We start from the raw sequence: 57,671 nt of genomic DNA on the forward strand, positions 1-57,671 counted from the left end.
CGGCCGCACCCGCTGCCGGCGACCCGGACGAGCGTCGAGAGGTCCGGGCAACCGGACCGGCCCCGCCGGCGGGACGCCGACACCCCGGCGCCCGCACCGGCACAGCGGCCCCCGGCGCAGCTGCCCGCCGCCGTCACCGACGCCCTGGCCCGGCTGTCCGCGCTGTCGGACCAGGTCCGGCGCGACGCCCAGCCGGTCACCATCCACCCGCCCGCCACGCCGCCGGCCCGGCAGCCGGCCCCGGCCGCGCGAGTCGTCCGGACCGAGCCTCGCGGCACCGCGCCGGCCGCGGTCTTTCCACCCGGTCCGGCCCGGGAGCGACCGGCCCGGGCGCCGCAGGTGCACATCGGCGCCATCGAGGTGACGATCGCCGCGCCCGTCCCGCCGCCTGCCGTCGCGGCGGTTGCCCCGGCCCCGCGGCAGCCGGCTCCGGCCGCCCTGGCTGCCCCGCCCGGCCGGCTCAGCCGTCCGGGCGCCGCCTTCGGCCTGGGGCAGGGGTGATGCGCGATGCATGACCTGTCCATCGTCACCGACACGCTGCGCACCATCCTGACCGGCGCGATCAACGCCAGCCCGGTCTTCGGCGGCGGCCCACCGCCGTTCTCGGTCGCCGTGAGCGGGCAGCATCCCGAGACGCCCGCCGGTGGCTCGGACTGCGAGCTGAACCTCTACCTGTTCCACATCGCCCCCGACAAGTTCCTGGCCAACTCGTTCTGGACCCAGGCGGCGCAGTCCGGCGGCAGTGGCGGCAAGCAACCGGTCGCGTTCGAACCGCTGTGTCTGGACCTGTGGTACATGCTCTCGGCCCGCGCCCAGTCCAGCTACGTGCAGGAGCAGCAGGTGCTCGGCATCGCGATGCAGGCCTTCCACGAGCACGCGACCGTCAAGCTGCCCACCCCGACGCCGCTGCCCAGCCCGGTGGCGCCGAGCGAGGTGACGCTGACCCTGGAGACGCCGACCTTCGACGAGCTGAGCAGGCTCTGGCAGGGCCTCGGCCTGCCGTTGCGCACCACCGCGCAATACCGGGTCACCGTGGTCTTCCTGACCCCGCCGGACCTGCCGCCGCCGGCTCCGCCGGTCACCTCGGTCAACCTGGTGTCCGCGCCTACAGACCCGCCCGCCGACCCGAGCCTGCCCCGGCTGCTCTCGACCCGCCGCACCGTCAACTACGTCCTGCCCGGACCGGCGAACAAGATCTTCCAGCAATCGCCGGCCAGCACCGCGCCGGCTCCAGCCGGGGTCGGCGGGCAGGTCTTCGAACTCGACGCGCTGATGCTGGCCGACACCGACCACGTGCGGCTGGTCTCCTACGACTCGAACGGGGTCGCGACCGAGACCGACGTGACGGCCACCTGGAAGGTCCCGCTCACCCTGCCGTACCCGACGCCGCCGGCCCGCGGGGTGCCCTTCCTGCTGCGCCCACCCGCCGGGACGGCCACGCCGGCCGGCCGCTACGAGCTGGTGGTCACCCGGCCGTCGGAGCCGGGTTGGCGCTCGAACGCGGTGCCGATCAGCATCGCGCCCTGGATCGACCCGAGCGGCGGGCCGTTGCTGACCGCCTCCGGCGCCGGGATCTACACCTTCGCGGTGCGCAACGTCGCCACGTCCGGGGCCAGCCTGCGGCTCGGGACGGTGGAGCTGACCCGGATCGCCTCCGGCGCCACCCCGGACCCCGGTGAGTGGCAGTGCAGCGGTGGCTCGCTGATCACCTTCGCCGCGCCGGAGAACCTGCCCGCCGGCAACCATCAGATCGGCCTGCGGGTCGCCGACGTCGAGGCCGATCCGGCGCTGTGGGCGGTGGTCTGAGATGCCTGAGACGCAGCGGCCCGACACTGACCGGCCTGAGACGCGGCTGTCCGAGCCACGGGCCGTGAGCCCCCTATGGGAGACCGCGGTGCGCGCGCTGGCCGGGGCACACGTCCAGGCGTTGCGCGAGCGGTGGATGCTGCGGGAGCGGTCCGGTTCGGTGCACGACGTGATCGACGAGATCGTGGCCGCCGATCCCCCGCCGGCCTGGCCGAACGCGGTAGCCGAGGCGGCGGCAGCAGCCCGCGCGGCGATCGTGGCCGACGCGCGGTGGCGCCACCTGATCACCTCGCTCGGGTTGACCGGTCGCGAGACCGAATGGCTGGCGCTGCTGGCCGCCTGCGAGCTGACGCCACGGCTGCACCAGGTGCTGGGCTACCTCGAGGACGCGGCCACCCCCGCGCCGCCGACGCCGGCGATCGCGGCGCTGCTGTGGAACTGGCCGCCGGGCTACCAGCCCGGGCCGGCGGGCTCGCTGGCGCGCTGGGCGCTGGCAGCGCCGGCCGAGGACTGCTGGCACAGCACCACGCCGTGGACGGTCGAGGCCGACATAGCCGGCTACCTCGCCGGCGAGCAGGACTGGCTGGCCGCCCGCGCGGACGCGACCCTGCTGGACACCACCGGCCTGCAATGCCTGCAGCCGGCCCTGCTGGCCGAGATGGGCGAGGCCGCGTCCGGCGTGCGCGGCGCCGGCTGCGAGGTGGAGCTGGTCGGCGCACCCGGCTCCGGCCGGCGCACCCTGCTGGCCCAACTGGCGGTCGCGCTCGGGCGCACCCCGGCGCTGTTGGACGCCGGCGCCGGCGTCCGCGGGCTGCGCGCGGCCCGGCTGCTCGACGCGCTGCCGATCTGGGACTGCGGCGTCGACTCGGTCATCGGAGTCGACGCGAGCCCCGGCGCCCTGACCTTCGTCGCCCGGTCAGCGCCCGCGCGCAGTACCCCGGCCGGCGTGGTGCGGCTGAGCTGGACGATGCCGGCGACCACCGCCGGGCAGCGGCAGCGGCTCTGGGCCGACCGCTCGGACCGCCAGCCACCACGGATCATCGAGGACTGGGAGCTGACGCCGGCCGACATCGACGCCGCTGCCGCCGCCGGGGCAGGAGCCTCGAAGGTGGTGCGCAACCGGCTGCGCGCCGGGGCGCTGGAGACGATGTCGCCGCTGGCACTGCCCTACGGCTGGGACGACCTGGTCGTTCCGGAGCAGGTCGAGGCGGCGCTGCGGCGGCTGCGCAACCAGGTGCTGCTGCGCCAGGAGGTGCTCGATGACTGGGAGTTCCGGCGGCTGTGCCCGTCCACCGCGGGGGTGACCGCGCTGTTCGCCGGCCCCAGCGGCACCGGCAAGACGATGGCCGCGCAGGTGCTGGCGCGCGAGCTGGAGCTCGACCTGTACCGGGTGGACCTGGCAACCGTGGTCAGCAAGTACATCGGCGAGACCGAGAAGCAGCTGGCCGCGGTGTTCTCCGAGGCAGAGCGCAGCAACGTCCTGATCTTCTTCGACGAGGCCGACGCCCTGTTCGGGCAGCGCACCCAGGTCCGCGACGCGCACGACCGCTACGCCAACATCGAGATCGATTACCTGCTGCAGCGGCTGGACACCTTCTCCGGCGTGGCGATCCTGGCGACCAACCGCAAGAGCGACCTGGACGCCGCGTTCCTGCGCCGCCTGCGCACCGTCATCGACTTCGTCGCGCCGGCCCGCGCCGAACGGCTGCGGCTGTGGCAGCTGGCGTTGCCCGAGCGCACCTCGACCGGTGAGCCGATCACCGGGGTGCTCGATCACGAGTGGCTGGCCACCCATCTCGAGCTGACCGGCGCCGAGATCAAGTCGATCGCGCTGTCGGCCGCCTTCGACGCCCGCGAGGAAGGCGCGCTGATCTCGGCCGAGACGGTGCTCAACGCCTCGCGGCGCGAGCTGTCCAAGCGCGGCGCCGTCCTGCGCCTCGAGCACCCCGTGCAGCCCGGCCATCCCGCGGCGGTGGCGCTGTGACGGCGACCGTGCGCATCGACCGGCTGAGCCTGCACGCCGGCCCGCTGTCCGAGGCGCAGGCACGCCGGCTGGCCGAGCTGGTCGGGCTCGCCCTCGGGCGGGTGCCGCTGCGAGCCGCGGGCAACGTCTCGGTCAGCGTGCCGGCCCTGGACGGGACCGACGGGCGCACCGTCGAGCAGCTGGCCGACGCGGTGGCGCACGCCATCGAGGCGGCCCTGCGGGTGGACGGGGCGGCGACATGACCTTCCTGCGCGGCGCGCTGGTCGAGTTCATGCCGACCGGCCTGATCCCGATCCCGAACATCATCGTCTTCCAGTACAACCCGGAGTCGATGTCGCACGCCTGGACCCAGCCCGAGGCGCCGACCGCCGGGCCCAACCAGACGACGACCAATCCCCTTGCAGTCAAGGGAAATCCGGGCGAGTCGTTCTCGTTCACGCTGTCCCTGGACGCGGCCGACTCGATCGCCGACGGGGTGGCCTCTGCCGCGCTGGCCCAGGTCAGCGGGGTGTACTCGCGGCTGGCCGCGCTGGAGATGCTGCTGTTCCCGGCCAGCGCCACCGCCGGCGGCCTGCTCGGCTCGGTCACCGCCGGGATCGGCTCCCTGCTCGGCGGCTCCGGCGGCGGCGTCAAGCGGAGCGTCCCGGCCAACACCATCAACACCGTGCTGTTCGTCTGGGGACCGGGGCGCATCGTCCCGGTCCGGGTGACGGCCCTGACGGTCACCGAGCGGCTCTATGACAGCTTGCTCAATCCCACCAAGGCGGAAGTGCAGATCACCCTGCGGGTGCTGAGCGATGACGAACTCAAGCACGCCACCGACACCCTGGCCGGGCTCGCCAACGCCGCCAACGCCTACTCCCACGGCCTGCGCGAAGTGCTGGCCGTCGCCAACCTCATCAATGCCGGGGAGTCCATCCTCGGCATGCTGCCGATCTGAGGTCGAACAGTGTTCTCATCAGACAGCCGCTACGCCAACGCCGGCACCTACCAGGTGACGCTGGCCGACGGCTCGGTCGTCGTCGTCACCCGCATCCCGCAGACCTTCCCCGGCCGGACCGTCGGCTGGTACCGCCGCGGCGAGGGCGAGCGGCTGGACGTGATCGCCTACCAGTTCCTCAAGGACGCGACGAAGTCCTGGGCGCTGTGCGACGCCAACGGCGCCCTGTCCCCGGACGCCCTGGCCGCGCACGAGCTGATCGCCATCCCGGATCCGGGGCGGTGAGCGGGAGATGTCCACCTACCAGGTGCTCTTCGACGGCACGCCCGCCAAGGAGGAGTTCTACGACCTGCTCAGCCGGCTGGAGATCGAGGAGAACGCCGACCTGCCCGGCGCCCTGTCGATGCAGCTGCCGGTGTCGGCCAAGGACGGCGAGCTCAGCTGGGTGGGCGACGCCCGGATCGCCCCGTACGCCAACATCGCCGTGCTGGCCACCCCGGACGGCGGTGACCAGCACTGCATCTTTGACGGCTACGTCCTCACCCACAAGGTGCACCTGCCGGCCGGACCCGCCGGCGCCACCGTCGAGGTCTGGGGTCAGGACGCCAGCGTCCTGATGGGCCTGACCGAGACCGTCAAGGAATGGTCCGGCCTGAGCGACAGCGACGTCGCCGGCCAGATCTTCGCCAAGTACGACTTCTCCCCCGCCGCCGACAACAGCCGCGAGTCGAGCCCCGCGCACACCGATGACGAGCACACCCTGATGCAGCGCGCCTCGGACGCCGACTTCCTGCGCCGGCTGGCCCGGCGCACCGGACGCTGGTTCCGGGTCACCTGCGCCGACAAGGCCGGCAAGCGGACCGGCTACTTCGCCACCCCGAGCCTGACCGGGCCGGCGGCGGTCACCATCGGCGTGCACGACCCCAAGACCAGCAGCGTGCCGATGCTGGACTTCAGCTGGGACGCCACCCGGCCCAGCAGCGTGGCGGCCCGGCAGGCCAGCCTGACCGACGACGACCAGGACGGGGTCAGCGCCGACACCTCGTCCTCCGGGCTGCGGCCGCTGGACGCCCAGGACCTGGCCTCGTTCACCAAGAAGGACAAGAGCGTCATCCTCACCGCGGCCGCCGACACCGCGGAGCTGCCGGCCCGGGCGGCGGGGCTGCTGCGCGAGGCCGGCTGGTTCGTCCGGTGCGAGGGCACCGCCGACCTCAACGTGCTCAAGAAGGTGCTGCGGGTCGGGGCCGTTGTCGACGTCGAGGGGTGCGGCTCGCTGCTGTCGGGCTCGTACCTGGTGTGGAGCGTGCGGCACAGCATCACCACCCAGGCGCACGCGATGTCCTTCACGCTGGTGCGCAACGCGATGGGGCCGGCGGCATGAACGAGGACCTGCTCTTCGAACTCGCCGACCGGCTGCAGCACCGGTTCTACGGCAAGTACCGCGGCATCGTCACCGACGTGGACGCCAGCACGCTGCGGATCAAGGCCACCGTGCCGGCGGTGCTGGGCACCACGCCGAGCGGCTGGTGCCAGCCGTGCGTGCCCTACGCCGGCCCGAGCGTGGGCTTCTTCTTCCTGCCCGAGCCGGGCGCGGCGGTCTGGATCGAGTTCGAGGGCGGCGACGTCTCCTACCCGATCTGGGTGGGCTGCTTCTGGCGCGCCGGCGAGCTGCCGGCCGAGGCGAGCCCGACGGTCCGCGGCATCGTCACCGCCGCGCCGCACCAGCTGCTCTTCGACGACGACGCCGGCGAGGTGAGCCTGGGCGACTCCAACGGCGGCACCGTGGTCCTGGACAGCAGCGGCGTCACCACCACCCGGGGCAGCAAGACGGTCGCGGTGACCGACTCCAGCGTGGCCCTCAACAGCGACGCCTTCAAGGTCAGCTGATGGGCGCCTACCTGACGTCCTCGGCGACGCTGCAATGCCCGCACGGCGGCATGGTCAGCGCGATCGCCAGCAACAGCAAGGTCAGCCTGGGCGGCGCGCAGATCGTGCTGTCCAGCGACACCTTCACCGTCGGCGGCTGCGCGTTCAACGTGGCCGGCGCGCCGCATCCGTGCCTGCAGGTGCAGTGGATCGTCACCGCGCTGATGGCCACCGCCGGTGGCTCGCAACCGCTGACCACCGACAGCGTCGGGCTCTGCAAGGCCGCGGACGGCGCCCCGCAGGGCCCGGTGATGATCGTCTCCACCCAGGCGAAGGTGAGCGGGCTGTGACCATCCGACACGACTACGCCTACCCGCTGCGGGTCGACGCCGGCGCCCGCCAGCTGGCCCGCGCCAACTACCCCGAGCACGTCAACCAGCTGCTGCGGCAACTGCTGCTGACCAGCCCCGGCGAGCGGGTCTGCCTGCCCGAGTTCGGCTGCGGGCTGCGCCGGCTGGTGTTCGCGCCGCAGTCCGAGGCGCTGACCGCCACCGTGCGCATCCAGGTGCAGCAGTCGATCAACCGCTGGCTGGCCGGGCAGGTGCGCCTGACCGACGTGCAGGTGCTCTCGGGCGCTGACCCGTCCAACGGCTTGGACGAGGGCAGCCTGCTGATCACCGTCACCTACACGCTGGTCGAGACCCAGACCCCGGCCAGCCTCTCGGTGCGGGTGAGCTGACATGCCTGACCGGCTCGCTGACCTGCTCGCGTCCCCGACGCTCAACGGCATCGACTTCGTCGAGATCACCAGTGCCGCCCAGACCTCGCTGCGGGTGCACTTTCTCAATACCGTCGCGGTGCAGGCCACGCTGGCGGCGACGAACCCGATCACCATCACCGGCGGGGAGTCCGTCCCGAGCGTCCCGGTCCTGCCGCTGACCGCGGCCGACTGGGGCGCCGACGACGCCGGCCGGCCGACGCTCGAGCTGCGCACCCCGTTCCCGGGCGACTTCTCCTTCTACCGGCTGAGCATCGCCAGCACCGCGCTGGACTCGTTCTACTCCTCGGCGCGGTTCTCGTTCAAGGCCGGCTGCCCGTCGAACCTGGACTGCGCACCCGCCGAGCAGTGCGAGCAACCGCCTGGCGGCGGGCCGGTCATCGACTACCTGGCCAAGGACTACACCAGCCTGCGGGCGGCGCTGCTGGATTACTCCGCCAGCGCCTACCCCCGCTGGGTGGAGCGCGACGAGCCCGACCTCGGGATGATGCTGCTGGAGCTGCTCAGTGCGGTCGGCGATGACCTGAGCTACCTGCAGGACCGGATCTCCCACGAGCGCACTCTGGCCACGGCCACCCAGCGCAACTCGGTGGTACGGCACGCCCGGCTGGTCGATTACGAGCCGCGGCCGGCCACCTCGGCGCAGGCGCTGATCCAGGTCGACGTCAGCACGACGAGCGTGCCCGCGGGCATGACGGTGCAGGCGCCGCAGCCCGACGGCGGCGCCCTGAGCTTCGAGCTCGGGCACGGGCTGGTCGATCCCGAGACCGGCGAACTGGCCGCCGGGCCGCTGGGCCTGGACCCGCGCTGGAACCGCTGGGACCACTCGGTGACGCCGGCGCAGCCCCGGATCGTGCCCTACTGGTGGGACGACTCGCGCAGCTGCCTGCCGGCCGGCGCGTGCGAGATGTGGGTGCGCGGGCACGGCTTCGGCTTTCCGGTCACCGACCCGCAGCTCGGCAGCACCGGCATCGCGCTTCTGCTGGACACCGAGGCCGCCAGCCCGGCGGACCCGCCGACCCGCGCGGTGGTGCACCTGACCGGGGCGGTCGAGGAGGTGGATCAGCTCTACGGCATCACGCTGACCCACCTGCGCTGGGACGCGACCGAGGCGCTGGCCGCCGAGCACGCCCTGGAGCGCACGGTGCTGGCCGGCAACCTGATCCCGTCCGTCGAGGGCCGCCGCCACACCGAGACGTTCGTCATCGATCCGGAGCCCGGCTCGGCCGACGCCGGCAAGGCCGCGGTGACCCGAAGCGGCCCGGACGCCGGCTGCGGGGACCCGGCTCCCACCTACCTGCACACCCTCGTCCAGGGCCGGCTGGCCTGGCTTGCCGGGGACGGGTCGACCGGCGGCGGCGCGACCACCCGTCCGGAGGTGTGCCTGATCCAGCGGCCGTCCGACGCCGGAGACCTGCCCCGGACCTGGCGGTGGCGGCGCTCGCTGCTGGACGCCGGTGTCTTCGAGCCGGCCTACACCATCGACCCGGTCGCCTACCGCGACATCCGGGTGGACCGCAGCAGCGGGCTGCCCTGGTTCGAGTACGACGGCGACGGCGGGAACTCGGTGCGCTTCGGCGACGGGGCGTTCGGCGAGCGGCCACCGACCGGCGCGGCCTTCGAGCTGACCTACCGGGTCACGGCCGGCGAGGCCGGAAACGTCGCGGCCGATTCCATCTCGACGGTCCCGGAGGCGGTCAGCGGGGTGATCCTGTCGGCTGTCAACCCGTTCGCGGCGACCGGCGGCGCGGATGAGGAGACGCTGGAGCACGTCCGCGCCAACGCCCCGCAGGCCTTCCGGGCCAGGCAGTTCCGCGCCGTGCGGGTCGAGGACTACGACCGCGCCGCCGAGGAGCTGGACTGGGTGCTGGACGCCGGCACCTCGATGCGCTGGACCGGCAGCTGGCTGAGCGTCTTCAGCACCGCCCAACCGCGCACCGCCGAGCAGCTGAGCGTGCGCGAGCACTCCCAGCTGATCGAGCTGCTCGGACGCCGCCGGATCGCCGGCTACGAAGTCTTCACCCCCACCCCCAGGTACGTCGGGCTGGACCTGATCGTGGTGGTGTGCGCGCACTCCTGGGCGTTGCGTGGCGAGGTCGAGGCCGGCGTGCTCGCCGAGCTGGGCACCGGACGGCTGTGCGACGGCCGCAGCGGATTCTTCGCCCCCGGCCGGCATCGCTTCGGCAGCTCGCTGGAACGCAGCGAGCTCGAGGCGGCCATCCAACGGGCGGTGGGCGTGGAGGGCGTGGTGGGCATCGGCTACCGCCGGCGCGGGTACGTGCCGGACTTCGTCGCGATGCCGGAGGTGGTGACGGTGGGGCACGAGGAGATCATCCGGGTCGACAACGACCCCAACCGGCCCGACTACGGCTCGATCCGGCTCGTGGTGGAGGGTGGCAAATGAGCTGCCAGTGCGGCTGCGGCGGCGGCTGCGGCGAGCTGCCCACCAGATACCCGATCAGCAACCCGAGCGGGTTGTCCCAGCTGGCCTACCGGGTCGGCACCTTCTCGACGTTTCGCAGGGCGTTGCTGACCCACCTCGACGGTGAGACCGAGCTCGACGCCTTCAAGCCCACCGCTACCGGCGACCTGGGGTTGCAGGTGCTCGACTGGTGGGCCTACGTCGCCGACATCCTGGCCTTCTACAACGAGCGGATCGTCAACGAACACTTTCTGGGCACCGCCCAGCTGGACAGCAGCGTCAAGCACCTGGTCGGCCTGCTCGGCTACCGTCCCCGTCCCGGGATCGGCGCGACCGGCACGCTGGCCGTGGTGGCCTCGGGCCCCGGCCCGCTGGTGATCGGGGCCGGCCTGGCGATCGCGTCCAAGGCCGCTCCGGGGCTGGAGTCCCAGACTTTCGAGACGACGGCGAGCACCACGTTCAGCCGGCCGACGACGGCGCCGGGACCGACCCCGGAGGATCTGAGCACCGCGGCGCCGCCGGCCGGACCGCCGTCCTCCGCACCGCCCGGCGCGGCCGTGCCGCCGGCGCACACCCAGCTGCTGGCCCGTGGCGGCGTGCTGGTCAAGGGCACCCCGTCCTCGATCGCGGTCAACGACCGGCTGCTGCTGAGCACCAAGACCTGGAGCGGGGCCAACCAGCCGGCCGTGCTGGTCCGGGTGACCGGCCTGGCGGTGGAGAAGGACGCGAACGGCCGCAAGAACACCCGGGTGCGGCTGGAGGGCACCTCGTCGCTGCCGTCCAACGCCAAGGCGGCCGATTACCGCCTGGCCTACCCCACCCACACCGCGCACCTGTCCACGCTGCCGTCCGGGGCGACAGTGGTGGCCTCCTCGAGCCTGACGCTGGACGGCCCGGCGCGCTACCTCAAGGCCGGTGACCCGCTGCTGGTCGAGCTGCCCGGGGCGGGGGTGGGCGTCAGCCCCGGGTCCGGCTTCGACGTGGTGCGGCTGACGGAGTACGCCGAGCTGCTCTGGTACGCCAACGCCGCCGCCGGCACCCCCAGCACGCCGCCGGCCGGTGGCGTCCCCGGCATCCCGCTGGTGGTCGCCAAGCTGAGCGTGCAGGTGCACAGCGGCGCGAACCTGCCCGCCGGCTACGGCTCGCAGGCCAGCAAGGTGGCGGTGCGCAGCGGCTGGACCGACGTCGGCCCGCTGCTCGACACGCCCGTCCACACCCTGACCGCGCTGCCGGGCAAGCTGACCCTGGCCGGCCCGCCGGCCGCCGCCGCGGGGGTGGCCACCCCGGCGCTCGTCGAGGACGTCAACGGCAACGGCGCGATCGTCACCGCGACCCCGGCGGCGGGCTCGGCCGACGTCGCCATCGCCGGCGCCGGCCCTGGCGCCGCCCTGCAGGCGCCGCTGCGGATCCTGTGGGACCTGGTCACCGTCAGCCGCGGGGCCACGGTCCGCGACGAGCAGCTCGGCGTGGGCGATGCCACCCAGGCCGGCCAGGACTTCGCGCTGTCCAAGTCGCCGGTGACCTTCCTCACCGACTTCCCCGGCCGCTCGGGCGACGGGTACTCCTCCACGGTCATCCTGGCGGTGGCCGGGCGGTACTGGACCGAGGTGCCGACGCTGTACGGCCACGGCCCGGACGAGTCGATCTTCTGCACCTACAACGACGACGAGGGCAAGACCCACATCCGCACCGGCAACGGCGAGACCGGCCGGCGGCTGCCCTCGGGCGCGGCGGTGAGCGCGACCTACCGGGTGGGCTCGGGTGCGGCCGTGCCGCCGGCCGGCAGCCTGTCGCAGCTGCTCACCGCGGTGCCGAACCTGCGCTCGGTGCGCAACCCGGTGCCGCCGGTCGGCGGCAGCGATCCCGAGCCCGCCGCCGAGATCCGCACGCTGGCGCCCCGGTCGGTGCTGACCTTCGGACGCGCCATCTCCGGTGCGGACTACGCCGCCGTGGCCGCCGCCGCGCCGGGCGTCACCCGGGCCGCGTCGGCGTGGGAATGGGACCCGGTCGAGCAGCGGCCGACGGTGCGGGTCTACGTCGGCGACGACGCCGGCGCGCTGGCCTCGGCCAAGGCCGCGCTGCGCGCCCAGGCCGACCCCAACCGCCCGCTGACCGTGGTGGCGGCGGTGCCGTGCCTCTCGGCGCTGCGGGTGGTGCTGCGGATCGAGCGGTCCTACGTGGCGGACACGGTGTACGCCGGAGTGCGCGCCGCGGTGCTGGACGAGCTGTTCGCGCCGGGGGCACTGGCCCTGGGCGAGCCGCTGTACCGCAGCCGCATCGAGGAGGTCATCACCGCCGTGCCGGGGGTGCTGGCCACCCGCCAGCTGCTGATGCTGTGGATCCGCGGCGGCGTGCACAAGTCCAGCGGGCCGCGGTTCACGCCCGGCCCGGGCGGCTTCTTCACGATGCGGCCCGAGCACCTGTTCCTGGCCGAGGAGGTGAGCGCCGGTGTCTGAGCCGATCTATGGCGGCGTCCGGGACGGCTACGAGACCCGCTACGCCGACAAGCTGTGGTCCCTCGTCCCGGCGGCCTACCGCGCCGCCGACAGCGAGACCGTGGACGGCGACGGCCCGCTGCGCGAGCTGCTGGACCGGATCGGCGCCTCGATGGCGGTGGTCCGGCGCAGCATCGACCGGCTGTGGGAGGACCAGTCGATCGAGACCTGCGACAGCTGGGTGATCCCGTACCTGGCCGAGCTGCTGGCCACCAACCTGGTGCCCAGCATGGATGCCCGCGGCCAGCGGCTGGACGTGGCGAACACCATCTACTACCGCCGTCGCAAGGGCACCGTCGCGCTGCTGGAGCAGCTGAGCCACGACGTGACCGGTTACGAGACCCGGGTGATCGAGTTCTTCCGCCGGCTCTCGCGCACCCGGCACAACCTGGATCCGGCCATCGGGCGGCCCGCCTCGGCCGCCGACCCGGCCGGCGCCCGCACGCTGCAGCGGCTCGAGCAGCTCACCGGCCCGCTGACCGGGACGCCCGCGGGCGGCTGGGCGGACCTGCGCAACCCGCTCGGCGCCAGCCTCACCGGCACGGCCTTCGACGAGTACCACCATCGCGTCGACGTCCGGCACGGCCGCGGCGACCTCGGCTGGTACGGCATCTCCAAGGTCGGCTTCTTCCTGTGGCGCTCGGTGGCGCTGCGGGTCGACCGGGCCACGCCGGTGCCGGTGGCCGGCTGTCCCGGCCACTTCACCTTCGACCCGACCGGACGGCAGATCCCGCTGTTCACGGCCGCGCTGCGCGGCGCCAACGACTACGGCGAGAGCTGGCTGCCGGTGCCGGTGTGGCAGCTGCCGATGCCGTTGACCGAACCGCTCTGGGAGGCGATCACCGAGGCCGCGCAGGCCGATCCGGGTCCCACCGGCTATCCCGATCCGAACGCGGCCGGCCTGTGGGGCGACAGCCTGTCGGTGAGCGCGACCGGCAGCGGTGACCTGGTGCCGCTGGAGCGGGTGCGGGTGTGGCCGGAGGTGGGCCGGTTCCAGACCCTGGCCGGCGCCCCGGCCGAGGTGGAGGCCGGCTATCACCACGGCCTGTTCTCCCGGGTCGGCGCCGGGCCCTATGACCGCCGCCGGCTCGGTGAGCCGGTCCGACCCGATCCGTCGCCGCGCATCCGGATCGCCGGCGGCTCGGCGATCGCGCTGCCCAACGCGCTGGCCGCCCTCGGCCCCACCGGCTCCGTGGTGGTGACCGACGGCCGGACCCTGACCGCGGTGGCCGATCCGGTGGCGATCGAGAACCTCACGATCCGCGCCGAGGACTCCGAACGCGCGGTGATCCGGCTGGATCCCAACGGCGCGCCGTGGGTGCTGACCGGCCAGGACGCCACGTTGCGGCTGGAGGGCCTGCTGGTCAGCGGCGCCGACATCGTGCTGCGCGGCAGCTTCGAGGAGGTGACGCTGTCCTGCTGCACGCTCGACCCGGGCAACAGCGGCTCGCTGCGCACCCCGCCGACGGTCTGGGACTCCGGGGTCGACGGCCGCCCGCTCAGGTCGGTGACCGTCTGGGTCGAGGGCCAGGTGCGCTCGCTGGTGATCGACCGCTGCATCACCGGCCCGATCCGCACCCGGACCGGCGGCCTGATCCAGCGCCTGGTGGCCACCGACTCGATCCTGCAGGGCTTGCCGACCGAGGCCGCGGGCACGATCAGCGGCCGGCTGCGTGACGCCGACGCCATGCTCAGCGCGCTGCGGCACCAGCGCGACGAGCTGTCGGACTGGCTGGCCGGCCAGCTCGACGCCGTCACCATCGCCGCCGTCAACGCCCACGAGGAGAACACCGACGTGCCCGACGCCGACGCCAAGGCGGTGGCGGCCGCGTTGCAGGCAGTGGTTGACGGCCCGCTGGTCTGGACGGCCGAGCGGTTCGCCGGCCACCCGTTGACCGACGCCACCGCTGCTGCCGCCGCCGAGGCGCTGGTCGACCCGCCCGCGGACCTGGGCCCGCTGAACCAGCTGCTGCTGGCCGAGGCCTACCCGGTGGCGCTGGCCGACGCCGCGCTGGCCACCGACGCCGGCGCCGTCGAGCTGGTCAGGTGCACGGTGCTGGGCCGGGCCTACGTCCACCAGCTGGACTGCAGCGAGTCGATCCTGGACGACGTGGTGCGGGTCCGCAACGCCCAGGACGGCTGCATCCGGTTCTCGGCGTGGGCGACCGGCAGCGCGCTCGGGCGGCGCTACGAGTCGGTGCAGATCGCGCCGGGCGCGCCGATCCTGCTCAGCCGCCGCTACGGCGAGTGGGGTTACGGGCAACTGCACGACGGCGCCGACAGCGCGATCGTCGGCGGCAACACCGGCGGCCCGCCGAGCCTGCTCACCGGCAGCCACGGCGGTTCGGAGATGGGTGTGTTCTGCCGCGACAACGCCGCCATCAAGGACCGGTCGCTGCTGATCAAGCTCCAGGAGTACCTGCCGATCGGCCTCAGCCCGGTACTGATCCACCTGCCCGAGGCCGACCCCGAGGGTGAATTGACGAGAGGCAGGCCATGGCCACCGATGTAGCACGGCTGTCCTTTGACCCGGCGCGCGGCTACCGGGGGGTCATCGGCCAACAAGGCCGGGTCAGCCTCGAAGCCGAGCAGAACGAGCAGCGCGTCATCGACGTCGAGGAGCGCCGCCACGAGCTGATCGACATCATCGGCCCGGTGGGCACCCCCGACAACGGCTATGCCGTCTCGGGCGGGACCGGCTGGGACGGCAAGGGCTTCGAGCTCACCGTCGGCGCCGGGACCATGTACGTCGGCGGCTGGCGGCTGGAGCTCGAGACCGACCTCGGCGACTACGACCAGCCCGACTGGCTCGACCGCGGCCGGAGCTGGCGGGAGACCGGCCGCGAGCACGTGCTGCTGCTGGTGGAGGAGACCGACGTCAGCGCGGTGGAGGATCCCGCGCTGTACGAGGTCGCGCTCGGCGGGCCGGACGGGGCGGCGCGCAGCAGGCTGCTGCAGCGGATCCTCCGGCTGCCCACCGACGGCCAGACCTGCGCCGAGGCCATGGCCGACAGTGTCAGGCGGTGGAGCCGCCAGGGCGTGACGTTCGACCCGGACACGACGGCGCTGGGATCCAACTCGCGGTTGCAGGTCAGCTGGGAGGGCGACCCCGAGCCGGTGAACCCCTGCGAGCCCTCCAGCACCGGCGGTTACCTGGGGGCGGAGAACCAGCTGATCCGGGTGCAGCTGACCAGGATCGGGCGCGACGGCACGTTCGACGTTCTCTGGGGCTATGACGACGCCTCGTTCCTGTACCGGGTCACCGCCGACGCCAGCGACAAGCCGGTGCTCACCCTGGACCGCACGCCGGTCGATGACTACCACCGCCCGCGCGCCGGGCAGGCCGTCCAGGCGCTGCGGGCCACCGCCGAACTGCACGGTGGCGACGGCGTGATCGAGGGCTACGTGGCCGCTCTCACCGGCGAGGTCGGTGTGCTGGCCACGCCGTATGACCCGGACACCAAGACCGTGCAGTTCCCGGCGGCACTGCCGGCCGACTACACCGACCCGGACGAGAATCCCCAGCTGTTCCTGCGGATCTGGGAAGAGCTGGTCACCGACGCCGTGATCGGCAAGCCGATCAGCCTCACCGGCACCGGCATGCGGATCACCATCACCTCCGCCGATGAGGACCGGTTGCAGGAGGGTGACTTCTGGTGCGTCGGCGTCCGGCCGAGCACGCCGACGACCGTCTACCCCGAGCGCTACCTGCGCATCCCGCAGCCGCCGGACGGGCCCCGCCGGTGGGTGTGCCCGCTGGCGGTGATCGAGTGGACCAGCGATGGTGAGCGCAGGCCCGAGAACGAGAAGCAGGATGGCCGGCTGGTGGTCCTGGAGGACTGCCGCAGGCACTTCAGGCCGCTCACCGACCTGGAATCCGACGGTTGCTGCGAGATCGAGGTGCACCCGTCGGACGCGTCTTCAGGACGGCTGCAGGAGCTGATCGACCGGGTCGCGACCGGGCGCAAGACGGCGCACCGCGACAGTCACATCACCATCTGCTTCGCGCCCGGGCGCTACGAGCTCCGCAGGCCGCTGATCCTGCGCAGATGGCACTCGAACATGACCCTGCGCGGCTGCTCGGAAGCCGCGGTGATCGCGGCATACCCTGATGTTATCGAGGAATTCGGCCACGGTTTGGTGATACTCGCCGATGCCGACAACGTCACGATCACCGGCTTGGAGTTCGTGCTGCCGCAGGTGCCCAGGGCGATGGCGAAGCTGCAGATGAGCACCAGCGGCCTGTTCGACCGCGCTGCCGCCCGGGCCGTCAACGACGCCGGCGCCGGGCGCTACCTGTCGATCGGAATCCGGCCGGTGAACTGCGCGGTGCTCGAAATCGACGACTGCCTGTTCCGCTTCAGCCTCGGCGAACACGAGACCACGCCCGAGGTGGAGCAGACGATGCCGCGTTCCATCTTCGGGGTCGGGGTGTTCCTGTCCGGCGGCAGCTGGGGGCTCCGGGTTCTCAACAACCGGTTCCTGCATCACGGCGGCGCGCCGATCGAGGACCGGGAGGTGACGCGCGTGCTGGCCGGCCTGATGCACATTCCGAACGCGGCCGCCGGCGCGTTCGGGGCCAAGCCACTGGGCAAGGTCGGCGGCGGCCAGCTGCCCGCGTTGCTCGAGGACGCCCTGATCAGTGACAACGTGTTCGACGGCATCGGCTCCGGGATCGTGATCCTCGCCGAGGTCGGCTCGGTACGCGTCCGGGACAACGTGATTCGCAATGGCCACCAGGGGATCGCGATTCTGGACCAGCAGACCTCGGGGAGCACGGACTACACCGGCGAGCATGAGATCAAGTCGCGGTCGGAGGAGGTCCGCGAACTGCACGCCTCGCTGGCCGGCGGCCTGTTCGACCCGGTGCTGGCCCAGCTGGTGGTGCTCGGTTCGACCCTTCCGCTGCCGGACCTGCCGGACTTCGAGCCGGCCGGGGTGAGGTTTGTGGACCTGGACGACCTGGAGGCGCTGCGTGCCGAGGCGGCCGAGTCCCAGCGGGTGATGACGGCCGAAACGGTGGCGCGGCTGTCGGTCGAGCACCCCATCGATGACGCTGCTGACGCCGGCCAGGGCGGCCAGACCAGCAAGGCCAGGGGCGCCAAGGCCGCCGCCGGACCCAAGCAGGCCGCGATCGGCTTCACCCTCAAGGCATCCGACATCGCCGAGCGGACCGGGCTGTCCCCCGGCATGCTCTCGGCGATGCGCAGCCTGGGCGAGTTCGCCAGGATCACCCAGGTCAATTCGACCCTCACGGCGGCGATCGGCGTGGACCACAACGTCATCGACTGCACCGAGCCGGTCAACGGAAGGACCGGCTGGGCCCTGTTCCTGGTGATGCAGCGCAACGAGGGATTCGGCGCGTCCGCCAACGTCAGCGGCAACCGGCTGACCAGCGAGCGTTCCAGCGTGATCGCGGGAATCGGCGGGCTGGAGACCGGGACGCTGACCGGCAACATCGTCGGCACCCGTAGCGGCCAGACAACGGGCGTCGCCCTGGCGCTGGGCGACATCGGCGAGGTCGCCGTCACCGGCAACGTGGTGCACGGCGGGGCGACCCTGCCCACGAACCGGCCGTTCCCGGCGCCGCTGAACACCTGGTTGCCGCTGAACACGATCCTCTGAGGCAGGCGCTCGCGTGGACAGCACTGCCACCGGCCCGGCCGCGAAGGCCAAGCCGGCTGACACCGGACGCTCGGCCGCCGCCCGCTCGGCCGCCGCGCGCTCGGGCAGCGCGAGGTCCGGCGCCGGCCGGGCGGCGCGGGCAGCTCGGCCGGCCCGGGCCGGTCCGACCCAGCCGGGCGGGCAGGCCGACCAACAGCACGGACAGCCCGGCAGCGCGCCGCGTACTGCCGTCCGGGCGGGAGCCGCGGTCCGGGCCAGCACCGCCAAACCGGCCGATGCCCCGCCGCCGAGTGCCAGCTACCGGGAGGTCGCCGACAGCCGTGTCGACAGCCACAACGGCACCCGGACTGAGAGCGTCGCCGGCCAGGTCCAGAGCCTGGTCACCGCTCTGGCACCATTGCTCGGCCTGGATCCGGCCCGGGTCCGGGTCGGCATCGCCACCAGCGACGCCGATCCGCACGGCAGCGCGGCGAGTGAGGCCATCACCCTCACCGGAGCCCTCGACCTGAGCGCCAGCCGGGCCGGCGCGCTGCTGCTGCACGAGCTCGCGCACGCCCGCCAGCACCTCAACCGCACCGAGACCCCCGGCATCCGGCCCGATCAGAGCGCTGCCGAGGCTGAGGCGGCGGGGTTGGCGCACGCGCTGCGCCAGGGCCGCGCGCTGTGGGTGCCACGGCAGGCGCTGCCCGAAGGCCACGTCGCGCACGACGACGGCGCCACCGGGATCGCGCCCGCGACCGCCCCTGCGCCTGCCCCGGCAGCGGCCACCGCGACCACGCCCGACGTGACCAGTCTCGAGCAGACCTTGGACGGCTTGGTCCTAACGAATCACTCCGCCGACGTTCAGACCATCACCGGCCTGCTCGACCACCCGTGGACCCAGGTCACCGAGGAGATGATCGAGAACAGCCTGCGGCTGCTGTCAGTGCTGCAGTTCGTCGTCGCCCGGGCGCTGGTCCGCGCGCTCGATCCGGCAGTCCGTCGGCACCTGGCGCAGCTGCGCGACTCCCACCATCAGAAGTACCCCGAGCAGGCCGTCGCCGTGCTGTCGGCGCTGAGCGCCGATGATCTGAAGAACCTCAGCAGCAGCAAGCTGACCCCGGCCGGCCCGGTCCAGCCGGGCGCACTCACCGCCTTCCACGGCGTCAACCCGTCCCGGCTGTCGGCCACCGCGATGCGGGCGCTGCTGTCCACGCTGCGCAGGCTCAGCGTCGCGACCGTGATCGAGCTGGAGAAGAGCAACCGGGAGGTCTTCCGGCCGTTGCTGCAGACCGGGCCTGACACCGGCACCGACGAGGCCGAGCTGCGCAGGGCGATCGAGGGCGAGCAGGCCCTGTCGGCCAGCCGGACCGGCGGCGGCGGCATCCTGGCCGGCCGGCTCATCGGCCTGCTCCAGCAAAGGACCGAGGAGGGCGCCCGGCAAGCGCTGACCGCGCTGGCACCGCTCTGCGCGGCTGCGGCCAAGGACAGCCCGAGTACGCCGGCGGACGCGCCCGCGATCGCGCCGGTCAAGACCCCGCCCACCCTGGACGACCTGCGTGCCGCGGTAGCCAAGCCGGTCGCGAAAGGCGCGGGAAGCAACGCCCCGCCGGCCACCACGCCGGCGCTGATCGCGATCCTCGCCAAGATCGACAAAGACGGCCTGATCGACCGGCTGATCGACGACCTCCCAGAAGGCGACCGCCGGGGCGAGCTGTTCGGGCCGGTCCTGAAGACGGTGCTGGCCGCCCGCGCCCCGCTGCCCAACCTGTCGCGCGCGACCGAACTGCTGTCCTACGGCCTGGTGGACTGGAAGATCTGGGACGCCGAGGCCCGGCTGGCCTACCTGCTGGTGCGCAGCACCCCGATCGCGGCCCAGGACAGCTGGCGCCAGCTCGACAACGGCAAGTGGGCGAGCCGGCTGCTGGACAACCTGCCCGATGACATGTGGTCCAGCGGTGAGTACACCGGCGTCGGCAGCGAGTACACCACCGGCGGCGGCGACGACCTGGGCGTGCCGGCGAAGTTGCTGCAGGAATATGCCGACACCCTGATCGCCCGCTACCAGCGGTTGCCGATCCCGCCGATCGCGCGCAACCTCGTCCGGGAGCTGCTGGGCCTGGACCACGACGGCAAGCCCAAGCCCTGGTTGACCGAGAACGGCGTGGCCACCAAGCAGGATCCGGCGCTGCGGATCGCGATCATCCGCCGGATCGACGCGCGGCGTCAGCTCAACGCCATCATCACGGGCCTGCCAGACGACTACCTGTTCGGCGAGCAGGGCCGCATCGAGCTGCTCGACCTCAACCAGCTGCGCGATCCCTTCCAGCTCAGGCAGCAGGCCCTGGGGCTGGCGCCCAGCGGACTCGGCTGGCTGAGCTTCACCCACCGCGACGCCTGGATCGCGGTGCAGGCGATTCGCGCGCTGTCACCGGCTGACCAGCAACGCTTCACCATCGAGAACCCGAGCGTCTGGACGGTGCTGTGGGCCGGGCTCACCGCCGACATGCGCCGCGCGCTGCCCACCACGCTGGCCACCGGCCGGGACGAGCGGCTGCCCACCCGCGAGTCGATCCGGGACCGGCTCGGTGACGAGCGGCTGTGGACCGAGGCGCTGGCCGACGAGCTGCGCGCGCTGATCAACCTCGCCTACGCCGCCGACGACAAGGCCTGGGTGTTCGAGAAGTCCAAGCAGCTGCGCGCCGACCTGCGCGCCAAGGGCAGCCCGCTGCTGACCGCCGTCGTCACCGACCTGAAGCTCTACAGCGAGGCGGACAAGCGCACTGCCTACCTGCCGGAGCGGACCGCGTCCAGCCGGGCGCCGGTCTGGGGCTACGCGCTCGGCGTGGTCGGCCGCGCGCTGGGCATCCTGCTCTACGACTGGTTGATCGAGGACTCCATCAGCCTGTCCGGAAAGACCATGCACCTCACCGGGTTCGACCTCGGCGACCTGCAGACGATCCTCGGCGGCGACCTGCAGGGGGTGACCCTGGGCGAGTCCAAGAACGGCGCGAACAAGATCGACGTGGACACCACTTTCGAGGCCGGCTTCATCGTCAACCTCGACCTCAAGGACCTCCAACTGCAGGGCGTCAACATCGTCGGCCCCGGCACCTCCTTCCGGTCGGGCCCGGTCAGCGTCAAGGGCCTCAAGGCCAGCGCCGGGTTCTCCGACCGCGGCTACCACGACCCCGCCTACATTCTGGTCAGCCTGGACAGCCTGGCGCTGCGAGACCTCGTCCTCATCGACCCGACGCTGCCGTTCTCCGGAGCCTGGGCGATCGCGCGGCTCGCCCTGCAGCGGCTGGACTTCCGCGCCACCCAGGACGGCTCGGACGACTTGAAGGGCAAGCTGGGCCAGCAGTTGCCCAAGGGCACCATGCCGATTCCGATCTTCGGGCCGCTGTTCCAGCTGTTGAAGAACATCGTCGCGCTCAAGGGCAGCATCCCCGGCGACTTCACGCTGCTGGACTACGCGCTGCTGCCGGCGAACCTGCCGTTCCCGATCAGCACGATGGTCTCTGCCTCTGCCAACGCGCTGCTGCCGACCCCGACGCCGGCGACCTACCTGTGGGGGCTGGCCTCCGACGGCGTGCTCCGGCCGCCCTACAGCGCGGCGCAGCGGATGAAGGACGCCGCCGGAATGCTGCGGGCGTTCAATGTCTCGTTCCAGTCGCTGGCCGTCGAAGGGATCTCGATCGGCAGCGGGCAGCAGATCAAGTCACTCACCCTGACCGATGTCAACCTCAGCGTCGGCCAGAGCCTGCCGGCCTATCTCAACGGCGCGCTGGCCACCCTGAGGCTGGCAAAGGGCAAACTGCCACCGGACAGCCCGCAGCACAAGGATCTCGACGTGCGGATCGCCGCGTTGGAGACCCAGATTGCCGCCGTCCAGGCGAGCCCGCACATCAAGGAGCTGCGGGCCAAGCGAGCCAAGGACCCGGACTCCCTGACCGAGGCCGAGCGCGCGGAACTCGCGCTCGCCGACAAGAGCACCGCGGACGAGGAGCGGCTCAGGGCGCTGGAGGGCAAGGACCGCTGGAATCCCGGCTCGCTGTCCGAGGACGAGCGCCGCCAGCTCGTCGAGCTGATCAGGCGGCTGCGCTCCGACGTCGGGGTCAGCGCCGAGATCGGCTCGATCACCCTCGGCCAGCTCAGCGGCGACATCCAGGCCGCGGGCGTCACGCTCAAGGGCATCCACGCCCGCGCCAAGCTGCCCAACGTCGGCATCCTGCCCTACGCCCCGGGCTACCTCGACGACAAGAGCCTCGTCGAGCAGTTCATGGCCGGCGGCCCGAAGATCCCGAGCGTCGGCGAGCTGGCCAAGGGCAGCGAGTTCAGCCTCACCGTCGACTCCACCGAGATGCTCAGCACCGACCCCTCGCAGCCCGCGATCATCCTCAAGGCCGACACGCTGCCCAAGGCGGCCGACGTGCAGGCGCAGCTCGCGGCGCTGCCCGAGATCGAGGGCAACAAGCCGATCCGGACCCGGCTGGCCCAGGCGCTGGACGTGCTGGTCGCCCTGGAGCGGGCTCGGGGCGTCGCCGCCCTGGGCGCGACCGAACAGGCCCGGGCCGCCGCCGCGCAGCGGGTGCGGGAGCTGACCGACGACGCCCGGCGGTTGCTCGGAATCGAGATCGGCGGCCTGAAATTCGGCCGCATCACCGGCGAGCTCGATCCCAAGACCGGCGCCATCAGCGTGGTCGTGCACGACACCGAGGCGACCGGCCTGGCCGGTCCGGGCTTCGCCGTCGACAGCCTGAAAGGCTCGCTGCGCCTCTCGCTCGGCGCCGGTGACGTCACCGCCCGCCCCGACCAGCTCAAGGGCGTAGATCCGGCCACCCTGGTCACCCAGCTCAAGCCCGGCCTGGGGCTGTCCGGCGTCGTGGCCACCGGCATCCACCTGCCGCAGGGCTCGATCGGCAAGGCCACCATCGGCACGCTCAGCGGCAGCCTGCAAGCCACCGAGAAGGGCTACCGGATCCCGGACCTGTACCTGGACCACCTCGAGATCGACGACATCTCGATGGGCAAGGACGGCGACGGCATCAAGGGCGTCAAGGCAACCGTCGACAACTTCAGGATGGATGTCGAGGTCGAACTCGACCAGGGCGCCACCGGCAGCACGGTGAAGAGCGCGACGATCCACTCGCTCCGGATCGGCGCGATCGGCGGCGAGCACCTGGTGCTGGACATGCCGCAGCCGGACGGCGCCATCCACGCCGAGCTGATCAGCGGCGCGTTGCACGACATCAGCGCCACCGACGTGGTCTTCGAGCAGGGCAGCCAGGGCTGGGAGCTGGTGAAGGCCTCGGGCTCGATCGGCTCGTTCGCCGACGTGCGCTACTCGGTGCTGATGGGCGCGCTCAAGAGCCGCACCAGTGTCAAGGGCAGCCTGGCCACCACCAAGGACGCCGTCGCCAACAAGCGGCCCACCATCACCGCCAGCTACGCCAAGGCGGGCGGCCGGGTGTTCTCGCTCAAGGTGGCCGACCTGCAGGCGCTCGGCACCGACATCTCCACCCCGGACGGCAAGGTCAGGATTCGCAAGGTCACCATCGCCGCCGGCGTGGAGGGCAGCCTGGAAGGCAAGGACGCGGGCGCGAAGGCGAACGCGACCCTGACCAACCTGGTGATCGGGCCGATCGACTGGAAGGCCGGCACCGGCCGGGTCACCGGCCCCGGCCCGATCGTGGCCAGGACGGTCACGGTCGCCGCCTTCTACACCCCTGCCGTGCCGGCGGCGGGCAAGCAGAATGCCAAGCCGGCGGCGTGGACGATCACCGACATCGTGATCACCAGCCTGGAGGGCAATGGCCTGCGCTACCTCGACCCGCCGATCGACATGCGTCTCGGGCGCACCGACAAGCCCGCGACGGCCGGCAAGGCGCCGCTGACGGTCGGGCGCATCCATATCCAGCCGGCCAGGAACAAGGTGCAGGTGAAGGACCTGGGCGTCGACTTCGGCGGCGACCTGAAGTCCACGCTCGGAGTCAACGGCCACCTCGGCATCGAGTACCTCAGCATGGAGTTGCACCGCGGCGGCCGCGTCGTGGCCACCGTCCGAGGCGTCTCGGCCGAGGTCGCGGTCACCGGCGACTACACCGGCACGCTGGAGATCAAGGGCCTGCGCGGCGCGACTGTCGATGTCGGCCCGGACGCGATCCGGATCGGCAGCGATGACCCCACCGACCCGAACGGGTTCCAGATCCACCAGCTCAGCGTCAGCTCGCTGAAGCTGGAAAGCCAGGCGGGCGGCCACAAGTTCAAGTTCAGCACCCAGTCCGACGGCCGGGTCGACCTGCTCGGCATCCGCGCGAAGGTCCGCATCGACAAGTGGCTGCCGACCGAGAAGCACACCTCGAAGTCGGCGTTCAAGCAGGTCGTGGTGGAGAACCTGGTGATCGACCAGGTCAACCTCAGCGCCTTCCAGATCGACCTGCCCGACGACGACGTCACCATCATCGTGCCGGCCCGCAAGGACACCGACCCGCCGACCCTGCGCAGGCTCCAGCTGACCGGCGGGGTCGGCGCGGACGGCGTCTTCCATCCGGAATTCCTCTTCAACCTCGAGACCTTCGCCCTGGAGGGCAAGCTCGGGGTCGAAGACATCGCGCTGCCGATCAACGCCCGGATCAAGGACAAGTTCAAGGGCGACGTGCGGCTGACCACCTGGGCGTCCTCGATCGGCTTCCTGGCCGGCGGCGGCATCAGGATCGACGTCGAGCGCCCGCAGCTGACCATGGCCAAGGCCGCCGAGCTGGGCAAGGACAAGACCATCCGGATAGCCAAGCTGGGTGCGGACAGCCTGTCCTTCGCCGAGGGCCGGCTCTACGTCAAGCGGCCCTACGCCGAGGACCTGGAGTTCACCCAGAAAATCGGTGACAGCCTGGCGGTCTGGCTCAAGGTCAAGAGCGCCTCGCTGGACGAGCTGAACTACACCACCACTCCCGGTGGCGGGCTGGTCATCCCCCGCCTCGACATCGCCGACGCGTTCCTCTCGCTGGACGTGGCCGCGCTGACCGCGAAGAAATCCGACGCCGCCGCCAGCACGCCGTCGGCCTTCGACAAGACCGCGCTGCGGCCGATCGTCGACCAGACCGACGGGACGGTGAAGGTGGTGATGTACGTCAGCGCTGACGTGCTCGGCCTGAAGGACATCCGGATCGGCACCCCCGACGACCCGTTGACCGTGCCGATCAGGCGGGGCGCGGTCGACATCCCCACCTTCGAGCGCAACGTCAAGGGCAAAGTGCACGCCACCCAGATCGGCTCGGGCTTCTACCTGCGGCCCTGGGTGGTCAACGCGGTGGCCGAGGACCCGATCCTGCGGCTGAACGGCTCGCAACTCCAGCTCGGCGTCTACATCGTGAACCCGGGCGACGTCGAGAAGGGCAATGACCCGCAGGGAAAGAACCGGCCGCACAGCAGGTTGTGGAAGGACATCCTGACCTGGGATCTGCACGGCCCGGATTTCACCCGCGCCGGCATGGACAAGTTCACGCTGTGGGCCGCGATCTTCGACCTGCACAAGGAGCTGGAGCCCACCGCCGCGCAGAAGGCGAGCCAGACGGAGGCCGAGAAGGCGGAGCAGCTGGAGAAGGACGCCGAGAGCCAGGCCGTGCTGGACAGCCTGGAGCTGCGCAGCCTGGTGGCGGACCTCTCGATCAAGAACTCTGGCCCGCTGCCGTTGAAGATCAGCTCCGATGACGCCTTCGGCACCGTCACCTTGAGCGATCAGGCGCTGCTGAACCTGCACGTCGCGGGCGGCGTCCCGGCGGTCAAGAAGCCCCCCGCGCGCTCGGGCAGCAACCCCGGCGGCTTCGAGTTCGGCTTGGACGCGCTCAAGGTGGACTCGGTCGACCTGACCCTGCTGGACCGCCAGACGCCGGGGGGCAAGATCACCGGGCACCAGCAGCTGTACACCGGTCAGATCAAGATCACCGATCTCGTCGACGGCCACATCAGCTTCGACGACCTGTTCCACCCCCAGCGCTTCACCGCGACCATCAAGCACGCCAGCGCCGACAACGTCCGCTGGTACACGAACTGACGCCGGCGATCGTCGGAGGCTAGGCGGTGGTCGGAGGCTAGGCGGTGGTCGGAGGCTAGGCGGTCGTCGGGATCCGCAGGGCGAGCACCATGGCGCGCAACTCGGCCGACGGCTGCAGCGAAAGCTCCTCGGAGAGCAGCCGCTCATAACTGCGGTACTGCCGGATCGCCTCGACGAAGTTGTGCTCCTGCAGGTGGACGGCGATGACCTGCCGGTGCGCGCTCTCGCGCAGCGGCTCGATCGCCACCGCGCCGAGGCCGGCCAGCAGCGCCTCGCCGAAGCGGCCCACGGCGGCCAGCTGCTGGCACAGCGACTCCAACGCGTGCAGCCGCAGCTGCCGGAACCGCTCGCGGGCCAGCAGCACCCACTCGTCGTACCAGTCCGGCAGCACCTCGCGGGACAGCACGCTGATCTCGCTGAGCGTCCAGGGCGCGGGCAGCGGACCGGCGGAGTCGGCTAGCACCGCGCGCGACCAGGCCAGGGCGTCGCGGTAGTCCACGTGCACCGACTCCTCCAGCGCAAGCTGGCCCGCCGTCACCCGCACCAGTCGCTGGCCGCGCCCGTTCGGCAGCCGCCACAGCGTGGAGCGCAGGCTTGCGTTGGCGTGCTCGGTGTCGCTGTCAGGCCACAGGTTGCCGCTGACGAAGGACCGCAGCACCGGACGCTCCCAGAGTGCGAGGAAGCCGATCAGCCGCTGGCAGCTGCGAGGCAGCTCGACCGGGTCCGAGCCGTAGCGCAGCTCGAAGCCGTCGATGAGGCGAACCTGCAGCGGTTCCTCCGTCGTCCTCACCTCACCCGATTGCCAGTGTTTTTGACAAGGTTTGCCCGCCCGGGAGGCCACGTGCTCACCGCTCGGGCCCGGTGCTGATGAGGAGTCAGCAGGGGTGGCTCAGATACCAGCGACCGGAAAATATGATCTTGAAGTATGCCAACCCCGTGAGCAATTCCTAGTGGATGCGCAGGTGCGCTGACAAGATCCACGGGCACGGATGTCCGGTTGATCCGCAAGATCCACACATCACCTGGCGCTCGCGATGGGTCAGGGTTATCCGTTTCAACGCAACAGGAATCCGGTTCCCAGCGGGTCGTCGGGGTCCAGGCTGAAGATCGCGGTGCCGGTCTGGTACGCCACGCCCTCGATCTCGGTGATGAGGCCGGCGCGGTCCTCGACGTCGACCTCGGCCACCACCCGGGCCAGAAAGGTCGTGTCGATGATCGAGTCGTGTCGCAACCGCTGCCCGACGGCCAGCCGCCCGTCCTCGGCGAGCAGGGCGATCCGCGCCGAGGTGCCCGAGCCGCAGGGCGAGCGGTCGACCTCGCCGTCGGCGAAGACGGTGACATTGCGCTGGTGCGGGCCGTCCTGGTCCTGCCCGAGGTCCTCGAACAGGATCGTGCCGTACACGCCGTCGAGCCGCCGATCGCTCGGATGCCTGGCCCACTGCGTGTCATTGAGAGCCCACTTGACCTCGCGGCCGATCGCGATCAGCTGCGGATAGTGCGCCGCGGACACCGTCAGCCCCACCGACGCGGCCTCCAGCGAGGCGTAGATGGCGCCGCCGTAGCTGACGTCGGCCAGCACCGGGCCGAAGGAGGTGCTCAGCGGCACCTTTCTGGCGAGGACGTAGGACGCGACGTTGCCGAACGTCACCCGCCGGACCCGCCCGCCGGCGCAGCTCACCCGCGCCGTGACCCGCCCGGAGGGGACGTCGATAACGACGTCGGTGTCGCCATCGCCGGCCGCGGGCACCCGGCCGGTGTTGACTGCCCAGGCGCCCAGGGCGATGGTGCCGTGGCCGCAGGCGGTCGAGTAGCCGTCCTTGTGCCAGAACAGCACCCCGAAGTCGGCGCCGTCGTCGTCGGCCGGGATGAGGAACCCGCCGTACATGTCGGCATGGCCGCGCGGCTCGTTCACCAGCAACTTCCGGACCGCCTCGACCTCTGGTGAGGACTGCGCGAACTGCCTGCGCTCCAGTACGGTCGAGCCGAGGATCTCGGGTTGGCCTGCTGTGACGATGCGGAACGGCTCGCCCGCGGTGTGGTAATCGGTCACGCTCACCGCGCCCGTGGGGATAGGCATTTCTTAGTACTCGCAATCGCCGAGCGGTAGCAGTGCTTGTGTGTATAGCACTGGACGTGCGGCCCGGAGCCGGTGACTCGGCCAGGAGGTGACGTGGACGCGGACCTGCCTTACCTCAACGCCCGCACGCTGATGTCGCTGGTGTCCTGGACCGATGCGATCACGGCCCTGGAGTCGGCGCTGGCGCGGGGCGCCCACCTGGCCGGCGGCCCGCCGCGGTTCTCGGTGCCAGAGGCGCACGGCGAGCTGCTGGTGATGCCGGCCCACAGCGCCGACTCGGTCGGGGTGAAGCTGACCAGCGTGGCGCCTGCTAACCCGGGCCTGGGGCTGCCCCGGATCCAGGCGGTGTACGTCCTGTTCGACGCCGCGACGCTGACTCCCCGCGCGCTGGTCGACGGCACGGCGCTGACCACGCTGCGCACGCCGGCGCTGTCGGCGCTGGCCGTGCGCGCGCTGGCGGCCGAGGACGCGGCCACCCTGCTGGTGTTCGGGTCCGGGCCGCAGGCGTGGGGGCACGTGCACGCCATCAGCGCGGTGCGCCCGCTCCGGACCGTCCGGATCGCCGGGCGGGACCCGGCCCGCCAGGCCGCGCTGATCGACCGGCTGCGCGCCGAGGGCGTGCCGGCAGACCCCGGCGCCGGCGCCGATGTCGCCACGGCCGACATCGTCGTGTGCGCCACCACGGCCCGGACGCCGGTGTTCGACGGCCGGCTGCTGCCCGAGCAGGCCTGCGTCCTCGCGATCGGCTCGCACGAGCCCGCCGCCAGGGAACTCGACGACGCGGTCTTCGAGCGCGCCGGCCGGGTGGTGGTGGAAGAGCGCTCGACGGCCCTGCGCGAGGCCGGCGACGTGCTGCAGGCGATCGCGGCCGGGGTGCTCGAGCCCGATCGGCTCATCGACCTAGCCGACCTCCTCGGCCTCGCCGACGACAAAGCCCCCGTCGGCGGCAGTGACCCCGCCGAAGGCAGCGCCCCCGCCGGCCCGGCAGCGGCGGCCGGCGGGATTGGCGTCTTCAAGAGCGTCGGGATGGGCTGGCAGGACCTGGCGGTGGCCGAGGCGGCCGAGGGCAGGCGCCGGCTGGCAACCCCCTAGCCGGCCGCCTCCGGTACCGGCTCCTTCGTCAGTGACGGCTTCGTCGAGTCGGGCAGTCGCATGCCGATCAGGGCGCACAGCGTCGACAGAACCGCCACCCCGGCGGCCCAGGCGAACACCGCGTTGCCGACGGCTGACCAGAGCGCGATCCCGGCCACCGGCCCGATCGCGGTGGCCAGGCCGAACACCGTCTGCATGGCGCCGATGTAGCGCCCGCGCAGGTGCACCGGCGCGACCATGCCGGGGTAGGCGAAGGTGGTCGGCGCTCCGGTGATCTCCGAGGCGGTCCAGAGGATGGTGCCGAGGATCAGCAGGGCGGGGGTGATCCCGAAGGCGTGCACGGTGTAACCGAGTGCCACGAAGCCCCAGCCGCTGAGCGCGATCAGCCGCAGCGGCCAGTTCTGCACCCATTTGGTCGCCAGCACCTCGCAGGTGGCGACGATGAACGCGTTGAGGCTGACCACCGCGCTGTACCACCACAGGCTGAGCCCGGCGGACACGATGGCCAGCGGCAGCGACGCGGTGTACTGGGCGTAGACGATGGCGACGAGGAACACCGAGGCCAGGAAGAACAGGTACCGCCAGTCCGACATGACGGCCCGGTAGCCGCCCTGCGGCTGCACCACCGGGGTCTCGCCCGGGGCGGGCTTCATCTTCGGCGGCAGCGCCTTCAGCGCGATCAGGCCGTAGGCCACCGACGCTATCGCCTCGGCCCAGAACAGCAGGCTGTAGGAGACCGACAGCAGCGCGGTGCCGATCAGCGGCGTGACGGTGGTTCCCAGGTTCATGGCCAGCCGCTGCATGGCGGTCACCATCACCAGCTGGCTCGGCGGGGTGAGCTCGGTGATCAGGAACTGGGCGGCCGGCCGGTAGATCTGCCCGACCAATCCGACCAGGAAGACGGACAGCACGATCAGGGGGAAGGCTGTGACGTAAAGGATGGCGATGAGCAGCACCGGTGAGCCCAGCATGCTGATCGCGGTCGCCGACCGCGCGCTCAACCGGTCGGTCGCCCAGCCGCCGATGAAGCTGCCCGCCACCGCGCCGGCGCCGTAGAGGCCCAGCGCGAAGCCGGCCTGGCCGGTGGTGAACCCGCGCTCGGTGAGGAACACCACCAGGAAGATCACCAGGAAGCCGGCCAGCCTGCCGACGAACACGCCGGCCAGAATGGCCTTGATGGCAGGGGGTGTCTGGCGGAAGGTGGCCAGTACGCCGAGCGGTCCTTCCGAAACGGTCTCGGTCATGCGCTCACGCCTGTTCCGTCGCTCATCGGTGATCCGCCTTCGTGTTCGAGGTGACGGCCATGCCTAGCGGCCACAGAAGTCGCGCGCCCGGAACACATCCGGCACACCGACCGGGCAGCCACTGCGACACCAGCTCCTGACTATGTCCTTCAAGGACTCCGTGTATCAGCAGAGGCGCTTGAGCGGCTCTGATGATACGAAAGCCGGAATCGTCTCACAAGGAGTTCTGCCCCATGAGTGTGGATTCGTCACAACCTATCGAGCACCTTTATAAGGACTTCATGACGCACCCGTACGAGATCCTGGAACGGTTCCGTGCCAAGGGGCGGGCGCATCCGGTGGTGTTCCCGCACGGCGCCAAGGTCTGGCTGGTGACGAGCTACGACGACGTCCGCCAGTTGCTGGGCGATCCGCGCGTGAGCAAGGACGGAAGCCGGATGAACGAGCTGTTCGCCCGCCACTCGGGAATGGAGGTCGAGCAGGAGGAGGACACCACCGACCTTTTCAACGACGAGCTGTCCCAGCACATGCTCAACAGCGACGCGCCGCGGCACACCCGGCTGCGCTCGCTGGTGAGCAAGGAGTTCAACCCGAAGCGGATGGACGGCTACCGGCCCCGGCTGGAGGTGGTGGCCGACAACCTGCTGGATGCGATGGAGAACCAGCACGGGGTGGTGGAGCTGGTCGGCGCCTACACGCTGCCGCTGCCGATCATCACCATCTGCGATCTGCTGGGCGTCTCACCGGAGGAGGAGGCCACCTTCCGCCGCTGGGCGGTGGAGCTGGTCGGCGCCGGCCACCCGCCCGAGGTGGTGGAGAAGGCGTCGCAGGACGTCATGGCCTACGCCCGGACCAGCATCGACACCAAACTCGTCGAACCCGGCGAGGACATGATCAGCGCCCTGCTCAGGGGCAAGGACGACGGCGACCGGCTCACGCTCGATGAGATGGTGGGCATGTTCTTCCTGTTCATGATCGCCGGCCACGTCACCTCGATGCACACGCTGACCAACTCGATCTTCCACCTGCTGACCCATCCGGAGGAGCTGGCCAAGCTGCGGGCGGACCTGTCGCTGATGCCGGGGGCCGTGGACGAGTTGATGCGCTTCGACGGCGGTGTCGGGGTGGCCACCTTCCGGTTCACCAAGGAGCCGGTCCAGGTGGGAGACGTGACCATCCCGGCGGATGAGATCCTGGCGCTGTCGGTGAACTCGGCGCACCGCGACGCCAACCGCTACCCCGACCCGGACCGCCTCGACGTCACCCGGCATCCGACGGGCATCCTGGGCTTCGGGTTCGGCCCCCACTACTGCATCGGGGCGCCGCTGGCCAAGATCCAGCTCGAGGTCTCGTTGACCAAGCTCTTGACCCGGTTCCCGGACATGGAGCTGGCCGCCGACCCCGATTCGCTGGCCTGGGAGGAGAGCACCCTGCTGCGCGGCCTGATCGACTTACCGGTGTACCTGCACGGAAAGAACGGAAAGAAGAGCGACTGACGGGTCGCGGGCCGAAGCGTGCTCTGCCTCGGGGGCGGAGCACGCTTCGGCTTTTTAGTGGCGTCGCAGTGGTCGATCAGGGGCGCCGCGGTCGATCGCGGCGGCGGCAGCTAGGACGACTGCGTCTGCAGATGGTGCTGGCAGGGCGTGCAGTAGCGCGACATCGGCAGGATCTCCAGGCGTTCGAGTGAGATCGGCTCAGCGCACCGCTCGCAGCGGCCGTACGTGCCGGCTCGCAGGCGAGTCAGCGCGTCCTCGACCTCGGTGAGCGCCGCCCGGGCGCTTGTCCTGAGAATCTCGTTGACCTGCCGCTGAGCGGGGTCAGTGGCCGGGGCGTGCGCTGCCGCCTCGGTGAGCTCGTCGAGCTGATCGAGTCTGAAAAGTCGCTGCTGCTCCAGGGCCGCGCGGAATTCCCGCTGAGCTCGAGGAACACCTTGGGACGCCGGTGTTCCGGTGGCGCGGTGAGGTGTGCGCATCATGCTTCCTTCGACGGCGGGTGTGGCAGCAGGGCGATCATGGACGCAACGTCCTTTCGTGGTTCTCAAGGGCGTCGCGGCGCCTGGCTGCGCTGCGATTCCCAGGTCGCAACGCAGCCGGCCCCTGCACCCCATGACCACCACGATGCCCGGCCCGGCCGGATACGGGCAGGCCTGCCGCCGGTAATCCTGGTCAAGGTGAACTTGCCGAACCTCGGCAAGATGGCTGTACTGACCTCATGCGAAACATGACGGAGCAGGGACAGCTGAGGAGCCGAGCATGACGGCCAAGTCCGGCAAGCCAACCGGTTCAGAAGGGGTGCCGGGCCTCGATCAGGACGACTGGCTTCGCGCCGTCGCGGAGTCCACGGCCAAGGCTTGCCAGGCGCCGGTGGAGTTGCTGGGCGAGTACCTGACGATGCTGGCTGACGCGGCGGTCTCGGGCCGCCGGCCACGACCGGAGCAGTTGGCGGCCGTCCGGGACCTCGGCCGCAGCGCCGCCGAGCAAGGCGTCGGCGCGGGGCAGGCGGTGGAGCTCTACCTCGGGGCGGCGTGGCGGCTCTGGAGGCAACTGCCCATGGTGGTGCGCAGTCGTGACCGCGAGCGGGTTCGGGAGGCCGCTGAGGCGGTGTTGCGGGTACTCGACGATGCCATCGGCGTGTTCCTGGACAGCCACCAGGCCGCGCGACGCGAGATGATCCGCCACGAGGAATCACTGCGGCGGGAATTCATCGACGACCTGTTGCGCGGTGACGCCGACGTCTCGCGCCTGGTCGAGCGCGCCGAGCCGTTCGGGCTCGATCTCGGCCAGTCGCATCAGGTGGCGCTGGCCGCACCCAGTGATCCACAGGACAAACTCGATCGAACGACGACCGCCATCGATCGGGTGACGACAGTTATCGACCGGGCGGCGACAGTCCTGGAACGGGCCGTCGTCGAGCAGTTCGGCGATCGCGAGGTGCTGGTTGCCACCAAGGACGGCAACGTCGTCGTCCTGGTCCCTGGGCCGAGCAGGAGCTCCCGGGCCAGATCGATCGAGGTCACCGAGGTGATCCAGAAAGAGCTCAGCCGTCTGACGTCCGGTCAGCCGTGGCACACCTCAGCAGGCCGGCCCTACGTCGGCGCCTACGGGATAGCCCGGTCCTATGAGGAGGCCCGGGAGGCGCTTGCCCTCGGCGAGCGGCTGGGGATGGACGCCGGCACGGTGCAGCCACGTGACTTGCTGGTCTATCGCGTCCTGGCGCGTGACCAGGCGGCCACCCTCGACCTGGTCCGCGACCTGCTGGCCCCCCTGGCCGGAGCCCGCGGCGGGCCTGGGTTGCTCCTGGAGACCCTTCGTTGTTACTTCTCCTGCGGCGCGGTCGCCACCGAGACCGCGCGGCGGATGAACGTGTCGGTTCGAACGATCACCTACCGCCTGGCCCGGGTGAAAGCGCTGACCGGGCAGGACCCGAGCGATCCGGCCACCCGGTTCGCGTTGCAGGTCGCGGTGGAGGCGGCGCGGCTGTTCGACTGGCCGGCCCGCGACTTGCCGACCGGCCCGTGAGCCGGATTGCCGAGAATCGGCAAACGCTTACTGGCCATGCTGTCCAGGTTTGTCGCGCTGCCCAGACGGGTGCCGGCGCGCATGTCGGCAACTGCCCGATCGGCCGCCGCGTGTTCACTCAGTGCCGTGTGACATAGTACTGGTGTGGCACGGGTAGTCATCGTCGGCGCGGGCATCGTGGGTGCCGCCTGCGCCTTCTACGCCGCCCGGGCGGGTCTGGAGGTCACCGTCCTGGAGCGCGGCGCCGTCGCCGCCGGCACCACCGGCGCGGGTGAGGGCAACCTGTTGCTGTCAGACAAGGAGGCCGGTCCTGAGCTGGACCTGGCGTTGCGGTCATCGCGGCTGTGGAGCGAACTCGGCGAGGAACTGGGCAACGAGGCCTTCGAGCTGGAACGCAAAGGCGGCGTGGTGGTCGCCAGCGGCGCCGGCGGGCTCACCGCCCTGCGCGAGTTCGCGGCCGAGCAGCGTGCGCTAGGGGTGGACAGTGAGCCGCTGGACCGGGCGCAGCTGCTCGAAGCCGAACCGCACCTGTCCCCCGCCATGGCGGGCGGCGTCTTCTACCCCGGCGACCTGCAGGTGCAGCCCGCGCTGGCCGCCGCCAGCCTGCTCGCGGCAGCCCGGGGCTTGGGGGCCGTCGTGCACACCGGTGTCGAAGTCACCGGCAGCGTGCTGACCGGCGGACGGCTGAGCGGGGTGCGCACCGGCGCCGGCGTGGTGCCGGCCGATCACGTGGTCAACGCGGCCGGAACCTGGGGTGGGCAGGTTTCGGCCCGGTTGGGCGCCGAGGTGCCGATCCTGCCGCGGCGTGGCTTCATCCTGGTCACCGAGCCGCTGCCTCGGGTCATCCGGCACAAGGTCTACTCGGCCGACTACGTCGCCAACGTCGCCTCGGACAACGCGGGCCTGGAGCTGTCGCCCGTGATCGAGGGAACCCGATCGGGGCCGGTGCTGATCGGCGCCAGCCGCGAACGGGTCGGCTTCGACAAGAGGATCTCGATTCCGGTGGTGCGGCAGCTCGCGGCCCAAGCGATCACCCTGTTTCCGGTGCTGGCCGAGATCCAACTGCTGCGGGTGTACGCCGGGTTCCGCCCCTACTGCCCCGACCACCTGCCCGTGATCGGCGCCGACCCGCGCGTTCCGGGCGTGCTGCACGCCTGCGGGCACGAGGGCGCCGGCATCGGCCTGGCCCCCGCGACCGGTGAGCTGATCACCCAGCTGATCACCGGGCAGCCGGCCAGCGTGGATCCCAAGCCCTTCAGCCCGGAGCGCCTGATCGGAGGGCTGGCATGACCGGATTCACCTTCGACGAGCGGGAGATCGACTTCGTCGAGGGCCAGACCGTGGGCGCCGCGCTGATCAACGCCGGCATCTACAGCTGGCGCGTGACCCGCCGGCATGCAACGCCGCGCGGCCTGTTCTGCGGCATCGGGGTCTGCTACGACTGCCTGATCAGCGTGAACGGCGCCGGAAACCAGCGCGCCTGCCTGGCGCCGGCCGCCGCCGGCATGACCGTCACGACCCAGACCGGGACGGGTCACGATGACCTCGCCTGCTGAGGACGCCGGGCAGCCCTCGGTCGCCGTCATCGGCGCCGGCCCGGCAGGTCTGGCGGCGGCCGTGCACGCCGCCGAGCAAGGAGGGTCGACGATCCTGATCGATTCCGGTGCTCGGCTGGGGGGCCAGTACTGGCGCCACCAGAAGACCGGTCTGGACGGCTCGGACGGCCTGCACCATGACATCGCGACCTATGAGGACCTTCGCCGCCGGTTGACGGCCCTCGTCGCGGCAGGGCGGCTCACCGTCCACCTCGAGCACCAGGTCTGGTCGCTGCAGGCCGACGAGTCGGAATGCCTGATCGCAGCCGTCGACCGTCGCGACCCGCACCGCCCGGCCGAGCTGTGCGTGCGCGCCGACGCGGTGGTGCTGGCTGTCGGCGCCTATGACCGGCAGGTCCCCTTCCCCGGCTGGGACCTGCCCGGCGTCCTCACCGTGGGCGGCGCCCAGGCCCTGCTCAAGGGCAGCGGCGTCGCCGTCGGGCCCCGCGTCCTGGTCGCGGGCACCGGGCCGTTCCTGCTGCCCGTGGCCACCGCGCTGGCCGCCCATGGGGCCGACGTCCTCGGCGTGCACGAGGCCAACCGCGCCGCCGGCTGGTTCAGGCAACTGCCCGCTGCCGTGGCGCAGCCGGCCAAACTCCGCGAGGCAGGTGGCTACGCGCTCGGCCTGGCACGGCACCGGATACCGCTGCGCACCGGCTCTGTCGTCGTCGCGGCGCATGGCGGCGACCGGCTGGAAGCGGTGACCGTCGCCCGCCTGGACCGGGCCGGCAAGGTCCGCGACCACACCCGCCGCCGGGTGGCTGTCGACGTGCTCGCCGTCGGGTACGGCTTCACCACCCAGTCCGAGCTGCCGTCGCAAGCCGGCTGCGCGCTGTCGGTGACCGCGGACGGGACGCTCGCCGTCACCACCGACAGCACCCAGCAGACCAGCAACCCGCGCGTCTTCGCGGCCGGGGAGACCACCGGCGTCGGCGGCGCCCAGCTGGCCGTGGCCGAAGGCGTCGTCGCGGGGGTCTGCGCCGCGCGGGCCGCCAGCCGATCCGCCGACCCGGCAGGCCCGCCGGCCCGACCCGACGGTGAGCCCGACTTCCCTGTGGAATCAAGCAGAACCGTCGCGATGGCCATCCGGACCCGGGACCGGCTGCGCCGCTTCGCGGCCGCGATGCACGCGGTCTACCCCGTCCCCCGGTTCTGGCTCGACACGCTCGAACCGAGCACGGTGGTCTGCCGATGCGAAGAGGTCAGTGTCGCTGAGATCGACGCCGCCATCGACGCCGGCGCCCGGGACGCCCGTACGGTCAAGCTGCTGTCCCGCTCCGGAATGGGCTGGTGCCAGGGACGCGAATGCGGCTACGCCACCAGCTGCCTGACCGCGTCGCGAACCGGACAGCCGCTCGATCTGGCCGGCAGCGCCAACCGGCCGGTCGCCGCGCCCATCCCGCTCGGGCTGCTCGCCCACCCGCCCACCGAACCCGCAACGATGACCCCTTGAAGGAGCACCAGATGGACCGCAAGCCCTGGCACGGAGTACTCGTCGCCACCGCACTGCCCTGGAATGACGACGACACCCCAAACCTGGATGCCTTCGCCACCCACGTCGCGTGGCTGGCCGCCAACGGCTGCCACGGGGTGACGCCCAACGGCTCGCTCGGTGAGTACCAGGTTCTCACCGACGCCCAGCGGGACGCCGTGGTGCGCACCGCGGTGCAGGCCGCGCCCGACGATTTCGTGGTCATGCCCGGCATCGCCGCCTACGGCGCCAAGCAGGCTCGCCGGCACGCCGAGCTGGCCGCGGAGGCCGGCTGTCCCGCCGTGATGTTGCTGCCTCCGAACTCCTACCGGGCCCGCGACGTCGACGTCGTGGAGCACTATCGCATCGTCGCCGAGGCCGGCGTCCCGATCGTCGCCTACAACAACCCGTTCGACACCAAGGTCGATCTCGTTCCGAGACTGCTGGCCCAGCTCTACCACGAGGGGCTCATCGTCGCCGTCAAGGAGTTCTCCGGCGACGTGCGCCGGTTCTACGAGCTGCGCGAGCTCGTCCCGGATCTCGACGTGCTCGCCGGCAGCGACGACGTCGTCGTCGAGCTCTGCCTCACCGGCTCGCCCGGTTGGATCGCCGGTTACCCCAACGTCTTCCCCGCGTCCTGCGTCGAGCTGTTCAACGCCGCCCGGGCACGCGATCTGGACAAGGCGCTGCCGCTGTACTACGCGCTGCACTCGCTGCTGCGCTGGGACTCCAAGACCGAGTTCGTGCAGGCGATCAAGCTGTCGATGGACCTCAACCCCGACGCGATCGACGGTGGGCGCTGCCAGCCGCCGCGCGGGCCGCTGTCCGAGGCCGACGCGGCCGTCATCCGCGAGGCGACCGAGAAGGCGATGGCCGCCGGCCTGCGCTGAGCACCCGCCGACTACTACGGCTGAGACTGAGAGGGAGCGACCAATGAGGTCGGTACGCACGCTGCACGCGGTCGACTCGCACACCGAAGGCATGCCGACGCGCGTCATCGTCGGCGGGGTGGGCGTGCTTCCGGGCGAGTCCATGGCGCAACGGCGGGTCAACTTTCTGCGCGACATGGACGACCTGCGGACGCTGCTGATGTTCGAGCCCAGGGGGCATGCCGCGATGTCCGGCGCGATCCTGCAACCCCCGACCCGTCCGGACTGTGACTGGGGCGTCCTCTACATCGAGGTCTCGGGCTGCCTGCCGATGTGCGGGCACGGCACCATCGGGGTGGCCACGGTCCTGGTGGAGACGGGCATGGTGCCGGTGGTGGAACCGGTCACCACCATCAGGTTGGACACCCCGGCCGGAGTGGTGGTCGCCGAGGTCGCGGTCGAGGGCGGCGCCGCCCGCTCGGTGACCATCCGCAATGTGGCCTCGTTCTCCCTCGCCCTGGACCAGCAGGTCGACGTCCCGGGACTGGGAACGGTGGACTACGACATCGCCTTCGGCGGCAACTTCTACGCGATGGTGGAGCTGGCCAAACTCGGCTTCGCCTTCGACCGCGCCCAGCAACAAGGCATCGTCGAGGCGGGGCTGGCGATCATGGAGGCCATCAACGCCTCGAAGTCACCGGTCCACCCGGAGGCCCCCGAGATCAGCGGTTGCCATCACGTGCAGTTCATCGCCCCCGGCTCGACCGCCCGGCACTCCCGTCATGCCATGGCGATCTATCCCGGATGGTTCGACCGCTCGCCGTGCGGCACCGGCACCAGCGCCCGGATGGCGCAACTGCACGCCCGCGGCGAACTCGCGCTGCACACCGACTTCGTCAACGAGTCGTTCATCGGCACCCGGTTCATCGGACGCCTCGTGGAAGAGACGACGATCGGTGACCTGTCCGCCGTGGTGCCGACCATCACCGGTCGGGCGTGGGTCACCGGAACCGCGCAGTACCTGCTCGACCCCACCGACCCCTTCCCGGCGGGATTCCGCTTTTGAACGCGAGAGATAACATGATCACCTCGACCTCCCCGCAACGACCTGACGACATCGTGGCCCGGGTCCGGGCGAGCACGCCCGAGGACGTGCACGAGGCGGCCCAGGCGGCCCGCAAGGCCCAGCCCGAGTGGATCGACGCCGGCGCCGCCGGGCGGGCCAAGGCGCTGGGCCAGGCGGCCGACGCCGTGCAGGAGGCCGCGACCGAACTGGCGGCGCTCGCGGTGCGCGAGGTCGGCAAGCCGCTGGCCGAGGCCCGGGGCGAGATCGCGCGGTCGGTGGCCATCCTGCGCTACTACGCCCAGCAGCCCTTCGACCCGGTCGGCGCCACTCACAACCCGTCCGGCGCGGGCTTGCTGTTCACCACCCGGCGCCCACGCGGGCTCGCCGGGCTCATCACGCCGTGGAACTTCCCGTTCGCGATCCCGCTGTGGAAGGCGGCTCCGGCCCTGGCCTACGGCAACGCCGTCCTGCTCAAGCCCGCCGAACCGGCGACCGCCTGCGCGTTGCGGCTGTCCGAGCTGCTCACCCCGCACCTGCCCGCCGGCCTGTTCACCGTCGTCGCCGGCGGCGCGGACACCGGCCGAGCCGTTCTGGAGGAGGCCGACGTCGTCTCCTTCACCGGCTCGACCGGAGTGGGCCGCGCCATCGTCGCCGCGGCGGCTCAGCGGGGCATCGCCGTGCAGGCCGAGATGGGCGGGCAGAACCCGGCGATCGTCCTGCCCGACGCCGACGTCGAGGCCACCGCCGGCAGCATCGCGGCTGCCATCGCCGGTTACGCCGGACAGAAATGCACCGCCACCAAAAGGGTGATCGTGGTCGGTGACGCCGCCGGGTTCGTCGAGGCCCTCGTCGAGGCGGTTCGGAACGTCGTGGTCGGCGATCCGGCGCGGGAGGACGTCACGGTGGGCCCGGTCATCGACGCGGCCGCCCGCGATCGGGTGCTGGCCGCCGCCGCGAGTGTCGAGGCCGGCGGCGGCCGGGTGCTCACCGGCGGGACCGAGGCCGGCGACACCGGATGGTTCGTCGCGCCCACGCTCGTCGACGGGTTGGGAGCTGACCACCTGCTCGAATGCGACGAGGTGTTCGGCCCGATCTGCTCGATCAGCAGGGTCGCGACCCTCAACCAGGCGATCAGCCGCGCCAACGCCGTTCAGCACGGCCTGGTGGCCAGCCTGCACACCCGCGACCTCGCCGGCGTCCTGGACGCCGCCAACCGCCTGGACGCGGGCATGATCAAGGTCAACGCGCCGACCACCGGAGTCGACTTCTACCTGCCGTTCGGCGGTGTGAAGGCCTCCAGCTACGGCACGAAGGAGCAGGGCAAGGTCGCGGTGGACATCTTCACCAGCTCGCACACCGTCACCATCGAAGCCGGCTGAGGCGCCTTCCATGACCTCCAGCACGCCGGTCCTGCGTTCGGTCGGCTCCCGGACCAGCCTTCGCGACGAGGCCATCAAGACCCTGCAGGCGGCGATCATCGCCGGTGAACTGCGGCCTGATGTCGTGTACTCCGCCCCGACCCTGGCCGCCCAGTTGCGCATGTCGGCCACCCCGGTGCGCGAGGCCGTCCTCGACCTCGTCAACCAGGGCCTGGTCGAGACCGTCCGCAACAAGGGATTCCGGGTCGTGGAACTCGACGCCGCCGAACTCGACGAGCTCACCGAAGTGCGGCTGCTCATCGAGGTGCCCGCGGTGCGGCTGCTCGCCCGGCGAGGGCTGGAGGCCGAGGAGTACAAGAAGTTGAAGCAGCTGGCCGCCCAGATCGAACGCGCGGCCGTGCGCAACGACATGATCGCCCACAACAAGGCCGACCTCGAGTTCCATTCGGCACTTCTGGGCCTGCTCTCCAACAAGACGCTGGTCTCCACCGTCCAGTCATTGCGACTCAGGTCGCGCCTGTACGGCATGTCCAGGCTGGCCGACTCCGGACAGCTGCTGCCCACCTCGCACGAGCACACCGAACTGCTCGACCTGATCAAGGACGGCGACGCGGCAGGCGCCGCGCGGCTGATGCGGCAACACATCGGACACGTCCGCGGCTCCTGGGCGACCGGCGACGCCGAGGACTGACCGCGCGGCCCGACCTCGAAAGGCATGCGATGACTGTGGAATCTCGGCCGATGCCGCAACGCGCGATCGCCGGCCGCGAGGTCGGCGCCATCGGCCTGGGCTGCATGCCGATGAGCTGGTTCTACGACCGCGGCGCGCGCAACGACGACGAGGCCACCGCCACGATCCAGGCAGCCCTGGACCACGGCGTCACCCTTCTCGACACCGCCGACGTCTACGGGCCGTTCGCCAACGAGTCGCTGCTCGGGCGCGCCCTGGCCGGGCGGCGTGAGAAGGCGTTTCTGGCCACCAAGGTCGGCCTGCTGGTGGACGGCGCCTCGCAGTACCACCGCAACGGCTCACGAGCGCACATCCACGGCTCGTGCGAGGCGTCGCTGCGGCGCCTGCGAACCGAGCACCTCGACCTGTACCAGCTGCACCGCGTCGATCCCGCCGTCCCGGTCGAGGACAGCGTGGCCGCGCTGGCCGAGCTCGTTCAGGCAGGCAAGATAAGGGCGATCGGGCTGTCCGAGGTCAGCGTGGACGAGCTCGGGCGCGCCGCCCGGATCGCGCCGATCGCCTCGGTGCAGTCGGAGTTCAGCCTGTGGACCAGGGATCCGGCCCGAAACGGCGTGCTGCGCTGGTGCGAGGACAACGGCGCCGCCCTGCTCGCCTACGCCCCGCTCGGACGCGGGTATCTGACCGGCGCGATCCGCTCGGCAGCGGACCTGCCCGCCGATGACTGGCGCCGGGACAACCCGCGGTTCCAGCCGGCGGCGCTGCGCGCGAACGAGAGCCTGCTGGCGGCCGTCCTTGAGGTGGCGGAGCGAGTCGGCGCGTCAGCGGCGCAGGTCGCCCTGCGCTGGTTGCTCGGCCAGAGCCGCTGCGTTCTCCCGATCCCGGGCACCAGGCGCCCGGCCCGGGTCATCGAGAACGCCCGCGCGGCGCTGATCGAGCTAAGCGAGGACGACGCACGCTTGCTCGATGGGCTTTCAGAGCCCGCAGGCGCACGTTACTGAGGTGCCCCCGTTCGTCGGAGACAGCGGCTGAAGCCACCTATCCCGGCCGGCACTTTGATGGCAGGATGTGACCGGCCACACATCTCCGCGGAGTCGGACGAGCCACCACGCCGCCCGACGCGCGATGAACGGGGAGCTCAAATATGCATCAGAGCGTGCGCGATTACTGGATCTCTTTCAACGACCCTTTGGAGGGCCGGGTCGACTTCATGTACCTGGACCAGAAGGGCTGGCTGAGCACGGGCATCGGCAACAAGATCGACGAGACGCCCCGTCCCAATTCGATGCCGACTTCTGACGAGCGGGCGCGCTCCCTCGACCTAGCCAACGAGTTGCGCTGGTTGGACGCCAACGGCTCGGAGGCGACACCGGATCAGGTCGCTGCCGACTGGGATGCGGTGAAGGCTCGCCTGGACCTGGCGCCTCAAGGACACAAGGCGTTCAAACCACTGACGTCGCTGCACGTCGAGGATGCTGACATCGACCATCATGTGCTGGCCAAGCTCGATCAGATGGAGTCCTATCTCGTCGCACGCGGTGAGTTCGCCGACTTCGCCAGCTGGCCGGCGAACGCCCAGTTGGCCACCATGAGCATGTGCTGGGCGCTGGGGCCGGCTTTTAAGTTTCCCAAACTCCAAGGCCACGTCGCAGCGCGGAACTGGAACGGCGCCGCCGACGAATGCCACTTCAACCCTGACGAGGGGACCATCCGGGTTCGGAACGCCCTTGACCGCAAGCACTTCCAGCTCGCCCAGGTGGTCGAGGATCAAGGATTGCCGTTCGAGCAGATCGCCCTGGACCTTTCCGACGTGTTCGGCGTGCAGGGTGCGCTACTCGCCCTCGGATACCGGCCGGGCCGTCAGGACGGCGCGGACGGCCCGAGCACCCAGGGCGGTGTCCGCGCGTTCCAGACCAACAACGGGCTGCCCCCGAGCGGAGCGTTCAACGATCCGGACACGCTGAGCGCGCTCAGTGGTCAGCTCGCCAGCCTTGGTTTCATCGCGCTGGGCGTCTGAACCCATTACCCAAGCAGAAAGGCACAACGACGTGGCCGCTTTCGACATCGACATATCCAGCCCCTTCCCCTCTGGGTTTACCAGAGGACACGGCGGACCCAACTCCGGTGGCCACCATCCGCCCGAGTGGTACATCCAGTTCGGTATGGATCTGGGCGCGCCCCCTGGCACCGAGATTCATGCCGCCTTCGACGCGCACATCACGAAACTGAGCCCGCACGATCCCGCCACGGACAGCGGCAAGGTCTACGGCGCGCAGCTTTTCATGCGGGCGTCGAACGACATGATGGGTGGCTTCTACACCCACCTCGCCGATGTGCCCGCGAACTTGGCCGTCGGATCGACGGTCTCCAGAGGCGACGTGCTGGGAACGGTGCTGGCCTCGGGAGGTATCCCGCCGCACGTGCACATGGCCCTCGTCGAGATCATCGGCGGCGCGCCGGGTGGCCGGTACCAGGGCGTGGACCTGTACCAGCTGTTCCTGGACATCTCGAATTCCGACACCGTCACCTCGGTCAGCTTTATGCAGGACGGCTCACCACCGGTGCCCGGCGGAGGATCCGGCGGTGGTGGATCCAGCGGTGGCGCGAAGGTGTATCACCTCGGCTCCCTGCGCGGGATCCAGGAAGGCCTGGCGGTGCTCGGATTCGACCCTGGAGGCATCGACGGTCTGGACGGGCCCAAGACGCGGGCCGCTGTCACGCAGTTCCAGGCATCCCAAGGCCTTTCGCAGGACGGGCAGGCCGGGCCCAACACCCGTGCCGCGCTCGCGAACGCCCTCATCGAGCAGGGTCACCAGGTCGACGGCGTCTGACGTCTGATCTTGGCCAGGCCGTCGGCCTAGGGCAGCGCCGTCCGCCCGCGGCTCGGGTGCTCATCCTTGCGGTGGCGGCGTGGCCCCGGGGACGAACCTCGTCAGCCGCCCGGTCACAGCTGTGCCCGCCGCCGCGTCTTTGGCGATGACCACGCCACCGCCGTCCACCTCGGTGACCACGTCGTCGACGTAGTGGAACCCGCCCTGCTCGTCCGAGGTCACCGTGACGGCCTTCGAGACGGCGCCATGCAGGAAAGTAAGGCCGATGCTGGCGGCGGCGTTGAAGCCCGCGCCATTGACGACGACGGACTCGGCGCTGCTTGTGACAGTCAGGCGAGGCCCGGCTGCCACCGGTGCCTCCTCGACCGGTGCCGACTCGGGTGGCGCCTTGACCGCGAGGCTGTACGCCAGGCTTGTCGTGAAGTCGTGCGGTTGCCCCCCGGCGCACACACCGCCGCCGTCGCCCTCGAACGCCAGGCCCCCGCACCGTGCGCACCGGCGCCAGCCGGCCTCGGCGCCCTCCGGCGGGAACTCGACCGGAATCCCGTACAGCCGACTGTCGGTGAAGTCGTGAGCGGCGCCGTCCCAGCAGTTGCCGGCTGAGTCGCCCCCGTAGGCGAGGCCTTGGCACCGGTTGCAGCATCGCCAGTTTGACTCGCCTCCGATCGGTGCGGCGTCGACCGGAATGCTGTAGGCGCCGCTGTCGGCAAGGTCGTGGGGCTGTCCGTCGCGGCACACGCCGTGTGACAGCTGAGTGAACGTCATGCCGTTGCACTTGCCGCACTTGCGCCACCCGGGCTGCCCGTTGGCGAGCAGGTCGGGAAACACGCTGTAGGCGCCGCTGGTGGAGTGATCGTGAACCTCACCTGCTGGGCAGGGTCCGATGGCAAGACTGGTCATCGCCAGCAATTGGCACTTGCTGCACCACTTCCAGCCGGGTTGGGCGTCCGGCCGGGCGTCGACCGCGACGCTGTAGTCGGCGCTGTCGGCGTAGTCATGCTCGCCGCCGACGAAGCAGGCCCCGTTGGAGATGCCGCCGAAGGCCAGCGCCTGGCAGCGGCCGCATTGACGCCAGCCTGACTGGGTGCCCTCCAGGGAGATGCCGAAGGGCAGGACGTAACCGTCACCGCTCGGGGTGTGACTGCCGCCGTTCACACATTGGTTAGCAAGGTAGTCGGCGATGACGATTCCTTGGCAGTTGCCGCACCAGGTCCACCATTGCTGCAAGCCCGACTGCACGAGCGGAACGCTGTACTCCCAGCTGCCCGTGGGATCGTGCGGACCACCCGAGAAGCACACGGCATCCTGCTTCGAGCTGTCGTACAGCCCGCGGCACACGCTGCAGGAACGCCAACCCGGCTGGGCGCCGGGGATGTGGGAAACGACCGGCACGCTGTACTCGAAAGAGGCGTCACTCAGGTCGTGCGGAGTGCCGTCCTGGCATCGGCCCGGGATGTGGCTGAACGCCAGTCCCTCGCACCTCAGACAGCGGCGCCAGCCCGGTTGGGCTCCGTCCTGCGCGGGGCCGTACGGAAGCAGGTATTCCCGGCTGACCGCGAAGCGATGCATCCCGCCGTCGGAACAGGCGCCGCTGGTGTGTCCGATGTACACCAGGGTGCGGCAGTGACTGCAGCGCCGCCACTGGGTCTTGAGCTCCACGGTTCCCCCCTCTCGCCGGCCGCCGGCCTGAGCGGAAACTACGTCTTGTCGACCTGGTCGAACCGCAAACCGCTTGACCCCTCGCCGCTGCCGGTCAGCTTGCGCCTGGCCTGCCAGAGGTGGCGCGACCCGTCGTGCCAGCGTGCGTGCTGCCAGGTCCGCACCACCTGAACGCCCGAGCGCGGAACCTCCTCCTCATGCAGCCACACGTTTCCCGACGGCAGCAGCGTCCCGGCAGGTTGGAGGTTGCTGACCTCGCCGTTGACGATGCGCGACAGCGGAACGAGCCGGAGCCGGATCGACTCCTGATCCGAGAGTTGCTCGGGCATCAAGGGAAACCAGTGATCAGGCACGTCTGAGTCGACGTGATAAGCCGGGTGCTCGGTGATCACCGGCGGCGGGATATCCCGGGCGGCCCACTCGGCGAACCGGTCGCGGGCGCGGCCTTGGTCATCGCACACGATCGACTCCACGGCCCACGCGAGGTTGGCCATCTCGTCACGCAGCAGCACCACGACGTCGGTCGGCTGGCTTTCCAGCGAGCCGGGAATGGCGGGCGTGAGGAAGAACCATGGACTCGTCGGCCGCTCCTGACCTGGCGTCAACGGTTGCTCCGCCGCGCTGAGGCTGAAGAGGTTCCACCCATCGACGTCCGGATCAATGGCGGTGAGCGTGCTCGTGCCGCCGAACACGTCGTGCACGTCGAACCGGCTCACTTGGCTGAGGGTCGAGACCGGCACCCGGATGGGAACGACGAACCAGTCATTGCCATACACCGTGGCGTAGCCGACCAGCATCAGCCGGCCGAGGTCGATGGGTGCGGCGTCCACCGACCCCGGGTCGAATCGGGCGTCCTCCATCTCCCAGAACCGCGGTGCGGGCATTCCGCCGAATCGCGCGGGAGCGGGGATTCCGCTCTGCTTGATCCGCCGCGCTTCTCCGGGCGCCGGACCGTCCACCTCGAAGGCGTCCACCGCCGACCAGTCCAACCGCCCCCCGTGGTACTCGCTCGCGCGCAGTTCCACCGACGGCAGTCCGGTCGCGCGAAGGGCGAAGGCGTGCTCCAAGCGGTGCTCATCCCAGCAGTCCTGATCGGCGGGGATCAGCTCGGGCGCCTGCGCCCGCCACCATTCGAGCCAGTCGCCGGCCAGGGACGCGAGCTGCGCGGCGGTCGAGGTCACGGCCGCGCCCGCGCGCAGCGCAGCCAACTCCTCCTCGACGGTCCCGGCATCGGACAACCGCTGCAGGCAGCCGGCCAGCCCGGCGCCGTCCGGTAATGCGCGGCGAACCGCGGAGTCGCCCTGGTCGAGCAACGCCGAGCTGGGGAACGGACAGCGCGCGACGAACGCTGCCAGGTCATCGGCCGCTCCAGCAGCTGCGAGCATTCGGCGCAGCCGCAGGCCGCCCTCGAGCCGCAGGCGGGGCGACGGCCCGCCCCCATGCTCTTCCACAAGTCGCTCGAGCGGAGTGGCCCCGGAGGCAAACGTCTGCCAATTCTCGCCGTCGGCGGTACGCCACTGGTCAAGCGGATGGACGTCCAGGACTGCCTCCACCCAGGCAGGCGACGCCGCGTTCTCGTGGCGGAACTCACCGAACTGCCACTGCCTGCCCAACAGCCAGAGCGGGTCATAGACCCGCGCGGCCAGGCCTTCTTCGATGCCATGGCCACGTGACGGGCTCTCGTAGTGGCTCATCCCTGGCCGTCCGGAATCGGGAGGACGGTGCGCAGCTCGGGCACGTCCACCAGGTCGAGTGTCCGGATCCGCGACAGCAACAGCGTCTCCTCCACGCAGGCGTGCACGTCCTCCAGACACCAGCCGCGAGCGGGATCCGGCGGAACGGCGATGAGCATGGCCTGCGGCGGGCGGGCGCCCGGCCGGTCGTAGTCGAACGCCACGCCGACGATCTCCTCCGCGCCGTGCGCGCCGGGCGGCCGGGGCACCACCTCCGTCCAGGAGTCGACCACCAGGCCGGCGTGGGTGTCAGCGGGGTCGTCCTGCTGGAGCACCAGCGAGTTGCGCGGGCCGGCGCCCTCGGCCAGCGCAGCGGTCGCCACCCACGGCTGCGCGGCGGCCTCGGCTGCGACTGGCTGGGCGAGGACATAGGAGGCCGCGGACGTCTGGGCCAGCACCTCAGCGGCGACCATCGCACCGTCGAGCGTGTCGACTCGCGGGCGGACCAGGCACATGTCGCGCAGCCAACCGGCCACCGCGTCGGCGTCGGGAGCTGGCGCCGGGGCGGGTGGAAGGCCGCGCGTCAACCGGGGCGCCACCTTCACGGCAGGGTGCAGCAGGGCAGCGGTGACCGCGAGCAAGCTGGCCACCCACGCGCCGGCGGCGGCCGGTTGAGCGTTCGGATCAGGCGGCGCGGCCCGATCGGCGAGATCGACCGAACCGAGCAGCGAGCGCAACCGGTCAAGGTCGGCGGCGGCGGGGCCGGCTCCCACGGGCAATCCGAGCTCGGCCAGCCGCCGCACTACGGGCTCCGCGGCCTCGGCCGAGTCGATGCGGCCCAGATCCTTGGCAGCCGCGCGGACTTTGGCCAGCCAGCCACCCACCCGGTCACCCAGGTCAGTGAGGTGGTGTCCAGACCCTGGCTCCGGATCGGCCGGGTCCAGGTGCGCGGGAGTCAGCGGGGTCGCGCCGGAGGTCACCGCCCGCAGCCGCTCGCAGAGCAGCATGAGGTCGGTGAACGCCGCCTCGTCAAAGTCGCCGGCAGCCGTGAGCGCGTCCCGGACGCTGGTCGCGGGCGCGATCAACAGGTCGAGCGCGCACCAGCCGAGCGCGCCGAGGCGAGCGCTGAGCGGTGCGTCGGCCGCGGCTCCGAACCGGCGGCGCAGCCAACCTTCGACGCCGGGCTCCAGCTGAGCGAGCGGCCGGTCGTCGTTCCAGCCGGGCGGCATGGCTGCGGGCAAAAGCATGCCGACGTGATGAGTCACCGCTATGCCGCCGCGCGGGGTGCGCAGCACGTCGTAATCCGAGGGCAGGTCCTGGCCCCTGCCGATCGCGTCCGCGGCGAGCCCGGCCCGCAGCGCGCTGCCGCCGACGAGCTGGTGGACGCTCTCGGCCAGCAGCAGATCACTGACCGCGTCGAAGGTCTCCTCGAGCTCGGCGAGCATCCGACGGATGGCAGGGCCGTCCGCCTGAGGGTCGGCACCGGTGATCGAGCGCAGGGTGTCATCGGAGTCGAAGCGTGCCCGGTCCCGGCGCAGGGCTTGCCCGTCGACGACGTTGCGGGCGCCGATCGACACCTTGGCCTCCTCGTGACCCGGCGCCTCGGCCTCGACAAGCGGGGCGAGCGGGTACGCCTGCCGGAAGCCGGCGACGCAGGCATCCAGCTTCGCGTCGTGCAGGGCCCGCTCGAACTGGTACCCCAGCAGCGCGTTGACCGTTTGGCCGCCGCGCACGCCTTCGATCATCGCCTGCGCCCGCCGGACCCGCGCCGACTGGATGTCGACCGCGAACGCGCCCTTGTCCGAGTGGGCCTGCCAGCCCGACCTCAACACCGCCGCGGTGGTCGCGTGGTGCAGGGACGGCGTGAGGAGGTAGCCCTGCCGCTGCGGATTGGGATTAATGGACTCGATGTTGGTGAGCCAGCCGTACCCGCCGGTGCGTATCCCGCTCGGCCTGGCCTTTCGCAGACCGTCCAGGCGCGAGGCCGCCAAGGACGACACCCACGCGTCCACCCGGCTCGACAGCGCCTCCAACGTCTCGCGGTACAGCCGCTCCAGCCGCGGCAGGTCGGCGATGGCGTCGTCCTCGACCGTGACGAAGTGCGCGAACAGCTCCCGGACCGGCGCACCGGTGGCGGCTCGCTCGGCGACGGCGTCAGGCAGTGCCGGACCGCCGAGGGAGACCAGGTTGCGCAAGAAGTTGTAGGTCCATTCGGCTTGGGCGTAGAACATGCTGGTCGTCGGAGGGTTTCGAAGCTGCCAGAGCGGCTCGGTGAGCGATCGGTAGGTGTCGTCGAACGGATCCGGGGCCGGCGGCGTGTGCGTCTGGCGCATGTGCGCAAGCCCCTCGTCGAACAGGAACAGCAACTGGGCCAGTGGATGGCCCGAGACCGCGGGCGCCAAAGCCTGCGGCAGCCCGTCCGGGAAGGGGTCGAGGACTTGGGCCCCACCCTGCTCGGCGTGCCGCCACGCCAGCGGTGAGGTCGACGGGATCGCGCCGACCGCGGCAGGCGGCGGCTTCTTACCTTCCCACGTGCCCGCGAAGTTGGGATAGCCGTTCAACTGGCGCGGACTCGCTTCCCGGCTCAGCAGATCGAGAAGGACCGCGTCCTGGTCGGCCCCCTCGCCGACCTGCAGGCCGCGGTCCAGATGTTCGGCCATCACGGCGAGGAAGGACCCGACGTAGAAGGTGATGTTCGGATCGACGTCCTCGCCACGCCACAGGTCGGTCGAGCTGACCGGAAGCAGCCCGTAAGGCTGGCGCGCGATGCGCAGCACGGGCAGCGGTCCCCGCGCTCGGACGTACTTGCTGTAGTGATCGCGCGCCGCGAGGAACCACGGATCCCGGCACGGCGTGGAGTTACCGGTGTCGGCGCTCTCGCGCGGGCGCCACATCCGCGACCAGGAGTAGAAGTCGGCCTGCAGGCTGTGCAGCCTGTGCAGCAGCGCCTCATCGTCGCTGCCAGGGTCGCACACGCCGGCCAGCACCGCTGCCCCGTCGACGCCGAGAGCCCGAGCGAGCCGCGCTGCCTCCTGGGGGCTGGAGGCGTCGTATGCCGCCCGCCATCTCTCGACCAGGTCGGGGTCGTTCGGGGCGCCTCGGGATAGCCAGCCGCTGCGGGTCTCTGGCGTGTTGTTCGTCGGGGTGCGGGCCGGCAGGGGTGACAGGCCGCCGGAGAACGTGTGGGCAGCGAGCATGTCCTGGACCCTGGCCGCTCCGGTGGCGCTGTCCTGAGAGGACACCCCGACGACGGTCAGCAGATCGAAGCTTTGCTCTGGATCCTCAAGTGGAACAGCGAGCCCCATCCCGCACTCGACGGCCTTCGGAAAGTCGATCAACCACCGGCTCGTGTCGTCGAACGGAAGCGAGTCCGGGCCCGCGCCGCCGCCGGTCGCCTTCGGGGCCAGTCCCACCGGCAGCGTGTCCGGGATGTCCGCGCCGACCTCGCGCCACACCAGCGCACCGTCCCGGTAGGCCGAGAATTCCAGCCGATCAGGCAACAGCAGGGTGCGCGCGGACCGCATCCAGGCCTCCGGGCGCAGCTCAACGTCAGGAAAGCCCGGCTCGCCGGGCGGTTGGCCGGACGGGGTCAACGCGGCACGGACCCAGCTCGCCCGCTCTCCGCCGGACGCCGCGACGAGGGCTCGCCAGGCGGCCTGCCGCCTCGGCACATCCATGCCGGCGGCGAAGATTTCGCGCCAGTAGGCGGTTCCTGCTCGGCGTTCGCCTTCGGTCAGCGCCAGCTCGTGGCTGTCGACGTGCACGTCGTCGGGATAGACCCGGATCCGCAGTTCGGGCGAGCCGGCGTTGTCCCGGTACACCGCCTCCAACCTCAGCGGTAGCAGCAGGATGGGGTCGCTGTTGTCGCTGGCGAAGAGCGGGGACTCCGCAGCCAGGCTGTCATAGGCCCGTGCCGCTTCGTCGTACCTGGCGGTGGCAGCCTGCAGCGCTGCCGCCCCGGCGTCGAGCGCGGGTTGCAGCGTCTGGATCTCGGCGTAGATCTCCGGGTTCAGCCCCTGATCGACGACCTGGAAGGAGCCGTCGGCCTCACGCCAGAAATCCGCGTGCGACTCGGCGCTGTGCAGGTTGCGCAGGGCGAGTTCTCGCTCGGCTCGTGCGGAGCCGACCGCGAACCGCCGGTCCGTCAGTTCCGCCATCAGCCACCGCCTGTCGGAGGAAGGAGGATCTCGGCTTGGATCGCGACTCGGAAGGGGCGCTGCAACGTGATCCGGGCGATGTCAGCGGCGTCGCGGTTCCACCCGGCCGAGCCGTCGGGCAGGCCGGGTGGAGGGCCGAACGGCAGGCCGGCGACCGCGTGCTCCCGAACCACCGGAACGAAGGCAGCGGACTGGCTGCCGTCCGCAGCCGGCCACCTCGCGTCGTTCCAGCTGGCGAAACCAACCGGTTCCGGCGGCGCCGGCGGAGTCGGCGGCTCCGGCGCCTCGTCGAAGCCGAACCGGATCCGGAAGCTGTGCTCAGCGAGCACGAAGAACCAGCCGAAGGAACCGACGGTGGCAGGCCTGGTCAATTGCTCCTCGGGAATTTCGAAGCCGTAGGCGTTCGTCGACTCGTCGACCTTGATGACGAAGGTGGGAGTGACGGGCGGGCGGGCCGGATCGGGCCGGTAGTGGCCACCGGCGTGGTCGGGGTTGCCGGTGGGCACCGCGGTGACCACCAGATCCGGGTACCGGCGCAGCACGTCGGCGCGGATCAGCAGCACCACCAGGCCGTCCACGTTGAGCAGCCGGCGACCCAGCTCGGTGGAATCGGTCCAGGTGTTGATCGGCGCGATCTCCGCTGAGCCGTCCGGGCGCGGCCAGAACCGCTGGAACGGGGTGCCGCGGCGATCGGTGGGGTACTCGCGCCACAGCAGCTCCCGCATCATCTCGTGGTTGATCCCGACGAGGTAGGACTCGATGAAAGGGCCGTTCTGCTGCAACAACGCCACCTGGTTCATCGGCAGCGCGCCCAGGCCGGGCAGGAACCACTCCGGGTCCGCTGAGAGCAGCGCGAGCGCTGTCGGAAGCCGGAACTCCGGATAGGCCATCACCGGATCGCTCGGGGCCGGCGTGACGAGGCGATCGGGCAGCGCGGTCTGGCTTTCCAGTCGCGACCAGTGGCTCGCGCCGGGATGGAGCGCGGCGCTGATGCGGCCCGCGAGACCGGCCGCCTCGATGGCGACGCCGTACCGGGACACCGATCCGAAGGCGTCGCCGGTGCTCATGTCGGTCAGCACCTGGTTGGCCATCTGGGCGATCGGATCGGCCTGTCCGGCGATGGCGTCGACCACCGCGCCCAGATCACCCGCTCCGATCGAGGTCATCAGCGCGCTGTCCAGGCCCAGGCCGCCGATCCGCTCGACGAGCGCTCCACCCCCCGCACCCTGGTCGTTGACGGCGGCGACCCGGGCAAGGGCATTGATGGCCACCAGCTGGTTCGCGGCGGCGACGGAGGACAAGGCCGTGCTGCCGGCCGCGTTCACAGCGAGCGGAGCGGGTATGACCGGAGCGCCGGCCGGCACCGTGACTTCTCCGGCCAGCGCCCGGGGCACGACGTTGCCGACCGTCACACCGGTTCGCTGAGCCAGCTTGCCCGAGGGCCGGACGCGGCGCGCGAACGCCGAACTGGCCGCGCCGTCGGTCAGCCGGCTCATCCGGACCTCGGTCGCCAGCGTGGTCGTGTCGGTGGTCCGGACCCGGGCGCTCGCGGGTGCGGCCAGGGCCAGTAACTCCCCCGGAAGCAGCGGCGCGACATGGCGATCGTGAACCCGGGCGGCGACCTCGGTGGTGAGCTCGACGACCGCTCGAAGGCGGTTGGCCTCCCTGATCGCACCGACCTGCGCCCACGCCCTGGCCATCAGGTCCTCCTGATGGGCCCGCACGTACTCAGCGCCCAGCCCGGCGGCGATCCGATTGCCGATGTCAGTGTTGAGCTGGGCCAGCCACGCCGGGCCGGACTCGACCAGGTCGTGGCAGACATGGCGGCCACCGTAGAGCGGTGGAGCCAGCGATCCGGTCGTGTCCTCCTGCCGAGCCCGCAGGATGCGCTGAGCGGGCTCGTCCAGCTGGGCCCGAAGCCGGGTGTCGATGGCAGCCAGTGTCTCGGGCGACACCACGGGATCGGGAGTCGGCGCGGCGCCGAACGGGACGAGCGCGCCCTGCACCCCGATGAGCTGTGCGCTGTCGGCCAGCGCGGCATCGCGCGACCAGGGGGCGCGCACGTCGATCGCGCGCGCCGAGGACACTTGCAGCGCATCGGTGTCAGCCGGCCGGAGCCGCCGCACCAACTGCTCGAAGTCGCCCTCCGGCCCGGTGGTGAACGTCCAGGAGTAATAGACCGGAAGCCGGACGCTGCCGCCCGAAGCGACATCCCAGGCGGGCTCATGAGGCGCCTGGTGCGCTTGCGGATCGCCAAGTCCGGCAGCCACTCCCGAGGCGAAGGAGGGCACCAGGCACGCGCGGTAGGTGACGCCCGGTTTCAAGTGGCGGGGGCAGATCAGCCTGGCGATCGCCGCGGCCGAGGGTTGGCCGCCGCCGGTCAGCTCGCCCGCGCCCGACGTCCGCTGCACATGCGCCCAGCCCCATGAGTCGCCAAGGTCCGGCAACTCGCTGACATCAGCCTCGACCGAAGGCAGCGGCTCGCCGGGCGTCAGGAGGGTGCGGCTGGCGTCCAGGACGACGAGCACCAGCCAGGGCCGCAGCCTGCCATCGGTGGCCCTGGCCGGGGTGAGCACCCACGGCAGCTCCACCGGACTCACCTCGACAGCTGCGAGGTAATTCGGTTCGACGTCTGCCGCTCCAGGCGACGGCTCGGCGCGCACGACCGTCCCGGCTGCCAGGCCTTGGATGTCACCGGGCCCGAGCAGTCGCATCTCAGGGCCCTTGAGCGACTGGGTCTGGGCCTGCGGTCCCACCAGGGTCACCGCCGGCGCGAACGCCGCGGCGGGCAGCACGCCCATGTTCTCAGTCGCCTGGATCGCCTCGCCCAGCGGACCCTGGACGTAGGCGGCGAACCTCAGATCGGCCATCGGCTCAGAGCTCCCATGCCTCAACGGTCATCAGGGTGCTGGAGCCCGCGATCTCCTGCGCCAGCTCCAGCCCGGTCACGGCCCCAAGGTCAGGCCCAGCCGTCATCGACAGCGCGAATGCCGTGGCGACCGGCGCGACCGGGTCGACCGTGACGACCTGGTCGGGCGCCGCCCACCAGCCGCCGTCCGCGGCGGACAACGCAGTGAGCAGGAGTTCGAGCGAGCCGAGGTCGGCGAAGATTCCGGTGGACGCGCGGATCGGCTTCGGAACGTCGCGGGCTATCACGCACTCCTCCCAGACGAGCTCGACCGCACGCTCTTGCGCTCCGGCAGCCGGGGCCGGATACAGCTCGATGCCTGCGCGCAGCGGCAGGAACGCCGCCGCGGTAAGCGCCTGATCATCGCTTCGGGCGGCGACGAACTGCCCGGGGGCGAATTCGGCGCGCAGCTCGGCGGTGTGATCAGCGGGCTCCCCGGGCCCGAACTCCGCGCCCTGGATGTCCCATCGCTGCGATGGCACGGGGATGCCCTCGAACAGCCCGATCTCCAGCCCGAGCGGCACCCGTTGCTGCCGCACTGACACCGCGGCGTACGGGTCGACCACGGTGGCAGCCTCCAGCGACTTCTGCGCGGCTCGGGTGAGGAGGAGGTTCGGAGGCGGCGTCCCCCGAGAACGCCAGGCCGCCGGCTCGCTGACCGCTTGACGGATGGCTGCTCCGACGTCCGGCGGCGGATCGAGCGCCGGTGGCGGCGAGCCCCAGCCGAGTTCGAAGTCGAAGGACACCTCGAAGAAGAACAGGTCTATCGAGCCGCGCCCCCTGGCCAGGTAGGGCGCCGGACCCTCCAGGTGCAGAGCCAGGCTGACCCCGACCAGCGTCTCACCGAAGGCGCGCAAGGCGACTCCGCCGGAGACGTCGGCGATGAATTTGAAGGGTGAGTACTGGACCAGGGCGTCATAGGCGAAGTGACCGCGCAGTCCGCAGCCGGCCACCTCGGCGACGAGTTCGAGTCGGGCGCCCAGCTGCATGCTGTTGGAGGTGATCGCGAAATAGTTCTCACACCGCAGCTCCAGCCAGGACACCGGCGACAGGTCCATCGACATCCGGCGCAACGCCGGCACGCCGCGGGGTATCCGGTAGGCGGGATGGAAGCCGCCGGCGCTCAGCACCATCTGCGGATCCGACCCGCCGCGGCTGAGCATCAGGATGTCGCCGGCCAGCGCGACGCCGACGATGTGCGAGCCGGTCAGGCTGGCCACGAACATCACACTGGGTTCGGCCGGGTCGATCACGCCGGCAAAGGTGGCCTGCAGGAAGACGAGCGGAGCCTCCGGATCGGGCAACGCCACGACGAGCTTGCCCAGAATGGTCATGCGCGCCTGGGTGGACGCCTCCAGCAACACGGCCACGGACAGCGTGACGATGCGCCCGCCCCAGCTCAGCTGGAACATCGGCCCGGCGACGATCGACCCGCGCGCTGCCGGGAAGATCGCTGGCAGCGCGCGCATCGCAGCCGGTCCGGCCGCGGCCGGGTCGGACGGGAACAGCAACTGCGCCGCGGTCCCGTCGGTCACGGCGCGCAGCAGGGCATCGCGGTCGATCCGCCGATTGATGCCGACGACGCCTCCGACACCTGAGATCGCGAACCCGAAACCGACCTGCACGCCTGGCGGCGGGAACGTCGCGCCCATGATCACCAGGAACGACAGCGGCTCACCGTCGCGAGCGGGTGACAGCAGGCCGAACGCGGCGGCGCTCAGCGGCGGGATCCGTACCGAGAGCCCACCCGCAAGGTCGTTGCCGACGGAGGAGAGCATTCCCGATCCGTTGACGACGGGCAGGGTCAGCGAGACCGCCGCGCCGGTCGGTTCCAGGCTCTGCAGGTCACCCGGGCTCGGCAGCATGGGCGCCCCGAGCTTCAGCGCGATGGGCATGCCGAAGCCGACCCCGTCGATGTGCACGTCGACCGGCGCTCCCGGCAGGCTGACATCGAGGGAGGTCAGGAACCCGACTCGCAAGGCGGGCCCGGCCGGCGAGTCGGTGACCTCGACGGTGAGGTCCAGCCATCGGCCGGTGTCCGAACCGCTCAGCCGGGTACGCAGCGACGGACTGCCGGCCAGCGTCACCCCACCGTCGCCCGCGTGGCGCAGGTCGGCCTCCAGCGGAAACATCAGGTCGACCGGTAGCAGGCCCTTCACGAACCCGGGGAGGAGCCTCACCTCGCCGCCGCTGAGCTGGAGCTGCCCGCCCCGGTCGAACTTCCCGTCCCTGGTCGCGACCCAGCCGCCGGCAGTCACCGTCCCCGACCTGACCGAGGGCCCGCCTTCGATGCCGAGCACCGTTCCCGGCCCACCTCTGGTGAAGGACACCTCGACCCGATCACCCTCGGCGAGCCGGACGAGCTGAGGGGGCTGATCGGGAGTGAAGCCGATCTCGACTTCCCCGGCGATGTTGCCGGACAGGTTCAGCGAGAAGCCGTTGCTCAACGGGAGCGCAAGCCCTTGTCCGGCCAGGCCGACGGCCCTGAGCGTCAGCCGGACGCCCGCGGCGGGCACCACGGTCAGGGCGGCGATCGCGCCGGCGTCGGAGCGCGCCACGTAGGCAAGACCGCGAGGAGCGGCGTCGACCGCCTCGTCACGCCAGCCGTGGAGGTTGACCGAACCGGCGCCGCCGTCCGAACCGGTCAGGCCAGAAAGCGCCGACAGGACGGCGTTGTCGGGTTGGACGGCCGCGAGCACCCGGCCAACGAACGGCGTCAGGTTGAAAGCGTCGTCGACCTCGAGGACGTCAAGGCTGCCGGCGATGTCAGCGACGGCAGCGTGCAGGGCGAGGACAAGTTCTCGCTGCAGGAGGTCAAGGAGCTGCCTGCCCGGGCCGTCGGCCATGATGGCGCCTTCCCCGCGAGCATCCAACGAAGCTTGCCGGAGAGTGGAGCATAGCCAGGCCGTGCGAGGTTGGGAAGGCGGCGATCATCGGCGGTCGAATTCCGGGACGGCGGATGTCGGATGTCGGTAACCGGGGTGTGCGACGTCGGATGTCGGATGCCGGATGTAGGTAACCGGGTTGCGGGTGTCGGTTAGGAGATCCGCCGACTGACGTTCCAGGTCCGACGAAGGCGATGGCAGCGAGGGTGTCCGGGCCGGCCGCTTATCGGCCGGCCCGGACACCCCAAGCATCAGGCGATCTGCTGTGACGGGACGTCGAACCGGTCCAGCATCATGACCTTGTTCCACGCGGTGACGAAGTCGGCCACGAACTTCTCCGACGCGTCGGCGCCGGCGTAGACCTCGGCGATGCCGCGCAGCTGGGAGTTGGCGCCGAAGACGAGGTCGACGGCGGTGGCCGTCCACTTCACCTCGCCGCTGGTGCGGTCCCGGCCGTCGTAGACGTTCTCGGCCGACTCCGACGCCTTCCACTCGGTGTCGCCGGCGAGCAGGTTCACGAAGAAGTCGTTGGTCAGCGTGCCCGGCCGGTCGGTGAACACCCCGTGGTCGGACTGCCCGAAGTTGGCGCCCAGGGCTCGCATACCGCCGAC

The 57,671-nt window shown here is 71.2% G+C and carries 38 protein-coding genes (1 of these 38 running past the window's edge); 28 read left to right on the top strand and 10 right to left on the bottom strand.

From position 1 onward, the window contains the following. The 15 genes from VF557_18200 to VF557_18270 form a co-directional block, all read left to right on the top strand. On the top strand, positions 1 to 501 hold a 501-nt coding region (locus VF557_18200), incomplete at its 5' end, for a hypothetical protein (GenBank protein ID HEX8082149.1). Positions 502 to 507: 6 nt separating this feature from the next. Further along, positions 508 to 1,806 carry a DUF4255 domain-containing protein gene (locus VF557_18205; GenBank protein ID HEX8082150.1) on the top strand — a complete coding sequence of 433 codons (1,299 nt, stop codon included), beginning with the start codon at positions 508 to 510 and terminating at the stop codon, positions 1,804 to 1,806. A 64-nt stretch (positions 1,807 to 1,870) separates the two neighbouring features. Continuing rightward, entirely contained in the window at positions 1,871 to 3,790 is a 1,920-nt protein-coding gene (locus VF557_18210; GenBank protein ID HEX8082151.1) for an ATP-binding protein, read from the top strand. Next, positions 3,787 to 4,032, top strand: coding sequence for a hypothetical protein (locus VF557_18215; GenBank protein ID HEX8082152.1), 246 nt, complete (start codon positions 3,787 to 3,789; stop codon positions 4,030 to 4,032). The genes VF557_18210 and VF557_18215 overlap by 4 nt, the downstream gene beginning before the upstream one ends. Then, positions 4,029 to 4,730: a hypothetical protein gene (locus tag VF557_18220; protein HEX8082153.1), complete on the top strand. Its 702-nt coding sequence runs from the start codon at positions 4,029 to 4,031 to the stop codon at positions 4,728 to 4,730. Before VF557_18215 ends, VF557_18220 begins: the two co-directional genes overlap by 4 nt. Positions 4,731 to 4,739: 9 nt before the next feature. Further along, positions 4,740 to 5,015 (top strand): hypothetical protein, encoded by a 276-nt coding sequence (locus VF557_18225; protein HEX8082154.1) that lies wholly within the window; start codon positions 4,740 to 4,742, stop codon positions 5,013 to 5,015. A 7-nt stretch (positions 5,016 to 5,022) separates the two neighbouring features. Further along, positions 5,023 to 6,111, top strand: coding sequence for a contractile injection system protein, VgrG/Pvc8 family (locus VF557_18230; GenBank protein HEX8082155.1), 1,089 nt, complete (start codon positions 5,023 to 5,025; stop codon positions 6,109 to 6,111). Beyond that, positions 6,108 to 6,617 (top strand): phage baseplate assembly protein V, encoded by a 510-nt coding sequence (locus tag VF557_18235; GenBank protein ID HEX8082156.1) that lies wholly within the window; start codon positions 6,108 to 6,110, stop codon positions 6,615 to 6,617. The genes VF557_18230 and VF557_18235 overlap by 4 nt, the downstream gene beginning before the upstream one ends. After that, complete coding sequence (locus VF557_18240) at positions 6,617 to 6,946, top strand: hypothetical protein (GenBank protein HEX8082157.1); 330 nt, start codon at positions 6,617 to 6,619, stop codon at positions 6,944 to 6,946. Before VF557_18235 ends, VF557_18240 begins: the two co-directional genes overlap by 1 nt. Then, a complete protein-coding gene (locus VF557_18245; protein HEX8082158.1) occupies positions 6,943 to 7,335 on the top strand; it encodes a GPW/gp25 family protein in 393 nt (130 codons plus the stop codon). Before VF557_18240 ends, VF557_18245 begins: the two co-directional genes overlap by 4 nt. A 1-nt stretch (position 7,336) precedes the next feature. Continuing rightward, entirely contained in the window at positions 7,337 to 9,778 is a 2,442-nt protein-coding gene (locus tag VF557_18250; protein ID HEX8082159.1) for a baseplate J/gp47 family protein, read from the top strand. Beyond that, positions 9,775 to 12,252: a baseplate J/gp47 family protein gene (locus tag VF557_18255; protein ID HEX8082160.1), complete on the top strand. Its 2,478-nt coding sequence runs from the start codon at positions 9,775 to 9,777 to the stop codon at positions 12,250 to 12,252. Before VF557_18250 ends, VF557_18255 begins: the two co-directional genes overlap by 4 nt. Next, the gene (locus VF557_18260) at positions 12,245 to 14,803 is read left to right on the top strand and encodes a phage tail protein (GenBank protein ID HEX8082161.1); all 2,559 of its coding nucleotides are present in this window, start codon (positions 12,245 to 12,247) and stop codon (positions 14,801 to 14,803) included. Before VF557_18255 ends, VF557_18260 begins: the two co-directional genes overlap by 8 nt. Further along, positions 14,788 to 17,916 (top strand): DUF6519 domain-containing protein, encoded by a 3,129-nt coding sequence (locus VF557_18265; protein ID HEX8082162.1) that lies wholly within the window; start codon positions 14,788 to 14,790, stop codon positions 17,914 to 17,916. Before VF557_18260 ends, VF557_18265 begins: the two co-directional genes overlap by 16 nt. Positions 17,917 to 17,929: 13 nt before the next feature. After that, positions 17,930 to 25,948, top strand: a complete 8,019-nt coding sequence (locus VF557_18270) for a hypothetical protein (protein HEX8082163.1) — start codon at positions 17,930 to 17,932, stop codon at positions 25,946 to 25,948. A gap of 55 nt (positions 25,949 to 26,003) precedes the next feature. On the opposite strand, the gene VF557_18275 is transcribed toward VF557_18270, so the two are convergent. Both VF557_18275 and VF557_18280 read right to left on the bottom strand, forming a co-directional pair. Continuing rightward, a complete protein-coding gene (locus VF557_18275) occupies positions 26,004 to 26,738 on the bottom strand; it encodes a BTAD domain-containing putative transcriptional regulator (GenBank protein ID HEX8082164.1) in 735 nt (244 codons plus the stop codon). A 264-nt stretch (positions 26,739 to 27,002) separates the two neighbouring features. Further along, positions 27,003 to 28,025: a proline racemase family protein gene (locus VF557_18280; GenBank protein HEX8082165.1), complete on the bottom strand. Its 1,023-nt coding sequence runs from the start codon at positions 28,023 to 28,025 to the stop codon at positions 27,003 to 27,005. 93 nt (positions 28,026 to 28,118) lie between these two features. On the opposite strand from VF557_18280, the gene VF557_18285 reads away from it, so the two are divergent. Continuing rightward, complete coding sequence (locus tag VF557_18285; GenBank protein HEX8082166.1) at positions 28,119 to 29,117, top strand: ornithine cyclodeaminase family protein; 999 nt, start codon at positions 28,119 to 28,121, stop codon at positions 29,115 to 29,117. Here the strand turns inward: VF557_18285 and VF557_18290 are convergent. Further along, complete coding sequence (locus VF557_18290) at positions 29,114 to 30,361, bottom strand: MFS transporter (GenBank protein ID HEX8082167.1); 1,248 nt, start codon at positions 30,359 to 30,361, stop codon at positions 29,114 to 29,116. The two genes, VF557_18285 and VF557_18290, sit on opposite strands and share 4 nt — an antisense overlap. Positions 30,362 to 30,594: 233 nt before the next feature. Between VF557_18290 and VF557_18295 the strand changes: the two genes are divergently transcribed. Then, complete coding sequence (locus VF557_18295) at positions 30,595 to 31,857, top strand: cytochrome P450 (protein ID HEX8082168.1); 1,263 nt, start codon at positions 30,595 to 30,597, stop codon at positions 31,855 to 31,857. A gap of 110 nt (positions 31,858 to 31,967) precedes the next feature. On the opposite strand, the gene VF557_18300 is transcribed toward VF557_18295, so the two are convergent. Beyond that, positions 31,968 to 32,333 (bottom strand): TraR/DksA C4-type zinc finger protein, encoded by a 366-nt coding sequence (locus VF557_18300; protein HEX8082169.1) that lies wholly within the window; start codon positions 32,331 to 32,333, stop codon positions 31,968 to 31,970. Positions 32,334 to 32,613: 280 nt separating this feature from the next. On the opposite strand from VF557_18300, the gene VF557_18305 reads away from it, so the two are divergent. From VF557_18305 to VF557_18355, 11 genes are all read left to right on the top strand, one after another. Continuing rightward, a complete protein-coding gene (locus tag VF557_18305) occupies positions 32,614 to 33,879 on the top strand; it encodes a helix-turn-helix domain-containing protein (protein ID HEX8082170.1) in 1,266 nt (421 codons plus the stop codon). A 144-nt stretch (positions 33,880 to 34,023) separates the two neighbouring features. Continuing rightward, entirely contained in the window at positions 34,024 to 35,169 is a 1,146-nt protein-coding gene (locus VF557_18310) for an FAD-binding oxidoreductase (protein ID HEX8082171.1), read from the top strand. Then, positions 35,166 to 35,435 carry a (2Fe-2S)-binding protein gene (locus VF557_18315; GenBank protein ID HEX8082172.1) on the top strand — a complete coding sequence of 90 codons (270 nt, stop codon included), beginning with the start codon at positions 35,166 to 35,168 and terminating at the stop codon, positions 35,433 to 35,435. Before VF557_18310 ends, VF557_18315 begins: the two co-directional genes overlap by 4 nt. Beyond that, entirely contained in the window at positions 35,419 to 36,927 is a 1,509-nt protein-coding gene (locus VF557_18320; protein ID HEX8082173.1) for an FAD-dependent oxidoreductase, read from the top strand. Before VF557_18315 ends, VF557_18320 begins: the two co-directional genes overlap by 17 nt. 11 nt (positions 36,928 to 36,938) lie before the next feature. Continuing rightward, positions 36,939 to 37,835: a dihydrodipicolinate synthase family protein gene (locus tag VF557_18325; protein HEX8082174.1), complete on the top strand. Its 897-nt coding sequence runs from the start codon at positions 36,939 to 36,941 to the stop codon at positions 37,833 to 37,835. 43 nt (positions 37,836 to 37,878) lie between these two features. After that, positions 37,879 to 38,880: a proline racemase family protein gene (locus VF557_18330; GenBank protein ID HEX8082175.1), complete on the top strand. Its 1,002-nt coding sequence runs from the start codon at positions 37,879 to 37,881 to the stop codon at positions 38,878 to 38,880. Positions 38,881 to 38,894: 14 nt separating this feature from the next. Beyond that, positions 38,895 to 40,259 (top strand): aldehyde dehydrogenase family protein, encoded by a 1,365-nt coding sequence (locus VF557_18335; GenBank protein ID HEX8082176.1) that lies wholly within the window; start codon positions 38,895 to 38,897, stop codon positions 40,257 to 40,259. 10 nt (positions 40,260 to 40,269) lie between these two features. Beyond that, on the top strand, positions 40,270 to 40,950 hold the full coding sequence (locus VF557_18340; protein HEX8082177.1) for a GntR family transcriptional regulator: 681 nt from the start codon (positions 40,270 to 40,272) through the stop codon (positions 40,948 to 40,950). A gap of 50 nt (positions 40,951 to 41,000) precedes the next feature. Then, on the top strand, positions 41,001 to 41,948 hold the full coding sequence (locus VF557_18345) for an aldo/keto reductase (GenBank protein ID HEX8082178.1): 948 nt from the start codon (positions 41,001 to 41,003) through the stop codon (positions 41,946 to 41,948). 143 nt (positions 41,949 to 42,091) lie between these two features. Beyond that, complete coding sequence (locus VF557_18350) at positions 42,092 to 42,964, top strand: peptidoglycan-binding protein (protein HEX8082179.1); 873 nt, start codon at positions 42,092 to 42,094, stop codon at positions 42,962 to 42,964. Positions 42,965 to 42,995: 31 nt separating this feature from the next. Beyond that, on the top strand, positions 42,996 to 43,778 hold the full coding sequence (locus tag VF557_18355) for a peptidoglycan-binding protein (GenBank protein ID HEX8082180.1): 783 nt from the start codon (positions 42,996 to 42,998) through the stop codon (positions 43,776 to 43,778). A gap of 60 nt (positions 43,779 to 43,838) precedes the next feature. Here VF557_18355 and VF557_18360 read toward each other — a convergent pair whose 3' ends face one another. The 6 genes from VF557_18360 to katG all read right to left on the bottom strand — a co-directional run. Next, positions 43,839 to 45,437: a hypothetical protein gene (locus VF557_18360; protein HEX8082181.1), complete on the bottom strand. Its 1,599-nt coding sequence runs from the start codon at positions 45,435 to 45,437 to the stop codon at positions 43,839 to 43,841. A gap of 38 nt (positions 45,438 to 45,475) precedes the next feature. Further along, positions 45,476 to 47,131 carry a hypothetical protein gene (locus VF557_18365; protein ID HEX8082182.1) on the bottom strand — a complete coding sequence of 552 codons (1,656 nt, stop codon included), beginning with the start codon at positions 47,129 to 47,131 and terminating at the stop codon, positions 45,476 to 45,478. Then, positions 47,128 to 51,267: a hypothetical protein gene (locus VF557_18370; protein HEX8082183.1), complete on the bottom strand. Its 4,140-nt coding sequence runs from the start codon at positions 51,265 to 51,267 to the stop codon at positions 47,128 to 47,130. Before VF557_18370 ends, VF557_18365 begins: the two co-directional genes overlap by 4 nt. Beyond that, complete coding sequence (locus tag VF557_18375) at positions 51,267 to 54,137, bottom strand: hypothetical protein (GenBank protein ID HEX8082184.1); 2,871 nt, start codon at positions 54,135 to 54,137, stop codon at positions 51,267 to 51,269. Before VF557_18375 ends, VF557_18370 begins: the two co-directional genes overlap by 1 nt. A gap of 4 nt (positions 54,138 to 54,141) precedes the next feature. Further along, positions 54,142 to 57,021: a DUF6603 domain-containing protein gene (locus tag VF557_18380; GenBank protein HEX8082185.1), complete on the bottom strand. Its 2,880-nt coding sequence runs from the start codon at positions 57,019 to 57,021 to the stop codon at positions 54,142 to 54,144. Between the two features lie 290 nt (positions 57,022 to 57,311). Then, on the bottom strand, positions 57,312 to 57,671 hold the end of the coding sequence (gene katG, locus VF557_18385; GenBank protein HEX8082186.1) for a catalase/peroxidase HPI. Its footprint extends 1,842 nt past the window's final position; only the last 360 of its 2,202 coding nucleotides appear in the window; its start codon lies beyond the right edge, outside the window; it ends in the stop codon at positions 57,312 to 57,314.

Origin of the sequence: Jatrophihabitans sp. (assembly GCA_036389035.1) — a bacterium.
Taxonomy (GTDB): Bacteria; Actinomycetota; Actinomycetes; order Mycobacteriales; family Jatrophihabitantaceae; genus Jatrophihabitans_A.

Excerpts from the sequence above, each read along its gene's own strand:
- VF557_18205 (HEX8082150.1), top strand. The coding sequence starts at position 508 with ATGCATGACCTGTCCATCGTCACCGACACGCTGCGCACCATCCTGACC.
- VF557_18220 (HEX8082153.1), top strand. The coding sequence starts at position 4,029 with ATGACCTTCCTGCGCGGCGCGCTGGTCGAGTTCATGCCGACCGGCCTG.
- VF557_18230 (HEX8082155.1), top strand. The coding sequence starts at position 5,023 with ATGTCCACCTACCAGGTGCTCTTCGACGGCACGCCCGCCAAGGAGGAG.
- VF557_18235 (HEX8082156.1), top strand. The coding sequence starts at position 6,108 with ATGAACGAGGACCTGCTCTTCGAACTCGCCGACCGGCTGCAGCACCGG.
- VF557_18240 (HEX8082157.1), top strand. The coding sequence starts at position 6,617 with ATGGGCGCCTACCTGACGTCCTCGGCGACGCTGCAATGCCCGCACGGC.
- VF557_18250 (HEX8082159.1), top strand. The coding sequence starts at position 7,337 with ATGCCTGACCGGCTCGCTGACCTGCTCGCGTCCCCGACGCTCAACGGC.
- VF557_18255 (HEX8082160.1), top strand. The coding sequence starts at position 9,775 with ATGAGCTGCCAGTGCGGCTGCGGCGGCGGCTGCGGCGAGCTGCCCACC.
- VF557_18265 (HEX8082162.1), top strand. The coding sequence starts at position 14,788 with ATGGCCACCGATGTAGCACGGCTGTCCTTTGACCCGGCGCGCGGCTAC.
- VF557_18280 (HEX8082165.1), bottom strand. The coding sequence starts at position 28,025 with ATGCCTATCCCCACGGGCGCGGTGAGCGTGACCGATTACCACACCGCG.
- VF557_18290 (HEX8082167.1), bottom strand. The coding sequence starts at position 30,361 with ATGACCGAGACCGTTTCGGAAGGACCGCTCGGCGTACTGGCCACCTTC.
- VF557_18295 (HEX8082168.1), top strand. The coding sequence starts at position 30,595 with ATGAGTGTGGATTCGTCACAACCTATCGAGCACCTTTATAAGGACTTC.
- VF557_18300 (HEX8082169.1), bottom strand. The coding sequence starts at position 32,333 with ATGCGCACACCTCACCGCGCCACCGGAACACCGGCGTCCCAAGGTGTT.
- VF557_18305 (HEX8082170.1), top strand. The coding sequence starts at position 32,614 with ATGACGGCCAAGTCCGGCAAGCCAACCGGTTCAGAAGGGGTGCCGGGC.
- VF557_18315 (HEX8082172.1), top strand. The coding sequence starts at position 35,166 with ATGACCGGATTCACCTTCGACGAGCGGGAGATCGACTTCGTCGAGGGC.
- VF557_18320 (HEX8082173.1), top strand. The coding sequence starts at position 35,419 with ATGACCTCGCCTGCTGAGGACGCCGGGCAGCCCTCGGTCGCCGTCATC.
- VF557_18325 (HEX8082174.1), top strand. The coding sequence starts at position 36,939 with ATGGACCGCAAGCCCTGGCACGGAGTACTCGTCGCCACCGCACTGCCC.
- VF557_18330 (HEX8082175.1), top strand. The coding sequence starts at position 37,879 with ATGAGGTCGGTACGCACGCTGCACGCGGTCGACTCGCACACCGAAGGC.
- VF557_18335 (HEX8082176.1), top strand. The coding sequence starts at position 38,895 with ATGATCACCTCGACCTCCCCGCAACGACCTGACGACATCGTGGCCCGG.
- VF557_18340 (HEX8082177.1), top strand. The coding sequence starts at position 40,270 with ATGACCTCCAGCACGCCGGTCCTGCGTTCGGTCGGCTCCCGGACCAGC.
- VF557_18345 (HEX8082178.1), top strand. The coding sequence starts at position 41,001 with ATGCCGCAACGCGCGATCGCCGGCCGCGAGGTCGGCGCCATCGGCCTG.
- VF557_18350 (HEX8082179.1), top strand. The coding sequence starts at position 42,092 with ATGCATCAGAGCGTGCGCGATTACTGGATCTCTTTCAACGACCCTTTG.
- VF557_18365 (HEX8082182.1), bottom strand. The coding sequence starts at position 47,131 with ATGAGCCACTACGAGAGCCCGTCACGTGGCCATGGCATCGAAGAAGGC.
- VF557_18370 (HEX8082183.1), bottom strand. The coding sequence starts at position 51,267 with ATGGCGGAACTGACGGACCGGCGGTTCGCGGTCGGCTCCGCACGAGCC.
- VF557_18375 (HEX8082184.1), bottom strand. The coding sequence starts at position 54,137 with ATGGCCGATCTGAGGTTCGCCGCCTACGTCCAGGGTCCGCTGGGCGAG.
- VF557_18380 (HEX8082185.1), bottom strand. The coding sequence starts at position 57,021 with ATGGCCGACGGCCCGGGCAGGCAGCTCCTTGACCTCCTGCAGCGAGAA.